This is a genomic window from Schaalia suimastitidis DSM 15538 (assembly GCF_000429105.1).
Classification (GTDB): Bacteria; Actinomycetota; Actinomycetes; order Actinomycetales; family Actinomycetaceae; genus Pauljensenia; species Pauljensenia suimastitidis.
On sequence record NZ_KE386848.1, the window covers coordinates 1 to 57,548 of the forward strand.

Annotated in this window: 37 protein-coding genes, 1 tRNA gene and 1 rRNA gene; 23 read left to right on the top strand and 16 right to left on the bottom strand. The window is 57.0% G+C overall.

Annotated features, from left to right (window positions below; all coding sequences use genetic code 11):
* Nucleotides 1-89 (top strand): 5S ribosomal RNA (gene rrf, locus G438_RS12055); the annotation flags it as partial.
* 972 nt (nt 90-1,061) lie between these two features.
* On the top strand, nt 1,062-8,831 hold the full coding sequence (locus G438_RS11325; protein ID WP_131245829.1) for a DUF5979 domain-containing protein: 7,770 nt from the start codon (nt 1,062-1,064) through the stop codon (nt 8,829-8,831).
* A 551-nt stretch (nt 8,832-9,382) separates the two neighbouring features.
* On the opposite strand, the gene G438_RS0106960 is transcribed toward G438_RS11325, so the two are convergent.
* Nucleotides 9,383-9,865, bottom strand: a complete 483-nt coding sequence (locus tag G438_RS0106960) for a DUF456 domain-containing protein (protein WP_026460692.1) — start codon at nt 9,863-9,865, stop codon at nt 9,383-9,385.
* Between the two features lie 289 nt (nt 9,866-10,154).
* Nucleotides 10,155-11,816: an aspartate:alanine exchanger family transporter gene (locus G438_RS0106965; protein ID WP_420804722.1), complete on the bottom strand. Its 1,662-nt coding sequence runs from the start codon at nt 11,814-11,816 to the stop codon at nt 10,155-10,157.
* Nucleotides 11,817-12,065: 249 nt separating this feature from the next.
* Here G438_RS0106965 and G438_RS0106970 point away from each other — a divergent pair, with 249 nt between their 5' ends.
* From G438_RS0106970 to G438_RS0106985, 4 genes are all read left to right on the top strand, one after another.
* Nucleotides 12,066-13,829: an acetolactate synthase large subunit gene (locus G438_RS0106970; RefSeq protein ID WP_026460694.1), complete on the top strand. Its 1,764-nt coding sequence runs from the start codon at nt 12,066-12,068 to the stop codon at nt 13,827-13,829.
* Between the two features lie 2 nt (nt 13,830-13,831).
* The gene (gene ilvN / locus G438_RS0106975) at nt 13,832-14,344 is read left to right on the top strand and encodes an acetolactate synthase small subunit (RefSeq protein WP_026460695.1); all 513 of its coding nucleotides are present in this window, start codon (nt 13,832-13,834) and stop codon (nt 14,342-14,344) included.
* Between the two features lie 2 nt (nt 14,345-14,346).
* Nucleotides 14,347-15,372, top strand: a complete 1,026-nt coding sequence (gene ilvC, locus G438_RS0106980; RefSeq protein WP_026460696.1) for a ketol-acid reductoisomerase — start codon at nt 14,347-14,349, stop codon at nt 15,370-15,372.
* Between the two features lie 600 nt (nt 15,373-15,972).
* Nucleotides 15,973-16,974, top strand: a complete 1,002-nt coding sequence (locus G438_RS0106985; protein ID WP_205618423.1) for a hypothetical protein — start codon at nt 15,973-15,975, stop codon at nt 16,972-16,974.
* A 265-nt stretch (nt 16,975-17,239) separates the two neighbouring features.
* On the opposite strand, the gene G438_RS11330 is transcribed toward G438_RS0106985, so the two are convergent.
* A complete protein-coding gene (locus G438_RS11330) occupies nt 17,240-18,295 on the bottom strand; it encodes an LCP family protein (RefSeq protein ID WP_051259399.1) in 1,056 nt (351 codons plus the stop codon).
* Nucleotides 18,296-18,448: 153 nt separating this feature from the next.
* On the opposite strand from G438_RS11330, the gene G438_RS0106995 reads away from it, so the two are divergent.
* From G438_RS0106995 to cydC, 4 genes are all read left to right on the top strand, one after another.
* Complete coding sequence (locus G438_RS0106995; protein ID WP_026460698.1) at nt 18,449-19,504, top strand: 3-isopropylmalate dehydrogenase; 1,056 nt, start codon at nt 18,449-18,451, stop codon at nt 19,502-19,504.
* A 265-nt stretch (nt 19,505-19,769) separates the two neighbouring features.
* Complete coding sequence (locus G438_RS0107000; RefSeq protein WP_026460699.1) at nt 19,770-20,918, top strand: branched-chain amino acid aminotransferase; 1,149 nt, start codon at nt 19,770-19,772, stop codon at nt 20,916-20,918.
* A gap of 123 nt (nt 20,919-21,041) precedes the next feature.
* Nucleotides 21,042-22,652: an ABC transporter ATP-binding protein/permease gene (locus tag G438_RS0107005; protein WP_240471022.1), complete on the top strand. Its 1,611-nt coding sequence runs from the start codon at nt 21,042-21,044 to the stop codon at nt 22,650-22,652.
* A complete protein-coding gene (cydC, locus tag G438_RS0107010) occupies nt 22,649-24,436 on the top strand; it encodes a thiol reductant ABC exporter subunit CydC (protein WP_034285644.1) in 1,788 nt (595 codons plus the stop codon). Before G438_RS0107005 ends, cydC begins: the two co-directional genes overlap by 4 nt.
* Nucleotides 24,437-24,589: 153 nt before the next feature.
* On the opposite strand, the gene rsgA is transcribed toward cydC, so the two are convergent.
* The 3 genes from rsgA to G438_RS0107025 are packed head-to-tail and all read right to left on the bottom strand — an operon-like array spanning nt 24,590 to nt 27,573.
* On the bottom strand, nt 24,590-25,657 hold the full coding sequence (gene rsgA, locus G438_RS0107015) for a ribosome small subunit-dependent GTPase A (protein ID WP_026460702.1): 1,068 nt from the start codon (nt 25,655-25,657) through the stop codon (nt 24,590-24,592).
* Nucleotides 25,658-27,076 (bottom strand): 3-phosphoshikimate 1-carboxyvinyltransferase, encoded by a 1,419-nt coding sequence (gene aroA / locus G438_RS0107020; protein ID WP_026460703.1) that lies wholly within the window; start codon nt 27,074-27,076, stop codon nt 25,658-25,660.
* The gene (locus G438_RS0107025; protein ID WP_026460704.1) at nt 27,073-27,573 is read right to left on the bottom strand and encodes a hypothetical protein; all 501 of its coding nucleotides are present in this window, start codon (nt 27,571-27,573) and stop codon (nt 27,073-27,075) included. The genes aroA and G438_RS0107025 overlap by 4 nt, the downstream gene beginning before the upstream one ends.
* A gap of 139 nt (nt 27,574-27,712) precedes the next feature.
* On the opposite strand from G438_RS0107025, the gene G438_RS12770 reads away from it, so the two are divergent.
* Nucleotides 27,713-27,787, top strand: a complete 75-nt coding sequence (locus tag G438_RS12770) for a 50S ribosomal protein bL37 (protein ID WP_131245889.1) — start codon at nt 27,713-27,715, stop codon at nt 27,785-27,787.
* Between the two features lie 99 nt (nt 27,788-27,886).
* Here G438_RS12770 and G438_RS0107030 read toward each other — a convergent pair whose 3' ends face one another.
* Nucleotides 27,887-28,486 (bottom strand): GDSL-type esterase/lipase family protein, encoded by a 600-nt coding sequence (locus G438_RS0107030; protein WP_026460705.1) that lies wholly within the window; start codon nt 28,484-28,486, stop codon nt 27,887-27,889.
* 32 nt (nt 28,487-28,518) lie between these two features.
* Nucleotides 28,519-32,310 (bottom strand): multifunctional oxoglutarate decarboxylase/oxoglutarate dehydrogenase thiamine pyrophosphate-binding subunit/dihydrolipoyllysine-residue succinyltransferase subunit, encoded by a 3,792-nt coding sequence (locus G438_RS0107035; protein WP_051259400.1) that lies wholly within the window; start codon nt 32,308-32,310, stop codon nt 28,519-28,521.
* A 235-nt stretch (nt 32,311-32,545) separates the two neighbouring features.
* Here G438_RS0107035 and G438_RS0107040 point away from each other — a divergent pair, with 235 nt between their 5' ends.
* From G438_RS0107040 to G438_RS11335, 4 genes are all read left to right on the top strand, one after another.
* Nucleotides 32,546-33,862: a hemolysin family protein gene (locus tag G438_RS0107040; protein WP_026460707.1), complete on the top strand. Its 1,317-nt coding sequence runs from the start codon at nt 32,546-32,548 to the stop codon at nt 33,860-33,862.
* Nucleotides 33,862-34,914 (top strand): hemolysin family protein, encoded by a 1,053-nt coding sequence (locus G438_RS0107045; RefSeq protein ID WP_026460708.1) that lies wholly within the window; start codon nt 33,862-33,864, stop codon nt 34,912-34,914. The genes G438_RS0107040 and G438_RS0107045 overlap by 1 nt, the downstream gene beginning before the upstream one ends.
* Before the next feature lie 153 nt (nt 34,915-35,067).
* Complete coding sequence (locus G438_RS0107050; RefSeq protein WP_026460709.1) at nt 35,068-35,913, top strand: M23 family metallopeptidase; 846 nt, start codon at nt 35,068-35,070, stop codon at nt 35,911-35,913.
* Nucleotides 35,913-36,731: a glycerophosphodiester phosphodiesterase family protein gene (locus tag G438_RS11335; RefSeq protein WP_034285647.1), complete on the top strand. Its 819-nt coding sequence runs from the start codon at nt 35,913-35,915 to the stop codon at nt 36,729-36,731. The genes G438_RS0107050 and G438_RS11335 overlap by 1 nt, the downstream gene beginning before the upstream one ends.
* A gap of 33 nt (nt 36,732-36,764) precedes the next feature.
* Here G438_RS11335 and G438_RS0107060 read toward each other — a convergent pair whose 3' ends face one another.
* Together G438_RS0107060 and G438_RS0107065 are read right to left on the bottom strand one after the other, a co-directional pair.
* Nucleotides 36,765-38,174, bottom strand: coding sequence for a sodium:proton antiporter (locus G438_RS0107060; protein WP_026460710.1), 1,410 nt, complete (start codon nt 38,172-38,174; stop codon nt 36,765-36,767).
* 127 nt (nt 38,175-38,301) lie between these two features.
* Nucleotides 38,302-38,374, bottom strand: a tRNA-Arg gene (locus G438_RS0107065).
* Nucleotides 38,375-38,511: 137 nt separating this feature from the next.
* Here G438_RS0107065 and G438_RS0107070 point away from each other — a divergent pair.
* A complete protein-coding gene (locus tag G438_RS0107070) occupies nt 38,512-38,961 on the top strand; it encodes a ribose-5-phosphate isomerase (protein WP_026460711.1) in 450 nt (149 codons plus the stop codon).
* Nucleotides 38,962-39,134: 173 nt separating this feature from the next.
* Here the strand turns inward: G438_RS0107070 and G438_RS11340 are convergent, their stop codons facing one another.
* Complete coding sequence (locus G438_RS11340) at nt 39,135-40,379, bottom strand: Nramp family divalent metal transporter (RefSeq protein ID WP_051259401.1); 1,245 nt, start codon at nt 40,377-40,379, stop codon at nt 39,135-39,137.
* Between the two features lie 99 nt (nt 40,380-40,478).
* Here G438_RS11340 and argS point away from each other — a divergent pair, with 99 nt between their 5' ends.
* The 3 genes from argS to G438_RS11345 all read left to right on the top strand — a co-directional run bounded on the left by argS (nt 40,479) and on the right by G438_RS11345 (nt 46,252).
* Nucleotides 40,479-42,158, top strand: coding sequence for an arginine--tRNA ligase (gene argS / locus G438_RS0107080; RefSeq protein WP_026460712.1), 1,680 nt, complete (start codon nt 40,479-40,481; stop codon nt 42,156-42,158).
* A gap of 2 nt (nt 42,159-42,160) precedes the next feature.
* The gene (gene lysA / locus G438_RS0107085) at nt 42,161-43,585 is read left to right on the top strand and encodes a diaminopimelate decarboxylase (RefSeq protein ID WP_051259402.1); all 1,425 of its coding nucleotides are present in this window, start codon (nt 42,161-42,163) and stop codon (nt 43,583-43,585) included.
* Between the two features lie 291 nt (nt 43,586-43,876).
* Nucleotides 43,877-46,252, top strand: a complete 2,376-nt coding sequence (locus G438_RS11345; protein WP_051259403.1) for a S8 family peptidase — start codon at nt 43,877-43,879, stop codon at nt 46,250-46,252.
* Nucleotides 46,253-46,483: 231 nt separating this feature from the next.
* Here the strand turns inward: G438_RS11345 and G438_RS0107095 are convergent, their stop codons facing one another.
* Both G438_RS0107095 and G438_RS0107100 read right to left on the bottom strand, forming a co-directional pair.
* The gene (locus G438_RS0107095; protein ID WP_051259404.1) at nt 46,484-49,180 is read right to left on the bottom strand and encodes an ATP-dependent RNA helicase; all 2,697 of its coding nucleotides are present in this window, start codon (nt 49,178-49,180) and stop codon (nt 46,484-46,486) included.
* Nucleotides 49,164-50,054: an aldose-1-epimerase gene (locus tag G438_RS0107100; RefSeq protein WP_240471024.1), complete on the bottom strand. Its 891-nt coding sequence runs from the start codon at nt 50,052-50,054 to the stop codon at nt 49,164-49,166. Before G438_RS0107100 ends, G438_RS0107095 begins: the two co-directional genes overlap by 17 nt.
* Nucleotides 50,055-50,225: 171 nt before the next feature.
* On the opposite strand from G438_RS0107100, the gene G438_RS0107105 reads away from it, so the two are divergent.
* Nucleotides 50,226-50,984 carry a gamma-glutamyl-gamma-aminobutyrate hydrolase family protein gene (locus tag G438_RS0107105; RefSeq protein ID WP_026460716.1) on the top strand — a complete coding sequence of 253 codons (759 nt, stop codon included), beginning with the start codon at nt 50,226-50,228 and terminating at the stop codon, nt 50,982-50,984.
* Nucleotides 50,981-51,577 carry a peptide deformylase gene (gene def / locus G438_RS0107110; protein WP_026460717.1) on the top strand — a complete coding sequence of 199 codons (597 nt, stop codon included), beginning with the start codon at nt 50,981-50,983 and terminating at the stop codon, nt 51,575-51,577. Before G438_RS0107105 ends, def begins: the two co-directional genes overlap by 4 nt.
* 103 nt (nt 51,578-51,680) lie before the next feature.
* Here the strand turns inward: def and pflA are convergent, their stop codons facing one another.
* The 3 genes from pflA to pflB all read right to left on the bottom strand — a co-directional run bounded on the left by pflA (nt 51,681) and on the right by pflB (nt 55,066).
* A complete protein-coding gene (pflA, locus tag G438_RS0107115; RefSeq protein ID WP_051259405.1) occupies nt 51,681-52,556 on the bottom strand; it encodes a pyruvate formate-lyase-activating protein in 876 nt (291 codons plus the stop codon).
* A 106-nt stretch (nt 52,557-52,662) separates the two neighbouring features.
* Nucleotides 52,663-52,914 carry an autonomous glycyl radical cofactor GrcA2 gene (gene grcA2, locus G438_RS0107120; RefSeq protein ID WP_026460719.1) on the bottom strand — a complete coding sequence of 84 codons (252 nt, stop codon included), beginning with the start codon at nt 52,912-52,914 and terminating at the stop codon, nt 52,663-52,665.
* A 37-nt stretch (nt 52,915-52,951) separates the two neighbouring features.
* Nucleotides 52,952-55,066 (bottom strand): formate C-acetyltransferase, encoded by a 2,115-nt coding sequence (gene pflB / locus G438_RS0107125; RefSeq protein WP_034285651.1) that lies wholly within the window; start codon nt 55,064-55,066, stop codon nt 52,952-52,954.
* 323 nt (nt 55,067-55,389) lie between these two features.
* Between pflB and G438_RS0107130 the strand changes: the two genes are divergently transcribed.
* Nucleotides 55,390-55,749, top strand: coding sequence for a hypothetical protein (locus G438_RS0107130; RefSeq protein WP_026460721.1), 360 nt, complete (start codon nt 55,390-55,392; stop codon nt 55,747-55,749).
* 10 nt (nt 55,750-55,759) lie between these two features.
* The gene (locus G438_RS0107135; protein ID WP_026460722.1) at nt 55,760-57,424 is read left to right on the top strand and encodes an alpha/beta hydrolase; all 1,665 of its coding nucleotides are present in this window, start codon (nt 55,760-55,762) and stop codon (nt 57,422-57,424) included.
* Nucleotides 57,425-57,548: the final 124 nt, after the last annotated feature.

Below are 57,548 nucleotides of genomic sequence, written 5' to 3' on the forward strand. Positions count from 1 at the left end.
CCGGACCCATACCGAACCCGGAAGCTAAGCCCCACAGCGCCGATGGTACTGCAACCGACAGGTCGTGGGAGAGTAGGACACCGCCGCAACCACACGCCAAAGCGGCGGCAACCACACGGTTGCCGCCGCCTTTGCCACACCCAAAACACGGCCCGCGAGAACCCACACAAACACACGGGCACCTACGACCCACACAAGGAAGCAAGCAAGTATGGTGCGCATGTACCCCAAGAAACACGCACCAACGTACACCGCACGCAGGTATGTGTACCCACAACCACACGCGCGAGCAAGCACGGCGCGCATGAAAATCCCAAACCCGCCCGTCGATCACCGCGCCAGCCACGAACACACCGACATTCAAACTCCTGGACGAATAGTCATGTGGCACACCGATGTGTCACTTGGCTGGAGCAACAGGGCATGCGGTCGCTTTTGATGACGCGGTATAAGCCATGTGGATTCTGAGGTGTATTTTCCGCTTGTCGCGCCTATGGCCCACCGCTATTTGCCTGTGAATGGGATAGTGATTAGTTCGTCGCCGTGGAGCCATCGTGGCGAAATGAGCGTCCTCTTTGCTACGTGCGCTGCGTCGTCTATTGTCTTGTCCTCTCCCTATGCCGCCTCGGCGCCTGCGTACGAGCGATCTTTATCTCGTAAGTGTATGGTGCCTGGAAGTCACGCGTTGTGCACCAATGCAGCAGTCCTGCCCGCTTGCTCTCTATGCGCAGTTCTCGGTGTATTTTGCTCATCTTTGGCGGATCGGTTGCGCATTGTCTGCGCGTTTATTTCGACGATGTGATGCTTTCGCTGAAATATTAAAATGCTGAAAAGTTGCCGGTGTGGAAATATTCTGTGATTAAATCAAAGAGCGAAATGGTCATAACTTGTTATTTTTCGCTCCAGAATGATTTTTCTACGCAGAAAAATGCTCGAAAACTGCAATCCTACTTCCAAGAAGGCTTGAAAACTGAAAGAATAGATGCTGCAAAATGTCCCAACGATGCTCGTTTTGTACACACAGTAATGTGGGTTCTCGTTGACGAATGGAGGCGTCTAATATGTCCGGGGGAAGTGTCTATACAGGTAGGCGGCGTGCGCAACGACATGAGCACCTACATCGGCGACGCCAAGGGATGATGCATGCCTTGGCAATTTACCTCCTCGCACTACTGGTCGCGATCCCCTTTGTTACGCCCTTGGGTGAATATGCCGCCCTCGCCGACGACACGGATCCTGAGTATCTGCGCATTATTAAGACAGTTGACGGTCTTGAAACGAAAGACCTGACACCCGGCGGCGCATTTACGTGGCAGGTGCGCGTGGTATGTTCCGAACAGTCATGTGTGAATGCTCAACTTGTTGACAGCCTCCCAGCAGAACTTGAAGGTTTCGCGTTGACGAGCGTCGAGCTGTCTCCTTCAACTGTGCCCAGCGCCATCACGTGGTACGAGTCTGACACACCACTTGCGGCTCAACCCACCGTCATCGGCGCGCAAACAAAGGTCGTCGTCAATATTGGCAACGGTGTCCCCATGGAGAACGGACGCACCGTGAACCTCAATATGACAATGCAAGTACCCGATACCTTCACCGCCGACGACCCACGCCACGGCCAACGTATCACGAATACTGCCCAAGCCAGCGCAGATAATGCGCGTACTGTGCGCGACGACGCTGCTATCAGAGTCACCCATGCCTACACTCTGGGCGCATCCACGACAAAGACATGGTCTCCATCAACGGCCACCTATGAGGTGGGACGCCAATCAACAGTCACACTGCAAGCGGCAAGTACTGCCACGGTCAACGTTGATCACCTGCACCTCAACGAACCTAATGTTCCACTCGACCCTACTACTCCCGCGCATCTCAACGCTGACAACCCGTTCCGCACCCACAATTTTGTTGGATTCGCAGGGGCAACCTTGCCTAGCGGTGCCACCGGAGTAAAGGTTGATGCTCTGACACTCCAAGGTGGAACATGGACTTGGGTCGAAGGCGCTACCTCAGCAACACCAGCGCTTCCAGTAGGCGTGGCGCCTGAAGATGTAGGCGCGCTCCGCTTCCAATGGAGTGGGCCTATCACAGCTTCCGGTGGGGCACAGCTACAGATCACCCTGGCGCAACGCGGCAGCGACAGGAACGACCCGTCTGCAGATCTTTCAGCGCAGAATGTCTCAATACGTAACGAAAGCCAAGCCTGGGTGACCAGGAGGTCTGAAGAATCCGCGCGTGTGCAGGCCATGGCAACGCATGCCGTTGGTGCAAGTGTCATTGGAACAACCATCGACAAGAGCCTGAGTAAAACCCATCTGGTGGCAGGCACGTCCACCACGGGAACCATCAACGCACAAAACACTGGCGCACCTGTACAGCGATGGGTGATTTCAGACTCGCTTTTCGACGCAACAGGAGCTCCCGCGACCACTTTATTTTTTGACGAATATGTCCGCTTCGGCGGGTTTTCCCAGGCGATTGCCTACCCCAGCGGCGCGACTTCTGGAAAAGTGATCTACCACCTGCTCAACGGAGGAACCGAAGAAGTACCCTTCGCCTCGGCCAGCATTCCTGCAGCTCCTTCAGGGGCAATAAAGGGCTTCGAAGTAGTCTTTGAAGGCACAGGCAACTCGATTCCCACAGGGGCCACCACCTCATTGAGGTACACCATCACCACTGATTCGTCCTTAGGATCAGGCGTGACTCGAACCTCCTCGGCACACACCACTGTGACAACAAGCGCAGGACGAAGCGCCACCAATAATGACTCTGCGACCCTGGCAACGATATCGCCAGATATGACGATCACTACCGTTAAAACCATCACCCCGAAATGGAATATTCGTCCCGGCCGCCCACTGACCGTCTCCATTAGTGGCACAGGTGCCGCGTCATCTGACTACGTCAAGATCACGAAACTTGTGATCGAAGACTCGGTGGACTCAGGCACGGCAACAACGTTCTGGAACGCTGCCAACCTAGCTGGCATATCCCCCACGGAGGTGCCCGAGGCAGCCAGCCTCGTCCTTTCCGTGCGCGATGCGAGCGGAACCTGGCATGACCTGTGGACCGAGGCGCCGCAAACGCGCGCATGGATCTTCGCCAAGAGTCTGGCCGAGCTCAATGCTGCACTACCTGCAGGCATGACAGTCGATGATGTGACCGGTGTCCGCTTCGCCTTCGAACGGCCACAGACGCGTCCCTTCCCAGCATCGCAAACAGTTATTGCACGCGCGAATTTCGTGACGCGTGCGACGTTACGTGGCACCACTACACCCACCGATGAGGTTGACGGTGCTCCGGGAAGTACGACTCCCCAAGTAGCGACGACTTACCGCAACACAGCCCAGACGACAGCCTTCGGACGCACCGACGGGGGTGACGAACTCAGCAAACGGGCCTCAGCCACTGACAGCATGAGCATCCGAAGCAACGGATCACCTAACCAAAGCTGGCCCGGCACCGGACACGGAGACAGCATCGGCGTGGACAAAGCCTGGAGCAGAAATGAAATCCCAGCATTGTCCGCAGAAAGCGCAAGTACGACACTAGCGTGGACCGTACCGGTTGGACGCGATCGGGTTCGCCTCACCGACCCAGCCGACCCAAGCACAGTGGCACAAACAGTTTTCGACGCCTTTAACCTACGCGGACTGTCAGCCATACCTGTGCACACCACAGTGGACAGTAATGGCTGGGCCATCCAATGGGATATCGTCGAATCTATTGAACTCTATGAGAACGGAGCATGGACAGTTCTGCCTGCCCCCGGCGGCTCGTGGCAGGAAGCGAACGGCGGATTCAAAGGCCTCACACTCGACGCAAGCCAACAGACAAATACCACGGGCCTGCGCATTACCCTTGTCCCCAACGACGCACGCCGCGCCTCGGCAATCGCAGCAGGAACAACAAATGTGCCCGCAGTAGGATCCGGCGTCACATCCACATCCGTACCACGTACCTTCAGCGTCTCCTGGTACCTGCGTGAACTGCGCCGTTCAGATGGCAGCGCCGTATCAGGCAACGCGATATTCAATGTCGCCGGCGAAGCTGGAATGGTCAACAACATACTCGAACTTGAGGCATTCCGCGCTGCCAACGTAGAAACGGCTCGTGCCGAAGCTCCGATTCGAATAGTCAATTCACCAATGGCCGTGTCGATTGACAAGAATGTTGCCACAGCAACCCAGGTCGTGCCTGACCCAGGTACAGACCCAAGGCAACTCCCCACAAATACTTTCACCTTGACTGCGCGAAATACCAGCACCTCACCTGCCACCCACGTGCGTGTCACCGATCCGACAGCATGTAGCGACACAGGGCTGAATCTGTGCCGGACAGACAATACTGCAAGTGCAGCGTTGGCCAACCCGTTCCTTGGACTACCTGAAATTGCTGCGGGCACCATCGACGCTACACCCGGCGCGCCAAATCCCTTCAACCGATATGACATCACTCGGATCGCAATTAGCGTGGCGCACTCGAGCCAAGTGAATATTTCGAACTCGAAGGTATGGTTACTGCGGTATGACCCGACGCAGAGCGCCGCAAACCGCTACAGCTTCACAGAAACAACAGTGGCCTCCGTCAACGCGATGACAGCCTCACAACTGGCTGACGTCGTCGGTATCTCCACAACCTTTGTTGGACGACAGTCAACGTACGGCACCATCAAAAATAACAATGACCTCAAAGTTGTTATTGAGACACGTCTACGCCCCACATTGCGCGACACCGGTCAGACGTGGCTTCCCACCACAGAGGAACTGCGCGAATCAAAGAACCGCGCCTATGCCCAAAGCTACGACCCCGTACTGTGGGGGACGGATGCCTACGGCGCAGACGTTGACGACGCTGCCGTTGACTTCACGCGCGGGGGCGTCGATATCGCCGTCGGAAAATCCATTAGCGACGGCACGATTCTCCAAGGCGACAGCGCAGCTGATCAACGGCAAATGGTCACTTTGACTGCTCACCAATCGACCTCGACCGCATCGCCGACGAAGGTCGTCATCGAAGATCGTCCAGATGGAACAGGTGTCACCGACTCCAATGACTTCTGGAAACACTTCGACCTTGACGCACTCGGAACAATCACGGCTCCTGCAGGTGCCGACCGCATACAGATTGATGCCTACAACGGCACCACTTGGGTGACGGGTACGCCTGTGCCTATCGGATCTCAAGTGCTGCCTGCAGGCATTAATACCAGCAACGTCCAAGGTTTGCGATTTATATTTACCCGCGCCGACGGAGCACGTTTCAACGTGACAACTCCCAACTGGGAGGCCTTCATCCAGTTCACGGTTGCGCTACGACAACAGCAACGGGGAAGCACCGCCGCTGTCGTCTTCCCAGGAACCGCTAATAACCGCATGACGGGCCAATCCTTTGTCCCCAATGGCGAATCAGTCTTGCGTACCACCGAAGACAATGTCGAGTGGAGTAGTGGCGTTGCACACCTACAAATCGACAAATGGGCCAATAACGGCCTGCGAACAGTAGCAGTGGGTGATTTCGTTCCATGGGACATTACCATCCGCAATAACGGCACATCGCTATTGAACCTGCTCAATGTCACCGACACCCTCCCAAACACCGGATTCCTCAAATACACCGGCGACAATGGACAGGGAGGCAGCGGCATCGTCTTCACCCCAGGTGTCCTTGGCGATGGGGTGACGCCCGGTAGCCTCACACAGGCCCCAACCGTGGATGCCACCGACCCACAACGTGTCGTCCTCACTTGGGCACAAGGCGCCAATACACTGCGGCCCGGAGAAACAGCCAAGATTCGCATCTACCTCGAAGTCCAACCGGGTGTGCGTTTCGACGAGTACATCATCAACACAGTCACTGCAAAGACGGTGCAGTCACTGGTCACGGTCACCGACGCGATTCCAAACAACGGTGCCGAGCAAGTGCGCAAAGTCGACGACAACACAGGACAAGCGCAAGACCAAGTGAAAGTAGCGATGGGCACTAACGTGTACGTCGTCAAAGGCGTTATGGGTTCGCTTGGCACAGCAAAGAATATGCTTGACTCAACCCAAACGTGCACGCCGATCCTTCAAGGTCCCGGCGGTGCAGGTGACACTTACTTCCGCACCCCTTGTGTTTCTGACTCAACGCAACTCGGTAGTGACAAGTGGGTCCTCCACATTGTCAACGCCGGATCAACCGATCTGACGTACCTGGAAATATTCGATCAACTACCCACAGCTGACGACAAATTCCTTGTCAGTGGTACATGGCGTGGGTCGCAATATCGGCCAGTGCCCACTGGAGCCTTCACAATCAGCGGCCTACCTGATGGGGTGACAGCTCAACAGCAAGTGACCACGTCGCCACGGGTATGCGAAGGAAGCTGGCCGAATCTGCCTCAAAGCGCACCGTGTGAACAGGCAGGAGAAACATGGACGCCTGTGACTGCCTCAACTGACTGGAGTACCGTCACAGGATGGCGCGTCAACCTGGACTTCACCACATCCGCTGCAGGCGCTTTCAAGCCCGGTGCTGTCCTGGACGTTACCTACACGACGACTAACGCCTACACCCAGGCAGCAGGCGATGCTTTGTTGTCCAAAGACATTCCTATCGCCGATAACCAGGCATGGAACCAATTCGGTATGACCTATCTCGATGACCTTGGCATCGACTCAGTGATTGCTCCCAATCGTGTCGGTGTGCACCTACGCTCTGGCTCGCTAGAGGTGACCAAACGCGTGACCGGTGCTGCGGCGGCGGTCGCGCCAGCGACCTTCACTGCAACTCTCACGTGCACACACGGCACAAATGCATTGACCTTCGATGGAGGTAATACCTCGAAACAGATCACACTGACCGCTAATACACCGGTACGCATCCCGGGCATTCCAGTAGGGGCAGTGTGTACCGTAACCGAAGACGGAGCTGTTGGATCCTTCGGCGAAGACAGCCGCCTCGGTTCACCTACCTCAATTACCGTCGCGACAGCGGACAGCGGTACCACCACAGCCTTGTCTCCTGTTCCTGATGCACACAAAGTCACACTGACCAACGAATACCTCTACGGTGGATTGAGCGTGACAAAACGTGTGGACAGCAACGCAATCGCAGGCAACTATGGGCCGTTTACATTCAGCCTTGCCTGCACCTCGGCGGGGCAGCCAGTACTTATTGACGGACAGACAACCACCACTTTCTCGCTGAACGATGGGCAGACCTGGACTGCGCCTGGTAACCAGATCCCGACCGGATCGGTGTGTGTGCTAAAGGAAACCGACACGGGGGGTGCGAGCAACACTGTTTTTGCTGGAAACGGTACGGCAAATAGTGATGGCAGCTTCAGCATCACCATTCCGCGAGGCAGTGCTGAGGTAGTGGCAACCACTGTCACCAATGCCTACGCCTCAGGGACATTCACCGTCAAGAAGGTAGTGACTGGTGAAGGAGCGGCAACCTACGGTGCCGCTGACTTCGGTTTTACCACCGCCTGTACGCATCGTGGCAGTGAAATATTTACCCAGACATTCCGACTCGCGGCAGACGCGTCACGGACCTTCGGTCCCTTCCCAGTGGGGACACGCTGTGTCACCAGCGAGGTCGACACAGGTCATGCCACCAGCAGCACATTGGCCCCGGCTGACGGAATAATCACGATCCGTGAAGCAACCCAAGGTACCGTTGAGGTGACGGCAACTAACCAGTATGACGTAGGCGAACTCGTTATTCACAAGGAACGCCTTGGCGCTGGTGCGACCGTTCACGGTGTCGGTCCGTTCATCGCGCAGGCCACCTGTACGCGAACCGTTGGCGTCGTGCCAGTGCCTATTGCCTTGCCTGACCAAGGACGGATCGTCCTCAACGCTGCGAATAATTACACGGCGCGCATCGGTGGCATCCTTAAGGGCGCTACCTGCGTTGTGGAGGAAATCGACGCTGCTGGTGCCACCAGCACACCGCAACTCAGGCCAACGGATGGGCGCGTCACCATCAGTGGCTCTGGCGCACAGGCTGTTTCGGTCGTCATTTCCAATACGTTCCAGGCTGGCGTACTTCGGGTTGAAAAAGCTGTCAGTGGCCAAGGAGCTCAACTATACGGCAGTGGCCCCTTCTCATTCCGCACTGAATGCGTGATCCCGGATGGCTTGGGTGCAGCTGGTCAGGGCGGAACTAAGGTAGAAACCTTCACGTTGGCTGCTGGTGCGTATAAGGAGCTTGGTCCTTACCCGGTGGGTACCGAATGTACGGTGCGCGAAACGCTTAATGGCGGAGCGACCACATCAGTGCTCGAACCAGCGGATGGCACGGTCACAATTGAGGCCGACGACGATGACGCTGAGGAACTGACAGTGGCGACGGTCAAGGCGACCAATACCTTTGACATTGGGCATCTTGTCATTGTGAAGAAGCGTATTGGAGCAGGTAAAGACCATTTCGGTAAGGGTCCTTTCGTTGCTCAGGTCACCTGCAGCCGAGTCATTGACGAGGCGACAGTTGAGTTTGCGCTTCCACATAATGGCGTGGTGACGCTCAGCCAGGCAAATGACTACACTGTCCGCCTGGACAATCTCCCTGTCGGCACTCAATGTACGGTCATAGAAACCGATCGTGGAGGGGCAAGTCGTACCACGATGGATCCGGCTGACGGAAAGGTCACTATCGCCGGTGGTGTTACTGGTGCCGTTGACATGACGGTGACGATCACGAACGAATTCCCAACCCCTCCGCCAAAACGAATCGCGAAAACGGGTTCGACATCAATGGCACTGCTGTCTGGGGCAGGTGTCGTCCTGCTTGCGGGCGCGGTAGCGCTGATGGTGAAACGGCGTGGCTCACGCAAAGACTGACATGGAGTAATCAGTCAGTCTACGGCGAGGCGGTGGCGGAAGCTGCCGCCTCGCCCCTTTCCTTCTCCTGTGAACGTTGCGCGCAGAGGAAGATAGTGTCGAAGTAGCTAAGGTATTGAAGGAGGGAGTCTGGACGAGGGCGTTGCGCAGGAACGACATTGCTTTCCCTTGGATGCGTTCCAGAGGAGCGCATCCAGACGAAGGCGTTGCGTAGGAGAGTTCCGCGCAGGAGGGTCCGCGGGATGGAGTTGGCAGGGGATCTCGGTGCGGATGACAGACGAGAGGGGCAAGACGTGTCGGGAAGACTATGGCCATGCACCTGCGCATCCCTGATCGAAAGATGCGCACGAATTGCAGATCATGACGCCTCCTCCACGGCGCACGCTACCTCCACGGCGCACGCTACCTCCGACACGCACGCCACCTCCAAGAGGAGGAAAGTAGTGGCGTCAAGCAGGCACTAGTAGCCGCAGGTGAAGTGGAGTTTCATACAAAAATCGCGCCAGCAACCCACACGCGCGCATCGTCGTCGAGCGCGACGAAGGACTTGTTCATGCGAAGATCACGCAAACAACCCACAGGGTGGCCACTGTCAAGGCAGCGACGAGTTCGATAGCGATGATAAGGCCAAGTGATTTCAGTACGTCCACTGTGGCATCCCGTGCGGCTTGGTGTGTGCCGAGGCGTTGTCGCTCAAGGTAATAAAGGGTGGCAATCCCCGCCGCGAGGAAGCCGACAACAGGAATGAGGAACCAGCCAGCCACCGCCGCCACAGCTGACAGGATAAGTGTGCGGCGCGGTGTGCCTAATGACAACAGTCGTTTGCCAGGGATCAGGTATTTCAAGAAGGTTGATGCCAGCAGAATGAGAGTACCTACGCCGAAGACTGTCCACGCAAAGACGCCTCCTTCGATGATCGCCCACACAAGAAGTGCCAGGCAGATAATGAGCGCTGAAGGAATGACTTGAACGATGGCTGCACCAATACCAAGAAATATTGCGATACCGACGAGGACATTGCCCAAAACCGACATAGGTGCTCCTTTCAGGGGCCGACAGTAAGCCTAACAGGCGGCACAATTGTAAAAACAGCACATGCCAGCAATGTGGGCGGGTGTGTGATGGGAGGTGTGGGCTCGGGCGAGGTGTGCTTGCGTGAGGTTCGCCCAGGTAAGGGTGGCTGTGCGGTAATGACACGGCGAGGTGGGCGTACATGGTAGTGGCTCCGTGATGCACGGTGGGAAGTGGCGCCTCGACGACGCTGTGCCACAAATGATGCGGGGGTAAGGCGCATCGCCTCACCCCCGCACACCTGCGATGGAGCTACATGCCACCGAGGAATTGTGCGACCAGGATCTTGCCAATCATCGCCACCGGATACACCAGCGCGTAGCCAAGGGCAACGCGTGGATCTGAATTGGTGCGTGAATTGGCAAATGCCAAAACCGCAGGCTGCGTCTGCGAACCACCAAGGAGGCCGGAAAGCTGAGTGCCGCCCATCTTGAAGATCCAACGCATCGTGCAGTATAAGCCGATGGCCATAATTGCCGTCATCAGCCCACCTACGAGGAAAATATTGAGCCATGCGCCAGAGGTGAAGGCCTCGGTAATCTGACCGCCGGCCTTCGCGCCAGCCTGCGCGAGGAAAACCAGCAAACCAAGTTCAGCTAGCACCTGGCAAGCCGTGAACGGCAGCGCAGTCACAACAGGGCCGACGCGACCAAGGCGACCAAAGATCAAGCCAATAATCAACGTGCCCGCTGCGTGACCAATGACAAAAGTTTCGCCACTGGGCGTCGGGATTGGGATTTCACCAATGAACATGCCAAGGGCCATGCCCAAGCCAAGTGCGATTGGGTTAAGGTCTGACAAACCGCGGGCCGAATCACCCAGGAACTTCGTGATTTCCTGCATTTTCCCGGTCGGCGCAACCACGCGCACGCGGTCACCCTGCTGGAGCAGCGTGTCGGGCTGGGCCACCATATCAACGTCACCGCGACGGACACGAGAAATCGTGGCACCAAAGCGCTTGGAAAGATCCAGGTCGCGAACTGTTCGGCCAGCAACCTTGGGGTTAGAAATGGTCATGCGGCGGAAATCAAGGTAGGAACGATCCTGAAGCAGCGAATGCGACGATGGGTGCCCCAGTTCATTTGCGGCACGTGCCACCATTTCACGAGGCCCCACGACGGTCACTAGGTCACCGGCATCGAGTGTATCCGACATTGAGGGTCGTGAGATAGGGCCGGTCTCGCCGCGGCGCAGACGCGAGAAAGTCACCTTTTCTTCAAGTTTTTCGTAGATTGCGCCAATCAGTGGGTGATCTTCGCGTTCAACGCGGATCGTCCGGTTCGCCAACGGGCTAGGCGCATCCTTATCGTGTTTCCCGTACGACAGGGCGGCAGCTGCCGCAATCATCATGCCGATAACACCAAACAGGTAGGCAATGGAATACCCAACGGTGGCCAATTCAAGCGAGCCGGACGCTTGGCCAGCAGCTGCCAATGCAGGAGTATTGGTCAGAGCACCTGCGAATGTTCCCGCAATAAGCGGAATAGGCATACCGAGTGCCTGCCCAACGAAGAGGCCGGTGGTGGCCGCAATCGCGTAGAGCGCCACCATGGTCAACAACGGTCCTACTGCAGTACGAATATTGTGGAAGAACGACGCGCCAGAATTAATGCCAATCGCAAAGGTAAAGAGTGTGAGGCCGAGGGTGCCTAACTGGGGAGTCACAGTCAGCTCGATACCGTAGGCGTTAGCCCACGCGGCCATACCAATGGCGAGGAACAATACGGCAGCGGCGCCAAGCGAAATACCGCCGATTTTGATGTGACCGACGGCCATACCGGCGCCGATGAGAAGGAATAGAAAGAGGACCGGCTGTTCAGCCAGGACTGAAAAGAATGCTTCCACGGTCGTGGGACTCCATCGTGAGGAGGGGATAACTATCAGACCCCATAAGTATGGCAGTCCAAAGGTCATCCACCTGCGGTCCATCGTCCCAGCGCAGAGCGAATGGCCCGAAGTGTGAGACATTGCCTAAGACGAAGAGGATGGAACGATACCGTTATCCCATGCTCGACAGTCGCATTGCAGGCCTTGACGTCCTGGTACTTGTACCCGGGCGTGCGATTCCTGCCATGTGAAATGGGTGGATCGCACGCCTAGTCCCCACGCTTTAGCGGGGACTTTTTTATTAAGATTCGCCCACATATTACGAGAGGACACGCGGTGAAAGACACTGCCCCCACCCGCACAATGACCGGTGCAGCTGCCATCGTTGCCACTTTGGAGGCGCTCGGTGTGACCGACGTCTTCGGAATGCCAGGCGGCGCGATCCTTCCGACCTATGACCCGTTGATGAACTCGTCGCTGCGTCACATCCTTGTTCGCCACGAACAGGGTGCCGGCCATGCTGCAGAAGGCTACGCCCTTGCCTCAGGCAAAGTTGGGTGCGCCATCGTCACCTCCGGCCCCGCAGCAACGAATGTGATGACCGCCCTTGCTGACGCCAATATGGACTCTGTGCCGCTAGTGGTGATCTCCGGCCAGGTCGGCGCCTCCCTCATTGGTACTGACGCTTTCCAAGAGGCTGACATTGTTGGCGCCTCCGTGCCGGTGACCAAACATTCCTTCCTGGTCACTGACGCAAACGACATCCCGTCGCGTATTGCCGAGGCCTTCCATCTTGCCTCCACCGGCCGCCCCGGTCCCGTACTCGTCGATATCACCAAATCGGCACAAAATGCCACCATTGAATTCGCTTGGCCGCCAGCATTAGATCTGCCCGGATATAAACCCGCAGGTAAACCGCATATGAAACAGGTGCGTGCTGCTGCTCGCGAAATCGCCACCGCTCAAGCCCCCGTGTTCTACGTGGGTGGTGGCCTCATACGAGCTGGTGCTTCCCAAACGCTGCAACGCCTCGTCGAACTGACCGACTGTCCCGTGGTGACAACCCTGCCAGCACGAGGCGCATTCCCTGATTCTGATCACCACAATTTGGGGATGCCAGGGATGCATGGCACCGTCCCAGCAGTGGGCGCCCTACAGCGTGCCGACCTCATCGTTGCGCTGGGTGCCCGTTTTGATGACCGCGTGACCGGAAATCTTGATTCTTTTGCGCCCAGGGCACGTATCGTTCACGTTGATATCGATGCCGCTGAAATCTCCAAGAACCGTGTCGCTGACGTGCCGATCGTCGCCGACTTAGCGTTGGCCTTGGACGCTCTTGTCGAAGTCATGCCCGAGGCGCACGCTGAATACGGCAAAGCTGACCTTGCAGGATGGTGGCGTTACCTTAATCGCTTGCGTGACCGCTATCCCATGGGGTGGGCAGAACCGAGCGACGGCAAAATGGCGCCTCAGGCCGTGCTACAGCGCTTGTCGAAGATCGCTGGCCCTGATGCGATTTACGTTACTGGCGTTGGTCAGCACCAGATGTGGGCTGCCCAGTTCATTCAACACGACAAGCCACGCCACTTCCTGTCGTCATCTGGCTTAGGCACGATGGGCTACTGTGTGCCTGCCGCTATGGGTGCCCAGGTGGCGCAGCCTGACAGTGTAGTGTGGGCAATCGACGGTGACGGTTCCTTCCAGATGACCAACCAAGAACTGGCAACCTGCACAGTGAATAACATTCCCATCAAGGTGTGTTTGATCAATAACTCGGTGTTGGGCATGGTGCGTCAATGGCAGTCACTGTTCTACGACAAGCGCTACTCCAATACCACGCTAAACCCCGACGATGGCGACCAGATTCCCAATTTTGTGATGCTCGCTCAGGCATATGGCATGGCTGCACGCACGGTGAGCCGCATCGAAGAAGTCGATGAGGCCATTGAATGGGCGATGGGCATCAATGATCGACCTGTTCTTCTGGACTTTAGAGTTTCGAAGGATTCAATGGTGTGGCCGATGGTTGCGGCAGGCGTGTCGAATGACGAAATTCGCTATGCCCAGGGCATGGCGCCGGACTGGGATGTGGAGGACTGATCATGACACAGCTGCGAACCCTTTCGGTGCTGGTGGAAAACAAGCCGGGCGTATTGATGCGAGTGGCGTCACTATTTGCCAGGCGCGCCTTCAACATCAAGTCGCTCACTGTGGGAGAGACGGAACACCCTGAGGTTTCCCGTATGACCATCATTGCGGCCGCTGATGATGCACCATTTGAGCAGGTGACCAAGCAACTTAACAAGCTTGTGAACGTGCTGAAGGTTGTTGAGCTTGCTCAAGAGTCCAGCGTGGAACGACGCCTTCTGCTACTGAAAGTGCAAGCTGACGAATCGAGGCGCACCGGTGTGCTCCAAGTGGTAGATCTTTTCCGCGCACACGTCGTCGATGTCCAACCGGACACCGTCGTCATCGAATCCATTGGTTCATTGCCTAAGCTGGAAGCGCTACTTCGAGCCCTTGAACCCTATGGCATCAAAGAAATCGTCCAATCGGGTGCGGTGGCGATTGGCCGCGGAAGCCGCTCGATCACGGATCAACTGAAGGAGAAATGACAATGGCCGAGATCATCTACGACGACGGTGCAGATCTGTCGATCATCCAATCCAAGAAAGTTGCCATCATAGGCTACGGTTCGCAAGGCCACGCTCACGCACAGAACCTTAAGGACTCTGGCGTTGACGTCGTCGTCGGACTGCGCCCCGGCTCGTCGTCGTGGGAGAAAGCAGAAGCCGCGGGGCTTGCGGTAGAAGATATTGCCGAGGCGGTGAAGAGTGCCGATGTCATCATGATTTTGACACCGGACCAGGTTCAGCGTCACGTTTACGCAGAGCAGATTGCTCCGAACCTCAAAGAGGGCGCCGCGATCTTCTTTGCCCACGGTTTCAATATCCGCTATGGCTACATTCAGCCCGATGCTGGACTTGATGTGTGCATGGTCGCCCCCAAGGGCCCTGGCCACACTGTGCGCCGCCAATACGTCGAAGGTAAGGGCGTGCCCGCGCTTGTCTGCGTCGAGCAGGACGCTTCAGGTGGTGCCCTCGACCTGGCCCTGTCGTACGCTAAGGCCATCGGCGGTACCCGCGCCGGCGTTATCCGCACCACCTTCACGGAGGAAACTGAAACTGACCTCTTCGGTGAACAAGCCGTGTTGTGCGGCGGCGTTTCGCGTCTGATCCAATACGGATACGAAACATTGGTGGAAGCGGGCTACCAGCCAGAAATGGCCTATTTTGAGGTGCTCCACGAACTCAAACTCATCGTCGACCTCATTAATGAAGGCGGTATCACCAAACAGCGCTGGTCAATCTCTGACACAGCTGAATACGGTGACTACGTGTCCGGTCCGCGCGTCATTGGTCCGCAGGTGAAGGAAGCCATGAAAGAGGTCTTGGCTGACATCCAAGACGGCACCTTCGCGCGCCGCTTTATTGCCGATCAAGACAATGGCGGCCTCGAATTCAAGGCGCTTCGCGCTGAAGGTGAAGGCCACCCCATTGAAGCTACCGGCAAGGAATTGCGCGCACGCTTCGGTTGGGCACAGGTTGACGCCGACTACACGGATGGATCAGCAGCCCGCTAGGCGTTGACGGTGAGACTGCTCATTGCGCGGCTGTGTCAAAGGTGTACTTTCGCACTGTAGAAGCCTAAGAAAATGGCGGATTTTCAGGACGTTAATCCTTGAAAATCCGCCATTTTCGCGCGGTGCTCCTCCTTTCGCCCTATCACACTCATTTTTGGGTGATCGTCCCCACGCACTCATTTTCGAGATATCTGACGATCGGAAGTGCAGACAGTGCGATGAGTAAGCAACCGAACCTGGATCAGCAGCCTTGTCGGCGCATTCAGATGCTCCGCGTGCGAGACGTGTGGCGAATAAGCATGAGATATTGCTCCTGCTTCCACTGCATGCCAACACCGCTGGACTGCCAAGAATTGGTCAAAATGGTGGTCATTTTATCCAAACATCACCTCTTTTCGCGTAAAATAACTCAGGTGCGTACTTTCTGATCTCTCATCAGCAAGGATGAGAGAAAGACGCCCAATCCCATCCGGAGTACAACACAGCATGTGTAGAAAACTAGGAGCGCTACTCGCAGCATGCGCGATGGTTATGGCGGCTAATTTTGCCGTAGCACCACTGGCTTATGCTGACGACTTGCCTCAAGCCCCCACACTCGTCATGACCCCTGCAACCTGCGACGCAAAAGTGAATACCCTTACACTGTCGGGCCTTACAGGTGTGACCGCAGACAGCAACTACCGTTTTGTTTTGTCGCTCAACGACCAAGTGGTCAAGCAGTTGAATACTGCCGAGCGCGCACAGCTACTTCAAGGATCCATCACCGCTGAAGACCTTGGTGTCGGATCTGCTGCCGCCCCTTATGGTTCCAAAGTCACTGTTCAAACCTATTGGTTCGACAAGGAGAAGACAAAGGACCAGGCGCTGTGGCAGACCGTGAACTTCGCGGCCGGTCCTGCGCTAGTACGGGCTATTCCACTTGGTGCGCCGGTGAGCGCCACCTTGGTTGATCCCGCCACGTTGAATTGTCCAACTGCCCCTGCTGCAACCCTTCCTGCGACCCCAGATTTCACGCTACATGCAGCAACCTGCGGTGCTGACACCAATAAGAATCGAATCACCGTCACACCTGCACAGGTACGTGATGGCTACCGTTTCGTTGTGTCCATGGGAACCCACGCCGTTTCCATGCGCGATGAATTCCGCGCACAATTGTGGACCAATGGTTCGCTCGCATTGGAAGATGTCCTTGCTAGCTACCCAGGTGTGACCCCCGCCTATGGAGAGCAAGTGACTGTGCAAGCCTACTGGTTCGACAAAGACCAGGTATTTGATGCTGCGCAATACGACACCGCGCTTGCCTTGTCTGCAGGCAGCTCCGCACGCTTCATTAAACTTGGCGACGCCAAGACGGTGACCATTGCCGACCCGGCGAAGACCTGCCCTGCCACCGCCCCGACTAATGACGACAATGACTCTGCGTCAACGACAACACCAGTGGCGACTACGCCGAAGTCTGTTGCTAAACCGCAGGTCACAGCAAAAGCGAATCTGCGTCTGGCAAAGACAGGTCTGACCGATAGCGGTGCCATTGGTGCCGTACTGCTCCTCGTGGGCGCAGGTGCGGTTGCGATTGCTTCAAGGAAAGATGCGCGCCGCTAAGGCGAAGCGCTTTTGGGCGTGAGTTCCTCCCAACGATTGGGGGCCAGGAATCTTTGATTCCTGGCCCCCACAGTTTTCAACACCGAGCAGATCTGGGGTTAAAGGACAAAACGTGTTGGTTTTGTCCTTTAACCCCAGATCTGAATGCGTCATGCCCGTTCCGCCAAAAGGAAAGCACCCTCGTGTCTTTCCGAGGATGCGCATCCGATGCTGCAACAGCCCTTTGCCTATCACCCAGCCACGTCTTCAGTGGCTGGACGGGCCATTAACGCTCGTAGGACGAAAGGGCGTCGCTGGCAAAGGCCTGTGCAAGCGCATCTGCCTTCGCCTCGTCAATGAAAACAACGGACTGCCCGTCGACCACGCCGCTGCCGCTTACAGGGAACGTCAACGACACCAACGCTGATGCCTCAAGCGAGGACAATGTTGAGGCAAGTTCTGTTGCTTGCGCCAGGGTGAAGGAATCATCTATAGCAATATGCTGGCTCAATGACTGCGCAAAAGCGGTCAGAGACGACAACTGCCCAGGATTGGCATGATCACGCATACCGGTCAGCAAACCTTTGAGGAAGGCTTGCTGGTTACGTACCCGCTGAAAATCGTTGTCAGGGAAGGCATAACGTTCGCGAACATAGGCAAGTGCAGCGTCACCACTGACGGTGATCGTCCCTTGCTTAAACTGGTAGACCTGCGGGAACTCCGGCGATGGTGTGGTAGAAAAGGCGATGGGGTTATCAAGGGTGACGCCGCCTAATGCATTGGTCATCTCTTTGAAACCTTGGAAATCAACCAGTGCTACGTGATCAATACGCGTGTTGATCAGGCCCTCGACGGTACGAGTTAACAGAGCTGTTCCCCCGTAAGACATTGCAGCGTTGATCTTATTCATTCCGTATCCGGGCACCTCCACCCACATATCACGCATAATTGAAACTATCTCGATATGTTGGCGGTCACCAGAAATGTGCACGACAAGTATGGCGTCGGCACGTGCTCCCACTGAATCGAGCAGAGTCTCATCGCTGGCGCGCGTATCGGAACCCAACAGCAATATATTTAATGGCGCTTCTTGCCCAGGTTTTGCAGTAGCAGCCTGAGGTCGGTCAGCATAATCCTCAAATACGGTGCTGGCCTGAATGGTCTCAATCTTGCCGAAGGTCGTGTGATACAGCCACGCCACACCACTAAGGGCGCCAACAAGGAACACAACGAGCATGGCAATGATGATCCGATCAGCACGCCTGAGGCCGCGTTTACTGGGGCGAGCCGTCACGGTGGGCTCAGGTGAATCATCGTTGGAGGGTTTTTCACGGGTTGACATCAGAGGTGATCTTATTTCGTTGGAGTATCAGTATGCCTTTAATACTAAGAGCTTGATGCTCATGGCGAAAACTGGGTGATATTAAGTAAGGCGGAGTCGACCGCACAGTGGACGAATAATCAGTCCGGTGCCTGCGCCAGTGAGAATGGAGCCATGACGACACTGAACCTTGCAGTAATTCCTGGCGACGGCATTGGCAAAGAAGTTGTGCCTGAAGGCCTCAAAGTGCTTGCCCGAGCATTAGAAGGCACCGATATTACCGTGGAAACCACCCATTATGATCTGGGAGCTGAGCGCTGGCACCGCACCGGTGACACTCTCACAGACGCTGACCTTGAAGCATTGAAAGGTCACGACGCCATCCTTCTGGGTGCAGTGGGTGATCCGAGTGTGCCGTCAGGCGTGCTTGAACGGGGTTTGTTACTGCGCTTACGTTTCGCTCTCGATCATTACGTGAATCTGCGTCCTTCAAAGTACTACCCGGGGGTGCCCAGTCCTCTGGCACACCCGGGCGAGATTGATTTTGTTGTGGTACGCGAAGGCACTGAAGGCCTGTATTGCGGTAACGGTGGCTCGGTTCGTCAAGGTACCCCGCAGGAAATTGCCAACGAAGTGTCGGTGAATACCGCTTTTGGTGTCGAACGTGTGGTTCGTTATGCCTTCGAGAAAGCGCAGTCACGTCCGGCAAAACACCTGACCTTGGTGCATAAGCACAATGTTTTGGTTCATGCGGGTGGTCTGTGGGCGCGCCTGGTCGATGCGGTAGGTGCCGAGTATCCGCAGGTGCGTGTGGACTACTGCCATATTGATGCTGCAACCATCTATATGGTGACTGACCCGCAACGCTTTGATGTGATCGTCACCGATAATCTTTTTGGGGATATCCTCACTGACGAGGCCGGGGCAGTGACCGGGGGAATCGGCCTGGCTGCTTCGGGCAATGTCAACCCCGAAGGGGCATATCCCTCAATGTTTGAACCTGTCCATGGATCAGCCCCCGACATCGCTGGTCAAGGCAAAGCTGATCCTACTGCCACGATCTCCTCGGTGGCCCTCATGCTGGACCATTTGGGGTATGCGGACGCATCGGCAAAGATTGAGGCGGCAATCGAGGCGGATATGCGTGCGCGGGCCGAGGCGGCGGCAGCGGGGGTGCCAATGCTGCGTTCTACCAGCGAAATTGGCGACGCCATTGCGGCGTTGCTGTGAGTATTTCGTTAAGGAAACTCCTTTGGTGCCGAAGTGATGTGTCGCCAGAGTCGTCGAAACTGTGGTCAGCGTTGCCGCTGGGCAGTGAGAGCGGGGTACGTGACCGCAGGGCTTTACCGCAGCTTCTGTGACCGCAGCGGATGATCGCGGGATGTCTGTGAGCCATGTGTGGGCCCGAATATGGGTCACATAACGGAAGGCCTCAGGTTCGAGTGAATCTGGGGCCTATCCTTTACCTACACCACCGTGTTTTCAGGAGGATCCCATGACGCCAAACGGCCACGTGACTACTGCGCTAGAAGACGCTGCTGCCCAGCCGATCAGCCCGGCCGATGACGTGGCGTTACGTTTTCCCGTCACACGTAATCCCAATGCAGCTAGTGACGCGAAACATCAGGCGATTATGGGCAACCTCGGTTTCGGCAAAGTATTTACCGACCATATGGCGCATATGCGGTACACCGAAGGACAAGGGTGGCATAGTCGTGAGGTTGTGGCCTACCAAGACCTTCAGCTGTCGCCCGCTGCCGCTGTTTTTCACTACGGGCAGGCGATATTCGAAGGTATTAAAGCGTATCGTCACGCAGATGGATCGGTGTGGACCTTCCGACCGGGTTTCAATGCGGCTCGACTGAATCATTCGGCGTGGCGATTGGCTATGCCGCAAATGGATCGACATGACTTTGTGGGTTCGCTGGCCGCTCTTGTGCGTGCTGATGAACGCTGGGTTCCGAGTGGTGACGGTGAGTCGCTGTATCTGCGCCCATTTGTTATTGCCTCTGAGGCATTCCTTGGTGTCCACGCAGCACATCAGTTGGATTACTACGTGATTGCGTCGCCGTCGGGACGCTATTTCTCAGGTGGCGTCACTGGCGTATCCATTTGGGTAGTGAAAGGTTTCCACCGGGCAGGTCCAGGTGGTACTGGTACAGCGAAGGCCGGAGGTAATTACGCTGCGTCGCTCATGCCGCAGATGGAGGCCGCTGCCCGCGGTTTTGATCAGATCTGCTTCCTGGATACCTACGAGGAGAGATACCTTGAAGAGCTCGGCGGCATGAATACCTTCGTAGTGATGGCTGATGGTACGGTGCGCACGCCAGAGTTGTCAGGGGTAATCCTCGAAGGTGGTACGCGGTCAGCTATTTGTCGCCTTTTGCGTGAGGCGGGCGTGCAGGTCCGGGAAGAAAAGATTGCCATTGACGAGGTGGTGGCAGGGATCGCTTCAGGCGACGTTGCTGAGCTCTTTGCCTGTGGGACAGCTGCGGTGGTCACGCCGATTACTCGCCTGGCTGGTGATGATTTTGATGTGAGTCTGCCGGTGGGGGAACGAACCCTTGACGTTTTGCGTGACCTCACCGATATACAGACCGGTCGCGCAGCAGATCCCTATGGGTGGATGTATCGTCTGGTCTAAGGCGCTGGCACTGCTGTCTGACGTGCGTATTTCACGTTAGGCGGGAGTTTTCCTCATACGAGATGACAAAGTGTAATAAAAGGGATTAGGCTTACCTAAGATAACAAGGGGAGGCCTTCTTCTATGTCGATGTCCACTCGCATCGCCATCGCATTCAGCTGGGGAACAACCATTGCAATTGCCGCAACATATCTTCTCATCGGTAACGCAACGGACCGCATCCTTCGAGGCGATAATCCGACAGGCATATTCTTAGCTGCCTGCACTGCGGCACTCATCAGCGCACTATGTGCGCTCGCCGCGCTCCTGCATGCCACACGCCGCCTCACACGACACGAAGGGCGCCTCCGCCACACGCTCCTGTCACATATCTTTGCCCTTGGCGTAGCCCAGCGCACCAAAGAACGGACAGGCCGCCTCGTCAATTCCATGACCGACGGTGTGGAACGCAATAGCGCCCACACCGCCACCTTCAAAGACCCAATGACCGCCTCCCTGTTGACGCCACTGGTCATCGTCATCCTCATCGCAGCAGTGATCGACTGGCCCAGCGCCTTACTCCTGGCGATCTCAATCCCACTTGTTCCTGCCTCAGTCATCGCCTTCAATCGCGCCTTCAAAACGGTGTCAAATAAATACCGCGCTGCCTCCCGTGCACTAGCAGCCCAGGAACTCGACGCCATACAAGGCCTCTCTGCTCTTGTACGAATGAATGCCGGTGGGCGCATGAGCCGCATACTGGCCGACGCTGCCGAAGACGTTCGCACCAAGGTCATGCGTTACCTTGCAGGCAACCAAATTGTCCTCTTCGTTGTTGACTCAGTCTTCTCTCTTGGTATGATCACCGCAGCCCTCGGCCTCGCACTGTGGCGGATGAGCACCGGAGCGATCACACCAGGACAAGCGCTGTCACTGCTCCTCCTCGCCTCCCTCATGCTTGACCCGCTTGACCGGATCGGACAATTCTTTTACATCGGGATGGGCGGTATGGCAGCAGGCCGCGAAATCCGCACAATCCTCGCCGAAAAACCCACTGTCACCGACCGTCAAGGTGTGCATACACCCCAGAGTAGCCATGACGCCGGTACCGTTCGCCTTCAAGGCGTGGGCTTTGCGTGGCACGATGACACTCCGCTACTTCGCGACATCAACCTGCACGTGACACGCGGGCAAAGCCTCGTCATCACCGGTGCCTCAGGAGCAGGAAAATCCACATTATCGGCGCTCATCCAAGGTCACTGCCGACCCCACAGCGGCAGCGTATTCATCGAAGGGCACGACCTAGGCGACGTTCCACTGGAATGGGCACGCAGTCGCATCAGCGTCGTCGAACAACACACCTACCTCTTCACCGGCACACTCGCTGACAACCTTCGTATTGCGAACCACGATGCCACCGACGAGGCATTGCACGAGGCAATCGCCGCCGCACACCTCGGCGACCTCCTGGAACGCCTACCACAAGGACTCAACACACGACTTGGACAACGAGGCATGGCACTATCAGGCGGTGAGGCACAACGCGTTGCCCTGGCCCGGGCACTGCTCAAAGATGCGCCTATCCTGCTCCTTGACGAACCAACCGCACACGTGGATCTTCATTCAGAAAAGCTCATCCTCGATACTCTTCACACACTCCATGGACGCTATACCACGGTGATTATCTCGCACCGTGATGCCACCATTGCCCACGCGCACCGCCGCACAACCCTCACTGATGGAATACTCCTATGAGCGCCATGCCAATGACTCGCCGTGATCTTGCTCGTCACCTTTTGCGCGTGGCGCGGCCAGTGCTTCCACCGTTGGGGATCTCCCTCATCGCCCGCTGTGTTGCCCTTAGCCTTGGCATCGCCATGTACGGCCTTGCCGCATGGCAAATCCTGGCGCACGCCACCCAATCCCAAGTGGCAATGCCGGTGTGGCACGTGCTGTGGCTGATGGTGGCGATGGCGCTTGGCAAAGCTTTCGCCCGCTACCTTGAACAATTCGCGGGACATTGGGTTGCCTTCCGTTCGCTAGCATTGCTGCGCAATTACTTCTTTGATCGTCTTGAACCGCAAGCCCCAGCATTTACCGAAATGACTAAGGCCGGTGACCTTCTTTCGCGCGTGACCAAAGATGTCGACCGCATTGAAGTATTTTTCGCCCACACACTGGTGCCAATCACCAGTGCCTTCATTGTTCCGAGCATCGCATTGGGATGGATAGCAACCGTGTCACCATCCACCGCGATGCTGCTCGTTCCCTTCGTCCTACTTGTGGGCGCCGCAGTGCCGCTGCTTGGAGGTAAAGCCAGCGAAAAAGCAGCAACAGCATTACGTGCCCAGCGTGGACAGCTGTCCCACCATGTCGCAGACTCGGTTCAAGGTATTCGGGAAGTGCTCGCCTTTGCGGCACAACCGCATCGCCATCGAGAAATGGGTGCCATCGAAGAAAAAATTGCCCGCAATCAGGTCATAATGGGCCGTTGGGTAGCCATGCGGCGTGCATGTAATCAATTCTTCGTCGCAGCTGCCCTGATCGCCGTGGCGTGGAGCGTTGGAGTGGAGGTGGCAGCTGACCGCCTCGATGCTGCCACCCTTGGCCTTCTTGTGGGGGTCACCTTGGGCCTATTCGCCCCGCTCCTTGCCGTCGAAGATTTCGCTGTCGATCTTGATCAAGCATGGGCTTCAGCTCGGCGGGTATTCGAAGTGACCGAGCGTGAACCATTGGTGGATGATCGTGCGTCACATTGGGACAGTGCGAACTGTGATGGTTCGCAGTCCCTGTCGATGACCAACGTGTCTTTCACCTACCCCACAAGCCCCAGCGATCACGATGCCACGCGGCCCCAGGTACTTCACGACGTCACCGTCGACATTCCCGCGGGCAAAACGACAGCAATCGTGGGCGCATCCGGTTCAGGGAAATCCACACTTGCCGCCTTACTTGGGCGCACATGGGATCCCAGCACGGGGATGATCACACTGGGACAGACCCCACTGTCTCATATCCTACTGAAGCATCTGCGCCACCTTGTGGCCTTCGCACCCCAGCGTCCGCACCTATTCAATATGAGTGTGCGAGAAAACCTTCTCCTCGCCCAGCCAGATGCCAGCGACGAGGAACTCTACGCCGTACTTGACGCGATGGCACTTGGTGAATGGATCGCAAGCGAAAAAGATGGCCTTGACACCAAGATTGGCGAAATGGGGGAGCGGCTGTCCGGTGGACAAAGACAACGGCTGGCACTGGCGCGCACTCTCCTTCGCGGCAGTCCCATCCTCATCCTTGACGAGGCGACCAGCCAGGTGGATGCGCATACAGAAGCCCGTATCATGGCGGGCCTCGAGCGCCTTCACAAAGGCACGCTGGTCCTCGTCGCACACCGCATCAGCACGGTACGGCAAGCCGATCAAATTATCGTCATGGATGCCGGGCATGTGGTCGAATGTGGAACGTGGGAGACATTGATGGAAAAAGGCGGTGCCTTCGCTGCTCTTGCCGCCCGCGAGGACGAAGCCCTGGCCAAATAGATACTGCTACTGGTTCAGTATTCGTCGACGCAGTACGCATGGCACACGCCTGGCGTAGTCCGAAGGGCACTATTCTTCGTGGGCGCGTGGCGGAGCATCACCGCCCACTCACAGCCACCGCAAACACGCAGCGGAAAACCCAGCCTGCACAACCTAACGTGCGGCTTTGGAGGTAGCGTCCGCAAGAGCAACGGCGTCAAGGAGGCGTCGCACCGAAGCCACACGGTGTGCACGCAGCCCCTGCTCGGCCTCGTCAATTGCCTCAAAGGGTGCCTGACCGTGCCGCCACAGGTCAAGCGCGCAGGAAACCTCGTCGGCGCGGTGAGTACATAGTGGCAGACACCAGGAGGTAGCGTCAGCAACCTCAGGAAAGACACCAAGTACATCGTCAACATCCACATGGCCAAGACCGAAGGAACGCACCCCAGGTGTATCGACAATCCAGCCGCCCTGCGGAAGTTCAAAAGCCTCAGACGACGTGGAAGTGTGCCTACCGCGACCCGTGACTTCGTTAACGTGGCCAACCGCGCGGTCAGCATGAGGGACAAGTGCGTTAATGAGTGTTGACTTGCCCACCCCAGAATGGCCGACTAACACCGAAAAATGGCCTTGGAGAACGTTTTGCACTTGCTCAATACCTGTTTGGGCACCCTGGTGATCAGCACCCAACGAGGTCACAACAATGGGAAGGTTAAAGTCGGCGTAGGCATCGTGCAGCGGCTGCGGATCCCCTAAATCAGCTTTCGTTAAACACAACAGCGGCTGCATCTTGGCTTCGTAGGCTGCAACTAAACAGCGGTCAATCATACCGGTACGGGGAGGAGGGTCGGCCAGAGCTGTCACAATCACCATGATGTCGCAGTTGGCAACGATAGCCTTTTCTCCCCGCTGGTCGGGAGCATCCTCAAGGCTTCGACGCAATGTCGACACACGTTCGTCAACGGCGACTATCCTGCCGAGGGTGTCAACGCGGCCCGACAGATCACCTGTAAGACGAACACGGTCACCCATAATGACACTGCCACGACCCAACTCGCGTGCCCGCACTGCCTGTAGGCGTGTGCCATCGTCAAGGACCACGCCATAACGACCACGGTCGATTGCCACCACACGGCCTAAGGGCTTCATTGACCAGTCTGGTCGATTCTTGGTGCGCGGCCGCGACGACTTTGCGGCGCGTACACGCACCCGAGGGTCGTCGGTGCCAATATCGCGTCCCACTTAGCGTCCCCCTTCTACCTGCCCGGCGTGGCGCGTCGGTGCGGCTTCGTGCGTTGGTGCTGCCAGCATGGTGTGCCACATGTGAGCAAAATTGGGCAACGTCTTTGACGTGGTGCCAATATTTTCCACTTCAATATCGGGCACACCCAGGCCCACAATGGCGGCGAAGGTCGCCATGCGGTGATCCTCATAGGTCGCAAGCCGTGTCCCCTTTAGCGGACGCGGAATAATCCGTATCCCGTCAGGACGTTCTGTTGCATCGCCACCAAGTCGACGAATTTGCTCCACAAGGGCAGCCAGACGATCCGTTTCATGCCCGCGCAGATGCGCCACCCCAACAATCGTTGACGGTGTGCGCGCAAAAAGAAGGAGCGCAGCTAACGTTGGCGTGAGCTCACCCACAGCTGATAGATCAATGTCGATACCGTCGTACATTCCCTGTCCGGGACCTTGAAGGTGCAGGCCAGCCTCGTCCACCGTGATCGTGGCACCCAAACGGGGAAGAATCCTTCGCCACGCATCACCTGCTTGAGTGGTGTGCTCAGGCCACGCTGGGATGGTGACCCTTCCGCCACTGAGATGTGCGGCTGCAAGGAACGGGCCAGCATTGGATAAATCAGGCTCAATATGCTCGTGGAGCGCATTGATACGCGCGGGCGTGACAGACCATTGAAGGCGCCCTTCATGGCGCGACTGGATGACCTTGACACCTCGGCGCTGCAAGGCATCCACCGTCATTTCAATATGGGGGAGTGAAACCACCTCACCTGCAGCACGAAGCGTCAGCGGTTCGTTAAAGGCAGGAGCAAACATCAGCAATGCAGACACAAATTGTGACGAGGCGGCCGCATCCACTTCCAGTACGCCCCCAGGTGGCGACTCAACTGGCCCGCAGATCGTAAAGGGAAGAAATCCTGGGGCACCGTCGTAGGTGATCTGCGCGCCGAGGCGCTCTAAAGCATCCAGCAAAGGGGCAAGTGGGCGGCGCCGAGCAGCTGGGTCACCATCAAAATGGACCTTATGCGTTGTTAATGTGGCAATAGGGGGAAGGAAACGCATGACGGTGCCCGCAAGGCCACAGTCGATGTGAATTGTCGCAGCATCAGTGTGGCTGCCACGCTCGGTGGAAACGCCAGGCTCGGTGAAATCCCTTTGGTTGCGCGACACTGCGATATACGGCAAAGGCTCCACGATGACATTTCCCGCGCCATCATCATTGACAGCACCACCAAGCATACGTAGCGCCTGGGCAAAAAGGCGTGTGTCGCGCGAATCAAGGACACCGGATAACCTCGAGGGCGCCTCGGCAAGGCTGGCTAATAGCAGGGCCCGCGCCGTCAGTGACTTCGACCCAGGGATGACAACGACTGCATCAATAGGTGTGGTGGCCAACGGTGCTGGCCACAGGTCGGTGCTCATGCGGACACAGGTGCGCCGACCTCGACACTGCGTTGGCGACGTTTCAATGCGCGCTGGTGGCGGTCATTGAGGCGCCACAATGCAGAGGGTTTACCCTGCCGATCTGTTGACGCCAGTAACATTGCGCCCACAAGCGCGCCTCGCAACCGCAATTGACTGCGGTGACGCGCTTTTTCTTCACCTGTGCGCGCGGTCCACACCGGTGCATTCACCAGCGCAATCGGCGCAGCAGCGCAAGCGAGTATGGCCGCATTAGTACGCGGTGACTTGCCAACGGCAAATGCGACAGCGCTCAGCAGCGTGAAGCCGCCGAGGATACGCGTGGCAACCTCGAGGGTGGAATCGTCAAGTTCACCGACGTAGGGAAGATCATCCAGATCGACGCCGGTGGCATGGATACGGTCCACATGTGTGCGAGGGTGACGCAACGCATCCCATCCCTCGACAATGAACGGAGCAGCAAGGAGAGGGCGAGCAACAGCGCGAAGCAAATTCATGTGTCTATTGTCGGTCCTTTTGCATGCTTCCACTACTTTTTCATGTGGTGTGTGTCCCGCGTCGTGGTTTTGGCTTGGATTCACAGGGCAGTGTGTGGTTAACTGGCACAGTTAAGTCAGTACTTTCAAGGAGATTGAGATGTCGAAGAGGGGCCGCAAGCGTCGCGACCGTCGCAAGAATAAAGCCAACCACGGCAAGCGTCCAAACGCCTGAGTCGTGCTAATGCCCGGTGAACCACTCACCGGGCATTAGCATGTCGCAGCACCATAACAACACTTCAACGGTGAAGTAACGGCGCGAATCGCGCGAAGCTTATTCCACCGCCTCAGCACCACTCCACTCATACCACCCACGGTGAAGAACCAGCCAGGTGATGAGCGCATAGCCTGCCTGGCCCGGCAGCGTCGCCCCATAGGCGGACCGTGCCCGCGAGGCAGCCATATCCTCAAACCATTGATCGTGCGCCACCAAAGGGGTAAAGGCATCAACAAATGGCAGTGCACGACGTTCACATACTTGCGCACATGCATCGGTGATATGTCTGAGTTGCCCGTGGTCAACGCCCGCCAGCGGCGGCGGCCCCACAACAAAACTCGGGATGCCAAGAGAGGTAGCCCGATCAAGGATATTGGCAAGGTTAAGGCGACTGCGTGCGGTCGATAGGCCGGAAGGTACATCAGCAGTGCCAATCGAGACCACCAGCGCACGCCGAGTATCAGTGCCGAGGCGACGCATCACCTCGTCCTCCCAACGCATAGCCAAAGCGCCGCTATTCTCACCCGGCACCGCAAGGGGCATCACCGTGGCAGGCTCGTCGAAGGTACTGCGCGCCACCACACGGCCTACCCAGCCTAAACCGCGCGGGTCACCGGTACCTGCAACAAGTTCATCGCCGACAACACAGATACGCATGGAATCTCCTCCCTTGCGTTAAGCCTACTGCCTCAGCGTGCGAAAGCTTGGTCAAGTAACGCCCGCAATTGCTGCTGGTGAAGCGCACCGCGTCCCGCAGCTGTTGTTGCAGACGCAGGTCGGCTCACTCGCCGCACCACCATGCCTAACGGAGCGAATAACTCTAATGCAAGGAAAGGCCACGGTCCCTGATTCGCGGGTTCGTCTTGGGCCCACACGATCTCGGCACCTGCAAAAGGCGCCAAAGCCTCGGCAAGCTCCTCGCACGGCAGCGGATAGAGTTGCTCAATACGGATAATGGCCGTGCGCGTATCCTCCCGCGCGCTCCGTTCCCGGACAAGGTCATAGTACAGCCGCCCAGAACACAACAACACGCGGTCCACATTTGGCCCAATCGTGGGGTTGACCTCGCCGTAAACAGGTTGGAAGGCGCCGCCAGTGAAATCCTCCACAGGCGAGGTCGCAGCAGACAGGCGCAACAACTGTTTAGGCGTAAACACGACCAAAGGTTTACGTGGCCGACGGTAGGCTTGCATACGCAGCATATGGAAATGATTGGCAGGCGTGGAAGGCTGCACCACCCACATATTGTCTTCGGCGCACAGCTGCAAATAGCGTTCAATGCGCCCAGAGGAATGGTCAGGCCCCTGCCCTTCATAACCGTGAGGTAACAGCATGACCACTGAAGAGCGTTGCCCCCATTTTTGCTCTGCGGAGCACACGAATTCGTCAATCACCGTTTGAGCCCCAATGGCGAAATCACCGAATTGAGCCTCCCACACGACAAGCGCATCGGGACGCTCAACCGAATAGCCGTATTCGAAGGCTAACACCGCATATTCTGATAGCGGCGAGTCAAGTATTGTGAAGGACGCCTGGTCGGTGGTGAGGAATTGAAGAGGCGTAAACTCACGGCCATCACGGTTGTCGTGAAGCACCGCATGGCGCTGCACGAAGGTGGCGCGCCTGGAATCTTGACCGGAGAAACGCACGGGTGTGCCTTCCATCAGCAAGGTCCCCAAGGCGAGCAACTCGCCAAAACCCCAGTCAATTGGTGCCTTACCCAGTGCCATCTCGGCACGTTTTTCGCACAACTGACGTATCTTCGGATGAGGCGTAAAGCCTTCGGGAAATGCAGTTTGGGCCTCGCCGATACGGCGGATATGTTCAATGGAGGCAGCGGAGGTCCAGCCGATCATCATGCCTTGGCCAGGTAATTGAGATTCAGGTATTTCCCACCCGGCTTCGTCAACGTCGATATGCGGCCGCCACCCGTGTTCTCGTGTTTCTTCCAGAATCGTGGTGAGCTGTCCCTCGTAGGCAGCCGCTAATTCACGGGCTTCGTCCTCGGTGAGTTGACCACGACCCACCAGGTTGCGAACATACACGGCCCGGGTTGAGGGGATACGGCCAATAAGGCCGTACATTACGGGCTGTGTCATCGACGGGTCGTCGCCCTCATTGTGCCCGCGTCTGCGGTAACACACCATGTCGATGATGACGTCTTTATGGAACTCATTGCGGTAGTCGATGGCGAGTTTAGCGACGCGTACCACCTGTTCAGGGTCGTCGGCGTTGACGTGCAAAATCGGTATTTGCAAACCTTTCGCCAAATCAGTGGGATAGCGTGTCGAACGCCCGGAGGTTGGGCCGGTGGTGAAGCCAATCTGGTTATTCACAATGACATGTATGGTGCCGCCTGTCTTATAGCCGACAAGCTGGCTGAGGTTCAAACATTCCTGGACGACGCCCTGCCCAATAAACGCGGCGTCACCATGGACCAAAATGGGGACCACAGGAAGATCGTTGTCACCTAACTCGTCCTGTTTGGCGCGGACAATTCCTTCTAGGACGCCGTTAGCCGCTTCAAGGTGCGACGGATTGGCTGCAAGGTAGACCTTCGTTGCCAGACCATCACCAAGGGTGAAGACGCCTTCCGTGCCCAGGTGGTATTTGACATCACCCGAGCCTTGGACTGTGCGGGGATCTTGATTACCTTCGAATTCAGAAAATATTTGCCCGTAGCTTTTCCCTGCCAGGTTCGCCAAAACATTCAGACGTCCGCGGTGCGCCATTGCGATGGCCACTTCGTGAAGGCCTTCGCGAGCGCATGTGGTAAGGATCTGGTCGAGCAGCGGGATCAAGGATTCGCCGCCTTCCAACGAGAAACGCTTTTGCCCCACATATTTTGTCTGCAAAAACTCTTCAAAGGCCTCGGCTCGTATCAGCGTATTGAGGATGTGGCGCTGTTCGGCGGGACTGGGTACTTCGTAGGGGCCTTCAATGCGGCGCTGAACCCACTGCCGTTGAGTGGGATCTTGTATGTGCATATACTCAATGCCGACGCTTCGCGTATAGGTATCACGCAGACGGTCAAGGATATCGCGCAGCAGCATCTTGTCTTCACCGCCGAAACCACCGGTGGGGAAGGGACGGTCGAGGTCCCACACGGACAGGCCGTATCGGCGCAGTGTCAAATCCGGGTGGCGGCGCACGCGGTAGGCTAAAGGATCAGTGTCGGCAGCCAAATGCCCACGAGAACGATACGCGTGTATTAACTCGACAATACGTGCCGGTTTCCCCTTTTCTCTCTCCGCGTCGTAGTCGTAGTCCGTTTCCCACAGGTAGGGTTCGTGGGGTATTTGCAAGGCAGTAAAGACACGATCGTAGAATCCGTCGCGTCCGGTGAGTTTCGTGGAAATCAGCCGTAGGAACTCACCTGAGGCAGCCCCCTGAATGACTCGATGGTCATAGGTGGAGGACATATACATGGTTTTGCCAATACCCATCGTTGCCATGCGTTGGGCAGGTAATCCCGCATAGGCCGCAGGGTAGTCCGTGGTGCCCACACCAATGATGAGCCCTTGCCCGTTCATCAGGCGCGGCACCGACGTTGTGGTTCCAAGGGTGCCCGGATTGGTCAGGGTGACGGTGAGGCCCCCAAAATCAGAGGAACCTAATTCTCCGTTTCTTGCTCGCTTCACCAAATCTTGGTAGGCGTCAACGAATTGCGTGAAGGTCATCATGTCGGCGCTGTGGATCACAGGCACCATCAGGGACCGGTTTCCTTTAGCGTCAGCGACATCAATGGCGAGGCCAAGTCCTACATGCGCCAGGTGTGTGATGGCGGGTTTATTGTCCACGTATTCGTAACGCACATTCATCTGCGGCATTTCACACAGTGCCTCCACCACTGCGTAGCCAATGAGGTGCGTGAAGGAGACTTTCCCGCCGACGGTGCGTGCCAGGTGCGAATTGATCAGGGCGCGATTTTCGATGAGTAATTTGGCGGGGATATCGCGCTGCGAGGTGGCAGTGGGTACCGCGAGGGAATCGTCCATATTACGCGCGGTGGCGCGGGCGATACCTTTGAGTGCGTCGGTGGAGTCCTCTAGTTGTGTGCGGCTGTTGAGTACGGAGGCGGTGTGGCCGTGCTGTTGGCGCGTATAGGGTGAGGTGGCTTCTGCAATACAGGCGGGAGGCGCTGGCGGCAGGTCTGAGCGGGTCACGCTTTCCACGTCAAGGCCGTGTGGGGTACGCGTGTGGGTGGGGCTATCGATAGACGAGGCGAGGGCCACCACCGGCTGCTCGGTGACGTCAGGTGTAGGCGGTGTAGGTGGCCGAGCGGTAGTTGGTGCGGCAGGAGGCGTGGGGGGGACGGCAGTGCGGATCTGCGACGGGCGTCGTTCCGCCTCGAAAAATTGTCGCCATGACTGATCAACCGACGTTGGGTCGGTTTCCCACTGCTGACGCATCCGTTCGACATACCATTTGTCATCGGTGGGGGTGTGCTCGATCGAAGTCACCGTTGTCCTCGCTTCCATGTGGCGATTGCCTACGAGGACCAAGTGTAGGCCCCTTTGGGACTAAAGTCTGTGCGTTCTGTGTGACGATTCTGTGGTCTAGCGAACGTCGCTGGATGTAGCCGCCGATGAACGCATCGTGGCAGGAAGGCATCCCACTGGGTAAACTTACTCGCATCATGGACAGTGACAGTACCGGCCGAACGTGCCTTTCTCGCGTCATTCACCTCCCTTTGGTCAAAGGGGAGGCAGCCAGATGATCCTCAACATTGTGATGCTCTTGTTGGGCGTTGTCCTTACAGCGGGGACATTCCTTTTTGTGTCCGCTGAGTTCTCGCTGGTTGCCCTTGACCAGGCCGTTGTCGAGCGACGTGCCGCTGAAGGCGACAAAGGCGCCACGCAGGTGTTGCGTGCGACAAAAACACTGTCAACGCAGCTGTCGAGTGCTCAAATCGGTATTACCCTCACGACGATCCTGCTGGGTTACACCACGCAAACTACCATCGCCACGCTTCTTGACAATGCATTGGTCAACAGTGGCGTAGCTGCGGCGCTCTCAACCACGATCGGTGTCATGGTGGCGGCACTCATCATTAACGGAATGTCAATGCTCTTTGGTGAACTGGTACCAAAAAATCTGGCCTTGGCGCATCCCCTGAAAACAGCGCGCGCAGTGGTACCCGCACATATGGTGTTTACTGCCGTATTTAAACCAGCCATCATCGTGTTGGGAGCAATGGCGAACTGGATCTTGGCCAGAATGGGAATTGAACCGCAAGAGGAGATTTCAGCGGCACGTTCAGCCTCCGAACTTGCGGCCCTGGTGCGTCACAGTGCTCAGGAAGGCACGTTGGATACGTCTACGGCAGCGCTTTTGACTAACTCGATACGTATTTCGGAACTCAGTGCTGCTGATGTGATGACTGACCGTGGCCGGATGCGGAGCTTGCCAGAAGAATCGACTGCGGCTGATGTCGTTGCTTTAGCGCGAGAAACGGGGCACTCGCGTTTCCCTGTTATCGGTGATGACTCAGATGATGTTCTTGGTTTTGTTTCGCTGCGCCGTGCTATTGCCGTGCCCTTTGAGCGCCGAGCGGACGTGTCGGTCTTGTCTCAATCGCTGTTAGCGGAGCCGCAACGTGTACCTGAAACGCTGGAACTGGGGCCGCTGATGGTGCAGCTGCGCGACGAAGGTCTTCAGATTGCTGTCGTGGTGGATGAATATGGTGGTGTCGCTGGCATTGTGACCCTTGAAGATGTTGTCGAGGAAATCGTCGGGGAAGTTGCCGATGAACATGACCATCGGCGCCTCGGTATTCGGACACGCCCCGATGGCTCACTTCTCATCCCCGGTACCTTGCGTCCTGACGAACTTCTTCACCGGCAAGGTATTGCCTTGCCCGACGATGGCCCGTGGGACACCATTGCGGGTCTTGTGATGACGCGCCTTGGTGCGGTGCCCACCGTTGGTGACACGATTGTCGAGGCGGGCTACCGCATTGAGGTGGCTCAGGTGCAGGGGCGGCGTGTCACGCTCCTCAGCGTGACACGAACCAATGGTGAGGTGGAATAATGAGTCCACTTGCTGCACTGGGTGTCACAGTCGTCTTACTGCTGATTAACGCTTTTTTTGTTGCGGGAGAATTTGCTACTACGTCGACTCGGCGCAGCCAAATTGAGCCGCTCCTTGAAGCGGGTACGGTCGGGGCTAAAGCTGCGATGCATGCCCTTGAACACGTGTCGCTTATGCTGGCAATCTGTCAACTGGGGATTACGATCGCCTCAACCTCACTGGGCGTTGTTGCCGAACCTGCTTTGGCGCACCTTGTGGAAGAGCCATTAGTTGCTGCTGGTTTACCTGCAGGTAGCGCTCATGTTGTGGGATTTACCCTTGCGTTGGTGGTTGTGTTGGTTGCGCACGTGGTTATCGGTGAAATGGTGCCGAAAAATATTGCGATTGCTACCCCGCACCGCAGTTTGCTTTTACTTGCGCCGCCGTTGGTTGCTATTGGTCGCGCACTCAGGCCGATCATTCACGCTATGGATGCCACTGCCAACTGGTTTTTGCGGCGTTTTGGTGTGGAGCCACAGTCAGAGATTGCCTCAACCTTCACGGTGGAAGAAGTCGCGTCAATCGTGGAGCTGTCAGCCCAAGAAGGCATGATCGATGACGAATTGGGGCTGCTCAGTGGGACCTTGGAGTTTTCGGCGGAAACCTCCCAGTCGACGATGGTGCCCTTGGAACGGTTGATGGTCCTTGACGAGTCCGCAACGCCGGCGGATGTTGAAGAAAAGGTGGCCAGAACCGGATATTCACGTTTTCCTGTTGTTGATTCCGGTGGGCACATAATGGGGTATATCCACGTCAAAGACATCCTGTACGCCACGGAGGATGACCGTGACAAGCCAATTGACCGGTGGCGTATCCGCCGCATGGAATCGGTACATGCGACTGATGAGGTTGAGGACGCCCTGCGCCATATGCAAGCCACGGGCACACATCTGGCTGAGGTGCTGCATGAAGACGGACAAACCGTCGGTGTGCTCTTCCTTGAGGATGTCATTGAGGAACTTGTTGGCGAGGTTCGTGATGCCTTACAGCGTGAATTGGGGCGTGAGTCCTAGAAAATGTGACCTGAAGCCCATTATGGATCGCTGGGTGCGTGTGTTGCTCTCCACTCCTTGATCGAAAGAGTCGCGCGAAGGTCAGCCCACGAGGTAGGTTAGACAGGGTTGAAACAACGCTCAGCATGTCACCAACGAAATGAGGAGAGCGGAGTGACACATAAGGACACTAACTGTCCGCTGCCGACACGTCAGCAGTGGCAAACGCGCGACGTGACGCTCAGCGGCGAATTGCCCGCCGTATCGGCCAAGCCGCGCCGTCGCCGTGCCTTCCGGTCCTTGGTTCTCGCTTCCCTTGCCGCATTGACCGTTGCTGCACCAATCTCAGGTTTTGTTAACGGTGAACGTTCCATTGCTATACCGGTGCGTGAAATTGGCACGCCCGTTGCGGGCACTACGTGGGTGGGTGCGCAAGGGTCCCTGGTGGAAGCTGATGCTTTGGGGGAAAATCTTGCTGCCGCCTCGCGTGCGCGGGCTCGCACCCCGATTACGGTTGACGCCTGTGTGGCTGCTGAAACCGTTGCTGCGGGCGAACGCACTATTGTGAAGCAGGAACTCATCTACTGGCCGATGGGCTACGGCACATACAATTTCACCTCCCCATTTGGCTACCGACTGCACCCTGTGCTGGGCACCTACACCATGCATAACGGCATTGACCTGTCGGCACCGTTGGGAACACCGCTGTACTCAGTGGCAGATGGCGTGGTTGAACGAGTCGAATACAACGGCGGCATGGGTGGATATACCCGCATCCGCCACCAAGCAGCTGACGGCTCGGTGTACTACACCCAGTATCTTCACCAAGATCTCACCTATGCCCTGGTATCGCCGGGCGACACCGTTAGCGCAGGTCAACGTATCGGTAGCGTCGGCAATACCGGCTGGTCAACCGGTCCTCACCTTCACTTTGAAGTAATTTACGCCAACGAAGAGTACCAAGACCCGATGGCATGGCTTGAAGAGGTTGGTGCCGTTTTCCTCGGCCAGGAGTGCTGATGTATCCAGTGACAGGTGCGCGCGGGCCGCTTGTCATTGCGCATCGAGGCGGTGGCGCGGAGGCGCCAGAAAACAGTGAAGAAGCCTTTGAGGCGTTGCGTCGTCTAGGCGTGCGACATATCGAAACTGATGCGCATCTGAGCGCAGATGGGGTTGTTGTTGTCAACCACGACGAGACTGTCGATCGCACCTTCAATGGCAGTGGTCGTATCGCTGAGATGACTTGGGACGAGTTGTCGGCTCTTGAAGGTAAAGATGGCCAGAAGATGCGTACCCTGGAGGAGATGCTCGACGCCTTCCCCGATATGTATTTCAATATCGACGCGAAAAGCGCTGCTGTGGCCGTGCCGCTGGTGGAACTTCTCTACCGCAAAGGTGCGCTTGATCGCTGCCTTGTCGCCTCATTTTCGCAGCGGCGCCTTGACCAGTTGCGCCAGCTTTACGGGCCAAGACTCACGACTTCGTTGGGGACGGTGGGTGTGATCAAGCTTGTTGTTGCCGCCCAAACGGCCTCAGATGCCGCAGCCTGGGGTGTACCGGGCCCTAAACAGGGCGTGCGTGCGGTGCAGGTTCCCGTCACACATGGTCCACTGCGCGTGGTCGACCGGCGCTTTGTTGCAGCCGCCCACCGCAATGGTCTGGCAGTGCATGTGTGGACAATTAACGAAGCAGCTCAGATGCACCGTTTATTGGATTTGGGGGTCGATGGCATCGTCACGGACTATCCCAGCATTGCGCGCGCGGTCATGCTTGAGCGTGGCGTATGGCAGGATGTGCCGCCCCCAGTTGAAGGCGGCACAGGCGCGCCTCGCGACTAATCGACTAAAAGCGCCCGTGTGTGGCCATTGCGACTAGTTTTCCGAGGGTGTGCGTGCTGCCATCGCCTTATAGATGCGTATTGCCGACCACGCGATGATGAACGCGGTCAGCAACCATCCGACAATATTCGCCCATAGTGACTGCGCAATGAAGATGAGTGCCATCGCTGCAAGTGTGGGAACTAGTAACACGAATGCGTTAACGACATAGGCGCCAAAGCTGGGCATTGGCACACCATCGCTCTCTGCAACAGCCTTGACCATAAAGTTCGGGCCGTTACCAATGTACGTAATGGCGCCACAAAATACCGCTCCAAGCGAGATAGGTACAAGATAGAGTTCCGGGACGCCTGCGACTAGAACCATCCCGGGCTCTTGGGGCAAAACCTTGGCCATCTCGAAGAAGGTGAGGTAGGTGGGTGCATTGTCAAGGACCGCCGATAGGCCACCAGTGAATACGAAGAAGGTGATGCGATTCAGGGGAAGGCTGGGGGCAACCTGTTCCAAGAAACGCAACGCAGGTGCCATCGTGGCAAAGATGCCGATAAAGAGGAATGCTACTTCGCGGATCGGCGTCCAGGTGAAGGCATTATCGGTGAAACGCACCTCCTTGGATCCGACAAAATAGGAAGCCAAGGCCGCACTCACCATAACGATTTCACGCCACGGGACTAGTGCGAGGCCGTGAACGTGACCTGCGGCGACCTCGTGTGCGTCAACGGAGGGGACGAAGGCGACAGCGAGAATAATGATGGCAAAGAACAGCAGGTTAATTTTGCCGCGCAAACTCAATGGTGTGACCTGGGTGCGGTCTTGCGTCAGTGCGCTACGCGGCTCTGACGCGTAGTACATCGAATCAAGTGAGTAGTAGCTCAGCAGCAGCAGAAGAAGGACGAATGCCCACTCTGCCCACAGAGTAAATGTCCACGTGAAAGGCACACCTTTGAGGAAACCGAGGAAGAGTGGTGGGTCACCAAGGGGTGTCAAAATACCGCCGCAGTTCGCCACAATAAAGATGGTGAAAAGCACCGTGTGTACGCGATGCGTGCGTTCTTTGTTGGTTGCCAGCAGTGGGCGGATCAAGAGCATGGCTGCACCGGTGGTGCCGATAAAACTGGCAAGCACGCCACCGATGGCCAAGAAGATTGTGTTATTACGTGGTGTTGCTTCAATATCGCCCGCTAGGTGTATGCCGCCTGAAACGACGAAGAGGGCGAAGAGTAGGCAAATAAATTGGACGTAGTCGATACCGGTGGCGATGAGTGGTTCGGAACCAGCATGGGCAAACATCCAGATAGATGTTGGGATACCAAGAGCTAGAGCCACAGTGAGTTGGCTGGAATTTTTTTCCCACCAATGAGAGGTTGCCGGAATAATCGGGAGCAGCGCAATGGAACCCAACATTAATACGAAGGGGATCAATGACCACCAGGGATAAGTCACGACAATGTCCTTACTCTCGGGAATGCGGCCATTACAACTTTAGGTTGAGCGGAGCGACTTTGCCGCGGCATTCCGGGAGATGAGAGGGAAGGGCGGCTCTGTTACGCCGCAGCGACACAACAAAAAGTGCCCCGAACAGGATTCGAACCTGCGACCTTTCGCTCCGGAGGCGAACGCTCTATCCACTGAGCTATCGGGGCTAACGAGCAGCAAGTCTAGCAGCATCTTGAGCACTGCGATGCACGCCGTTGGTCACATCGTTACCAGGTGCACAAATGGCATACTTATGGAGTTCATGCGCACCATGCGCCACAGAGGATACCCAAAGGAGGGTGATATGCGAGTTCATATCGCAACTGACCACGCTGGATTCGAACTGAAGAATCGCATTGTTGAATATTTTTCCGCTAAAGGTTACGACATGGTTGACCACGGCGCCCATGAATACGATGCGTTGGATGACTATCCGCCGATGTGCATTGAAGCTGCCGAGGCGGTCGTCGCTGATCCTGGTTCGCTGGGTATCGTCATTGGTGGCAGTGGCAATGGTGAGCAAATGGCCGCGAACTGCGTTAAAGGCGTGCGTGCGGCCCTGGTGTGGAACGAGGCCACCGCTGCCCTGGCGCGCGAACACAATGATGCCAATGTTGTGTCCGTGGGTGGACGTCAGCACAGTGAAGAGGAAGCCATTGCGCTGATCGAAATATTCTTGACGACACCCTTCAGTGGTGATGAGCGGCATCAGCGGCGCATCGACCTCATGCACGCCTACGAGGCCAATCGCTAGACTTCTTGCTCAAATATTCGATTCGGCGGCGAGTCTTCACAGTTACCCTTTGCTGCGGTAGTGCGTGCAGATTCGCCGCTCAAAAGTACCCAGCCTCACGGGGTCTTGCGCAGTAAAGGCTCCTGCCACTGAGCGTCAAACAGGCAGACAGCGTCGTAGCGCTGCCAGCGGGACTATTGGATGGCCTCGGCAATAGTGAGATATACCAGCAACAGATTGAGGGCGACGATCAAGAAAGCCACCGCACCTGCTGCAATACGTGTGGGCACTCGGTCAACGAATTCACCCATCACTTGGCGTGACGACGTTAAAAGGATCAGCGGGATAATCGCAAGCGGTATGCCAAAGGACAGGAGAACCTGAGACAATACCAGCGCCCAGGTGGGTTCTGCTCCTGCTGCCAAGATCACTAGTGCAGGAAGTAGCGTAACAATTCGGCGCCACAGGATGGGGACGCGGATATGTAGCAGGCCCTTCATAATTTCTGAACCTGCGTAGGCTCCGACCGACGTGGAAGCCAAACCTGATGCAAGCAGTCCTACGGCGAAGATAGCCCCGATGCCTGTACCCAGTGCGGTGTTGATCGCGCTATGCGCACCTTCGATAGTGTCAGTACCTTCAACTCCCTGAAGTGACGATGCGGCAAGCAGTAGCAAACCTATGTTGACCACGCCCGCAAGCGACAAGGCCCAGAGTACGTCAATACGTGTGGCTTTGAGGAGTTGTCGGATGCGTGCTGCGGTGCGCGCGCCCTTGTGATGATGCCGATCATTGACCAGTGATGAATGCAGGTAGACGGCGTGGGGCATGACGGTAGCCCCAAGCATCGAGGCCGCAACTAGTACCGAGTCTGCACCAGCGAAGCGGGGGAGTAGGCCTCCGGCGGTTTCCTGCCAGTTTGGCGGTGCGATCACCAGCCCCGCAAGGAATCCGAGTGTGATGATGACAAGCAGGGCAATGATGGCAAATTCGAAACGATGTTGGCGCCCTTTGCCTTGAAGGACTAATAGGGCCATCGACACGATACCTACAATGACGCCACCCCACAGTAGCGGAAGGCCGAAGAGCAGATGAAGGGCAAGCGCACCGCCGATGACTTCCGCCAGGTCGGTTGCTGCCGCCACCAATTCTGCTTGCAGCCAGTAGGCACGTCTCGCGTGCTTTCCGAGGCGCTTGCCCAGGATCGCGGGGAGGGAGTCGCCAGTGACGATGCCCAGTTTCGCAGACAGATACTGGATCAGCATGGCCGCAATATTTGAGGCCAGAAGGACCCACACGAGGAGGTAGCCATAGCGTGCTCCGGCGGTGATATTCGCGGCAACATTGCCTGGGTCGACGTAGGCGATAGCAGCAACGAATGCGGGACCAAGGAGTCGGAAGGTATGTCCTGTGGTGCTGCGGGCGTCCTGATGGCTCACGGCGCTCCTTGAAGTGTTAATTTTCGGTTCACCGAAATTCTAGCGTGTTCGCGGTGGCCCAGGTAGCCCGAACGGCCCAAGAAGTTCTAGGATTTGGGGGTGACTCCAGAAGAACTTGCCGCACAGATCCGCACCTGCCTGACCACCGCCTCGGCTGATGGGCGCCTGAGTATCGCAATCGACGACATTCCGTCGGTGATAAAAGTTGAACGTCCACGTAACCGCGACCACGGTGACTGGTCCACCAATGTCGCTATGCAGCTCGGAAAGAAAGCGGGGATGGCTCCCCGTGACTTTGCGGCGGTGCTCGTCGAACTTCTTGCAACTGTTGATGGCATCGACAGTGTCGATATCGCCGGACCAGGGTTCATCAATATTCGCCTTGCCGCTGCATCAGCCGGTGAACTTGCGCGGACCATTGTCGAGGCTGGCGATCGTTACGGCAGTAATGACAGTCTTGCCGGCACCCACATCAACCTAGAATATGTGTCGGCAAATCCTACTGGTCCGGTGCACCTTGGTGGGGCGCGATGGGCAGCCGTAGGCGATTCCTTGTCGCGACTGATGACGGCCTGCGGTGCGCAGGTGACCCGCGAATACTACTTCAACGACCATGGCGCACAGATTGACCGCTTTGCGCGTTCGCTGCTTGCGCGCGCCCTGGGACAGGAGGCGCCCGAAGACGGCTATGGCGGGCAATACATCGCTGATATTGCCGCCCGCGTTCAAGCCGACGCCCAAGCAGCGGGTGAGGTTGACCCTGCGACTTTGCCCACCGAGGATGCCGTCGAAGCATTCCGCAAACGTGGCGTTGAACTCATGTTTGACGAAATCAAGGAACGTCTGCGGACCTTCAACGCAGAATTTGACGTTTTCTTCCACGAGGATTCACTCCACGAATCTGGAGCAGTGGCGCGGGCCATTGACGTTTTGCGTGAGCGCGGCGAGGTCTTCGATCTCGACGGTGCCGTGTGGCTACGTACCACCACGTATGGCGACGATAAGGATCGCGTCCTTATCAAGTCAGATGGACAGGCAGCATATTTTGCTGGCGATGTGGCCTACTACCTTGATAAGCGTTCTCGCGGTGCCGACGCCGCCATTTACCTTCTTGGCGCCGACCATCACGGCTATATCGGCCGCATGATGGCAATGTGCGAGGCATTTGGTGATACGCCCGGCAAAAATATGCAGATCCTTATCGGACAGATGGTGAACCTGGTGAAAAACGGGGAACCTGTACGCATGTCCAAGCGTGCGGGCACCATTGTGACCCTTGATGACCTTGTCGATGCCGTCGGCGTTGATGCCGCGCGTTATGCGTTGGTACGTGTGTCAATGGACTCCAACCTTGACATCGACCTTGATCTTTTGTCTTCCCGCACCAACGACAATCCCGTGTACTACGTGCAATATGCACACGCACGTACATGCAATGTCGCCCGCAACGCTGCCGAACACGGCGTGTCACGTGACGCGGGATTTGACCCAGCGGCACTAGATAGCCCCGCAGATGCCGAATTACTGGGTGTACTGGCACAATTCCCAGCACAGATCACACAGGCTGCCGAGCTGCGTGAACCCCATCGTTTGGCTCGCTACCTTGAATCCCTTTCAGCTGCCTACCACACATGGTACGGAAAGTGCCGGGTCACGCCACGTGGCGACGATCCCGTTGACGCCGGTCACATTGCCCGCCTATGGCTCAACGATGCAGTCACCCAGGTGCTCCGCAGTGGTCTGGGACTTCTTGGCGTTGACGCACCAGAAAGGATGTAGTCATGGCACAGGCACCCCACGATATGCAAGCCGACCTTGGCACGCTCGTAGCGCCGGAACCTGACGAACGGCCTGACCTGTGGCCGTGGACCGCAGTGCGAGGCGACGACGGGGTGCTGCGTATCGCCGGGGTACCATTGACCGACATTGCCCGCGACTTTGCCACCCCAGTATTTATCCTCGACCGTGCAGATCTGCGGGCGCGAGCCCAAGTATGGGCACACGCCATGGCAGAAGAATTCTGGGACGGCTACGGGATGAACGGTGGCGACGCATTCTATGCAGGCAAAGCCTTCCTATGTGCCGATGTGATCCGCACGGTAATGGAGGCAGGGATGGGGATTGACACCGCTTCGCTGGGTGAACTCACCCTTGCCCTTCGCGCGGGCGCACCGCCGTCAAGTGTCGGCCTACATGGGAATAACAAACTTGACGCCGAAATTGAATTGGCGTTGAGCGCAGGTAACGGAGAGGGGATCGAGCGGATCTTCATTGATTCGCTGGGTGAAGTCGATCAAGTTGGCGCCATTGCCAGCCGTTTAGGTTGCGTTGCTCGCGTGATGATCCGGGTAAAAACCGGTGTTCATGCGGGAGGCAATGAATACATTTCCACAGGCCACGAGGACCAAAAATTCGGGGTGGGTGCATTTGACGGCCAGCTTGATGCGGTGGTTAACGCTATCGAGGCACACCCCAACCTTGAACTACGCGGCTTGCATAGCCACATCGGCAGCCAAATTGCCTCCACACAAGGATTTGTCGAAGCGGCAGGGATCGTCTGTGATCTTCTGGCGAAAATTAAGGCAAATATTGGCCGTGACCTACCAGAGATTGATCTTGGAGGCGGACTTGGGATCGCCTACACAGGAAAAGATCCAATGCCAATCCCACCCATTGAAGCGGTGCGTGCCATCGCCTCGGTAATCCGCGAAAAATGTGCGGCGCTGGGTGTGGCCATCCCACGTGTTTCGGTTGAACCTGGACGATCAGTGGTTGGACCTACGACCGTTACCCTTTACCGTGTGGGCGCAGTCAAAGACGCCATCTTGGGAGACGATACGAAGCGTCGACGCTATGTCGCCATCGACGGTGGCATGGCAGATAACATTCGCCCCGCGCTGTACCAGGCACATTACACAGCCACGCTGGCGAATCGACGGTCACAGGCGAGCCTTGTGCGCTCGCGGGTAGTTGGCAAACACTGCGAGTCGGGTGACGTCGTCGTTTGGGATGTTGATTTGCCTGACGATGTGCGTGCAGGCGACCTGCTGGTTGTCCCTGTGACCGGCGCTTACGGCTACTCCATGGCATCGAATTACAATATGCTCACCAAGCCGGGGGTCGTTGCCGTTGAGGATGGTCAGGCCCAGTGGATTATGCGACCGCAGACCATTGACGACCTTTTGGCGCTAGACGTATGTCTGTGAGCCTGGGGACGTATGCCTGTGAACGGCGGCCCGTGATCTGGCAGTCTCCTGCGCTGCTTTGGCGGGTCTCCTACGCTGTCGCCTGAAGTTCACGCGCGATTTTTCGTTGTGTAGATGCATGTCCTTTGTGCGCGACAAGCTTCAATAGATTATCAAGGCTGCATCTCAATTTGATATGCAATTTTTGAATATTATCTCAAGTCGTGGTCGTAGTCTCGCCTGTCGAGCCGACAAACGTACGGTTGAAGATGCAGGAACGCTGCATCCCATCAATAGCATGAAGGAGTGACTATGGTGCAACCGACTACTATCACTCGGCGCATTACTGCCGCAGCATTGGCCCTCGGACTTCTTGGCTTAGGCCTGCACACCGTGCCCACAGCTCACGCAGAACCCACATCCTCCCGCGCAATCGTTTCCGAAGCGACAACAAACGCCGGAGAACCGATGAACTACGCAGTCAACCTCACGCTGGGCAGTGCACATGTCAACACCGCCATCGCTAAAGCTACCGAATTAGGTGCCGTCACACTTGGCACATATCCAGAGTTCTCCAGCTTCTTCGTTCAGTCAGCGACCCCCGATTTTGCTGCGAAACTTGGTGCGGCGCTATCGGCTGCCAATATCGCCTTCGACTCCATCGGTCCAACCCGAACAGCAACCGTTACAGGCACTGAAGTCGTCGTCGCTCTTGACAGTCCAGTTACCGCCGCTGCTGCTGCCCAAGGACCCGCCAATGCAGGCCTTGCAGACGGTTCACAACTTGAAGAATTTACGCCCGATGAGCATACCCCCCAAGCGTGGGGCCTTTACGCCATAGGCGCCCTGGAAGCACAACAGGTGGATGTGCCACTGGAAAAAACCGTGGTCGGCATCCTCGACACAGGTATTGATGCCACACATCCGGACCTGCGTGACCAGGTTGACCCCGCGCTGTCCGTTGGCTGTCAAGTCAACGGTCTTCCTCGGACCGACAGTGCCGCCTGGGCGGATGACCACTACCACGGCACACATGTTGCGGGTACTGTGGCGGCGGCTCACAATTCCATCGGCGTTGAAGGTGTTGCCCCGTCAACGACCCTCGCAGCAGTGAAAGTGTCGAACAGTGAAGGCCTGTTCTACCCCGAATACGTCACCTGTGGTTTCGTATGGGCAGCTCAACACGGATTCGACATCACCAATAACAGCTACTACGTCGATCCATGGGCGTACTGGGTTCCCACCCAAGCGAATCAAGCCGCCGGCTTGGAGGTTGTCACACGCGCAGTGAACTACGCCGAATCTCAGGGCGTCGTCAATATCGTGGCCGCCGGTAACTCCAGCCACAACCTCGACAATCCGACGACCGATGATGAATCGCCAAATGACGTGGCCGGTGCCGCAATCTCTGGGCGCGACGTTAGCAACGGCGTGGATATCCCTGCCATGCTCGACTCAGTCGTGACAGTATCGGCAGTCGCCTTGCCCAGCCAAGCAGACCCGGTTACTGCCACGCTCAGCCGTTCGAATTTTTCTAACTATGGTGTGAACTCCATTGAAGTTGCCGCACCTGGCTCAAGTATTCTTTCGACAATCTCTTCTGGCTACTCCGTTAGTTACGCACGACTCAGCGGCACCTCGATGGCCGCGCCACACGTATCCGGTGTCGCCTCCCTCCTACGTGCGATTAACCCAGAGCTGAGTGTCGCTCAGGTCAAATCGCTGCTCTACAAGCATGCCGAGCAGAACTACGCGAGGCTCGGAGCACCAACCGATGGTGCGGAGTACCGTGGTCACGGCTTGGCTAACGCCCTTGCAGCAGTACTGAGTGATCAGCCTCAGCCCACCTTGGGTGCACTTGAATACACCACTGATGGAGGGGCCACCTGGCATAACGCTGAAGGTGCGAAGATTCGTCCGCCCTTTATGCTACGCGCCTCGGCACAAGGACCCGTCACACAATTAATAGTGTCGGGAACAGCCGACACTCTTGGCAGCATCCAGGCAACAGCGGACGGCGCATTTGACGGTTCCGCCACTGTGACCTCCAAGGCGTATCGTGCCTCAGATTTCGCTGACTTGCCGCAGGGCGGCAAAGCCATTACCGTTCAGCTCGAAGCATTCGGACGTAACAACGATGCGCGCGCCGATGATGACGTCACCGATACTGTGACCTTCACGCTCCTGCCTGGCAGCACTGTCGTTGACGATGGCGACGACGATGACACCAATGATGCACCGGGTATCGCAGTTGCCGTGAGCGCCACCTCGGTGCCACAAGGTGGCGAAGTCACTTTTACCGCCAAAGGCTTTGCACCGGGCGAAGAAGTGACCTTCACCGTCCATTCGACACCAGTGCTTGCAGGCACGGTAGTTGCTGATGGCTCGGGCCGCGCAAGCCTGCTGTGGAAGGTTCCCGTTGATTTTGAGCTCGGTGAGCACCGTGTGGTGGCAACGGGCCAATTTGGTGGTGAAACGCTGGCGCCCTTGACGGTCACCGCGAAGTCTGAGACACCGGTGGCTCCCTCAACAGGACCAACGGGAGGAAGTGCTGCTTCGGTGAAGGTCGCAGCGCCGCGTTCTCGCAATGCGTTGGCGTCCACTGGATCTGATGCAGGGATACTTGTCGCGGCAGCCCTGTGTCTGGCTGGACTCGGTGTGCTGACGTTGCGTCAACGACGCGCCTAGGTCCGTCGGCTCCGAGTGCGATCTGCGGCGAATCCGATACGTCACCGTTTAGGTCGGCGACGTATGTGGATTCGCCGCGGAATACGTTAATAGCGGGTGGGCCCGTTCGGGTGTGCACGCGGTCCAGCGTATGCCGACTGGCGTGTGCGTACGCAGCATTGAGTGTGCCTGCAGGCGGGTGCATGTACGCTAGTCCAGCCTATGCTCGCTGTTTGGTGGGTATTTGCGGCGCTACTGTGTCGCACCTGATCGAGGCTTCGCCCGCGAGGTTGGCGCAGCACTCAAAGGGTCCTGCGGCCAGGGATGTTTAGGGTAACGACCGCGAAGTTGCGCGCGCACCTGCTGGTACGGCCCCGCCCAAAAGGACGCCAAATCGGAGGTCACTGCCGTCACGCGACCAGCAGGATCCGTCAAATGCAGAACAAGGGGAAGCTGTCCGCCAATAAATCGTGGCGTCTCAACCCACCCAAAAGCTTCCTGTACTCTCAGCGTTAGTATCGGTGTGCCTTGTGACCAATCGAGATTCCGGTAATCGCCGGTGGGAATCTCAATTCTATTGGGCGCCAAAGCATCCAGGTGCGCGGCCTCAGGCCATGGAAGTAGTGCGCGTAAAAAATCAATCGCATCCCACGTGCCGAGGCGTCGACGGTGTGCGATCTCATCAGCATGACTGGTCGCCCACTCCTTCAGGGCGTCACACAGCACCTCATCCGATACATCTGGCCAAGGAGGGCCACATGTCTGGAATACCGCGCCCATCCGATGTCGTAAGGCATACGCCTCCTTGCTCCATGTCAGCAGCGTGACGCCACGAGTCTCCACGAGGCGGTGCAACGCCTCGGCAACCGCCTCAGTTGGTACCGGCGAGAGTGGGCGACGTGCCAACTCAATGGCGCCGAGGGAGTCGATATTCCACGCCTGCACAACGTCGGCGTCAACAGATACTTCTTGGCGTGTGCAGCGCATAGATTGCGCAGACAGCAGTGCGTCGGATTCGGCGATGGGGAGCGCAGCGGTGATGGTATTGTCGGCCCCCGCAACACCTTGAAGTTCGACGATGGCAAGCCAATCGTGTCCTTCAAGCGACGAGGCTGGTCGTAACGTGGCGCCCTGCCCGTCAGCAAGTAAATAACGGCGCGTAGATCCGCGTCGCCGAGCGATCCACTGTGGGCGACTAAAGGCAGCGCACAAGGCTAATGCGTCATCGTCATGCAGCTGCGTGTCGGCCACCTCTTCGGACACAAAGGCGTGGAGTCTCCTTGCCTGCGTTGTAATCGCATCGTTTGTGCGAGACGTGCGGCACCACCTGTGCCATGCTAATGCCACATCGTCACACTGGAAATGCTCAAACTCGGACAAAAATGCGACCATTTGCGCTGCGCGCCTCCCACCGATGGTGGGGGAGACAGCTAAGAGGGCTCGACCCCAGTGGGGCGACAGTGGAAGCTCAGCCAGACGCCTTCCTAATGAGGTGAGCGTCCCCGATTCATTCACTGCGCCCAGTGCACGCAAATGAGTGTGACTGGCCTGATACGCGCCCGAGGGGGGCAAGTCCAAGAGCGGAAGGCTCATTAATGTACTGCCCCAGGCAGCTGCTTGAAGTGCGCTATCAGTTAATTCAACCGTGTGAATTTCAGGTGTCGTGTATTCGGCTCGCCGTACCCAATCGGCCTGATCAATACATCGCACGACGATACCCGCGCCTTCGCGTGCGGCACGTCCCGCGCGCTGGCCCATCTGTGAGCGCGTTGCAGGAACTGTTACCAGCTGCGTTGCCCCACGACCCCAGTCGAGGCGCGCTTCACGGGACAGGCCGGCATCGACGACGCAGCGCACCCCGGGGACCGTCAAGGCTGATTCAGCCAAGGCTGTTGACACGATTATCCGGCGTTTTTCCCGCCTTGCAGGCGGATCGGGAAAGTGGTGTGGCTGGTGCGTGGGGGAATGTGGTTGGTCTGTGGGAGCTTCTGCCTGGCGCACGGATGCTTCTGCCTGGCCGGTGGGGGAGTGTGGCTGCTGGCCGGTGGGAGCAGTGTGCGTCGGAGTAAGCACCGCATCTTGCTGCGCACTGCTCAATTGCCCATGCAGCGGCATAATATTGGCCGTCGGGACCTGTTCACGCAAGATATCGATGACGGCACGTATCTCGTGCACACCCGGCACGAATACGAGGACGTCGCCGCTGGCCACGTAATATGCCTGTGCTGCTTGTGCGGCAATGTGGCGAATAAACGCCGGGGTGACGCCAATACGGCCGTCGCCACCGAGTGGTGCAAGGGCACACACACCTCGTGGCGGTGGAGCCCAACGGATATCCAGCGGATAGGTCACCCCCGGAGCGTCTACCTGCGCGACTTGATCTGCACCCAGGCTATCGGCAAGGAAACGACCGATGCGCTCGATATCTAGTGTTGCTGAGGTGACGCAGATCGTGAGATCGTCACGTAATGCCTGGCGTGCCTCAATAAGAAATGCCAGAAGGAGGTCTGTTTCGATCTGGCGTTCATGGAACTCATCAAGGACAACAGCGGCAACTCCACTGAGTTCACAGTCGTGATTCATCCGCCGCAGCAGCACACCCGGGGTGACGAATTCGATGCGGGTACCGGGACTTTTGCGCGTATCTGAACGCACGGAATATCCCACTGTCTGCCCCACAGCTTCACCAAGTAACGAGGCGAGGCGTCGCGCCGCGGCACGTACAGCTACACGTCGGGGCTGGGTAACGATGATCGTTGCGTCGGGGTACTGGCTTGCCAGCAGGGGCGGTAATAGCGTCGTTTTCCCACAACCTGGCGGTGCACTGATCACCAAGGCACGGCCAGGGCTGGCTGCAAGGGCGCGTAGCTGCGGAAGAGCCTGCGCGACAGGCAACTGAGGTGGGGCAGCCAGTAGGTCGTCGCAGGTACGTTTAGACAATGTGTCCACGGACAGTGAAGCGCAACGTGTGAGAGGTGCCGGGAGCTAATTCCACAAGGCCATCACCGGAATTAAAGGCGTTGGGTGCGCACGGCATTGGCTCAACTGCCACCGACTGACGGCCTACCCGTTCGCCAGTGTAAAGCTGTACCCACCGTGCATCTGACTCTAGTTCCACCCATGATTCGCCGTGAGCCAAGCGAACAGTCCACGGTCCTTGCGGTAATGACGTAAAGGCGTTGTCGATGGACTGGGCGCCGATCAGACGGGGCAGACGGTAATCCATCTGCGCCTCTTCCACCTCAACGCAGGTCGTTGGGATCATCGACTCATCGACTAAAGCAACCTGGGATGCGGGCAGGGTGAGCTCGTAGGCATCAACAGGCCTCATACCAAGCGTGAGGTAAGGGTGAGAGGAAGAACCATAGGGAGCGGTTTGGGTCCCAATATTCTTCGTGGTGATCGTTACCGACAGTCCCGTCTCGCCGTGTAACGCGTAGGTCACTGAAGTCTGAAGTGGCCACGGGTAGCCGTAGCGTGGCGCCACGAAGCTACTTAAGGTGACCGAGTCGCGGTCAGCGTGAACGATCTGCCAATCCTGCCAACACATCAGGCCGTGGAGCGCGGTGCCTGTCTCCGGCTCGTTAATCGGCACAGCGTATTGCACGCCATTCCAGGTGTAAGCGCCGTTGGCGATACGATTCGGCCACGGGACGAGCGTTTTACCAAGGTAACCCTGGGGTAGTTCGTCCACGCTGTGAGGATGGATGAGGTCAACCCCTTTGAGTTTCAGGCCCGCAATTCCGGCGCCAACGGTGACGATACGTGCACTGTAAAGCCCTGAAGTGAGGACGATTTCTGTTCCCGAAACGGAGGGTGCCATGTGAGTTCCCATCATTGAAGTGTCGGTGACGTTACGAGCGTCACCATTGCGTCGCCATCCCTTATTTTCTCACGTGCCACCTATTGCTGTGGTACGACCGAGGATGTGTCACAAATGCTTGCCACATGAACACCTCTGCAATCAGACCAATGCCCGTGCCAGGGTAGGGGTATGCAATCTCATCAGCCGACGCTACTCGTGGTGAGCGTCCTGCCTGAACGCCCAGGGGACGCTCAATATAACCGCATCGCGACACGCTTATGGGACCGAATGGCCGAGGTAGCCTCCACTGAATGGAAAATAGCGAGCGCCTTCGCACAATTCGATGGCGCTGAGATTGTTCATCGCCTTGCCCACGTGGACGCAGTCGTGCTGATGGGCGGCGAAGACCTTCACCCGGTCACATATGGTGCAGCACGCGGATACAGTGGTGAAACGCGCCATTGGTATCGTGCAGACCAGGCTTATCTTGCCACGGTGCGCCACTGTGTCAACAAAGGTCTGCCACTGCTGGGGATATGCCGAGGTATGCAAGCGATCAATGTGGCGCTCGGTGGTGACCTTATCCAAGATATTGCCTCGCGGACGCACGCAAATCCCACGATCCTTGACGACCACATTCTTGTTCGCCACGATGTCGCGATAACGCCGCTCACGCGCCTCGCTGAGGTTTTTGACAACGCCCCTGCATTAACGACATCGTCTGCTCACCACCAAGCGGTGAGGCGCCTCGGCAATGATCTGAGGATCAGTGCCACCGCAGGCGACGGCATGGTGGAGGCCATCGAACACCTGTGGGCACCCGTCATCGGCGTCCAGTGGCACCCCGAAGATCCTGCCGACGACGGCACGCAATTGGCCCGTCTGCTGGGTGACCTTCATAACCGCGTTGCTCCGCGTCAGCGTCAGCGCACTACGCTGGTGGCATGACGGTTTTACCCATTACGATTACCGGCACGCCAGTCCTGCATGCTCCAGCGCGGGAAGTGGCAGTCGTCGACGACAATATTCGCACCCTGATTGTTGACATGTTCGACACGATGCGTGCTGCGCCTGGTGTCGGCTTGGCTGCCCCTCAAGTGGGCGTAGACCTGCAAATATTTGTGTGGGAATTTGACGGGCACAGCATCTATGACCGCTACCTGCGACGTAGTCACCACGTCGATATTCCTCGCGAGACGAGCAGTGGACACGTCATCAATCCGCGTCTCGAATTGTCCCAGTGGCGCGACGACAGCCTTGACCGAGAGCGGGAACGTGAAGGCTGCCTGTCAGTGCCGGGCTACGACTATCCGCTGCGGCGCGCTGACCATGCGGTACTTACCGGTAGTGACATGGTGGGTCATGAGATACGTGTCGAAGCGCGCGGGTGGCTTGCAAGGATTTTCCAACACGAGTACGACCACTTACTGGGTACGCTCTACGTCGATCGTCTCACTTCACCGTTTGATGAGGCGGCTCAGCGTGCCGTTGCCCGCGAGGGGTGGGGCGTTGGGGCGCTGAGTTGGACGCCTCAGGGATAGGACGACTGAGGCGCCCGCGACAACTGAGGAGCTGTGGCTTTTCGTAGACGAAGGCCGCGGTTTTCCGTCGATAGAAAAAGCGTCTATTAGACGGTAAAAACCTCTAATAGACAGTAAAGCCGCGTTTCTTAAAGACTTTCCTGACCTGGTCGGTGCGTTCCGCAGACGGCGGGCGCACGTCACGCAAAGTGTATTCCAAGCCAAGGGCATCCCATTTATCGGTTCCCATCTGGTGGAAGGGCAGGACCTCGACACGGCTGATCGAGGACCAACGCTCCATAATGTCAGCCACGGCCTCCAGATTCTCTGGATCATCGGTGAGTCCGGGTACCAGGACAAAACGGGCCCATATTTCTTTACCGAGTGCCGATAAGCGATCGCCAAATTCGATGGTTGGCGCAAGCTCCCGTCCTGTGACCTTCCGATACGTCTGAGGTATCCCCGACTTCACGTCCAAAAGGACAAGGTCAACGTCGGCCAGCATTTCGTCGCTGGCAGCGGCGCCAAGAAAACCGGAGGTGTCAATCGCAGTGTGGACGCCCATTTCTTTTGCGGCGCGAAGGATACGGGCAGCGAAGGCTGGTTGCATGAGTACTTCGCCACCGGAAAGGGTGATGCCACCTCCGCTCGCACGGAAAATCCGGCGATACCGGCGTATTTTGGCGATGATTTCGTCAAGTTCAACGGGCTTACCGTCCCTCATCTGCATTGTGTCAGGATTGTGGCAGTACAGGCACTGCAAGGGACAGCCGCTCAGGAAGATTGTCAGACGTGTACCCGGCCCGTCGACAGCAGTGACAAGTTCCCAGGAGTGGATCGACCCAAGGGTGCCTTCACGCATCCGCGTTAAACGCTCGTGGCGCTCAATATCGGTCAGTTCAGCCAGTCCTTGCGTGCCAGCGCCTGAGGTACGTGCAGTGGGGGGCTGAAAATTCTGATCCCCCATTACAGAGGCCGCGTCGATGAAAACACTGGTCATGACGGTCTCCTGGTTCAACGAAATATGTGTGAGGCCAACGCTGGTCTCACAGTGTGTCCTCATGCAGCGTGGCGCCGACCCACAGGCCGACGCCACGTGCGTGGTCTCAGGCGCTGTGGTGGAATGTTCGCGACAGGACGTCAAGCTGCTGCTCACGGGTGAGCTTGACGAAGTTCACTGCATAACCGGAGACGCGGACCGTGAGGTTCGGGTAGTTCTCAGGGTGCTCGATGGCGTCTTCGAGGGTGGCGCGGTCCAGAACATTGATATTGGCGTGGTACAGGCCAGCGCGGTGACCGCGTTCTTCGCGGGCAGCTTTCATTGCGGCGAGGCGTTCTTCGTAGGTCTTGGTAGCCATGTCGGTAATCTTTCTTGTGTAGGGGAATGGGGACGGATCAGGATTGGACTTGGAATTCGCAGTCGTCGTCAGGAACAAAGCCTGCGTCGAGGATGCCGACGAGGTTGCGGACCTGCTCGTCCTTAGTGCGGCCAAGCCCTGAAGGCGTAATCGTATTGGTCAGTGAAATCCCGTCAAGGGCATCGTTGTAATCGAGTTTTCCAACTGACAGCATTGACGCGACCATGCCGTGGGTATCGATGCCGTTTTCTGGATTTGCACCAGGGGCAAAAGGCGTACCAGCACGGTGTCCCGAGGGGAAGTTCCCTGTTGCCTTGCCATACACCACATTCGAGGTGATGGTGAGGACCGACTGGGTCGGAATGGCATCACGGTACATCGGGATGGATTTGATCTTATCCATGACGGTGTGCACGACGGTTGCGGCAATATCGTCAGCCCGGTCATCATCATTGCCGTAGGTGGGGAAATCGCCTTCGGTGATGTAATCGACGATCAGCCCGCTTGGATCACGGACAGGTGTGACCTTCGCGTATTTAATGGCCGCGAGGGAGTCAGCCACGATTGACAATCCAGCGATACCGCAGCCCATGGTGCGGATGATCTCTGAATCATGCAACGCCATCTCGATGGATTCGTAGGCGTAGCGGTCATGGCAGTAGTGGATGATATTGAGGGCTTCGACGTAGGTCCCCACCACCCAGTCAAGCATTTCTTCGTACTTGGCCCACACCTCGTCAAAGTCAAGCGGCCCATCACCCTGGATTGGCTCGTAGCCTTCGACAATCTGCTTGCCAGTCATTTCGTCACGCCCGCCGTTAATGGCGTAGAGCAGCGTCTTGGCAGCGTTGACGCGCGCCCCGAAGAACTGCATCTGCTTGCCGATCTTCATTGGGGATACGCAGCAGGCAATAGCGGCGTCGTCGCCCCAATGTTGGCGAATCTGCTCGTCGGCCTCGTACTGGATTGAGGAGGTTTCAATCGAAATGGCGGCGCAGAACTCTTTGTAACCCGCAGGAAGGTTTTCATCCCAGAAGATTGTGATATTCGGTTCGGGCGCTGGACCAAGGTTGCGCAGCGTTTGAAGCAAACGGAAGGAGGTTTTTGTCACCAAGGTACGGCCATCGTCACCAAAACCTGCATCGGACCACGTTGCCCAGTAGGGGTCACCGGAGAAGATCTGATCGTAGTCAATGGTGCGCAGGAAACGGGTGATCCGCAGTTTAATGACCAGGGCGTCGATGATTTCCTGAATCTCGGATTCGGTGGCAGCACCCGTGCGCAGATCGCGCTCAAAGTAGACGTCGAAGAATCCGGACAAGCGCCCAATAGACATGGCCGCGCCATCTTGCGATTTCACCGAAGCAAGGTAGGCAAAATATGTCCACTGCACGGCTTCTTGTGAATTACGCGCCGGACCAGAGATGTCGAAACCGTAGTCGGCAGCCATCTTCTTGAGCTTTTTGAGGGCCTTGATCTGTTCGGCGTGTTCTTCGCGGTAGCGCGCCCAGTGCTCGGAGAAAGGTTGGTCAATGACCGCATCTTTGTCGAGTTGTTTCCATTCGATGAGTTTGTCGACGCCGTAGAGGGCAACGCGGCGGTAGTCACCGATGATGCGTCCACGGCCATAAGCATCGGGTAGACCGGTGATGATATGGGAGGAACGTGCGGCACGAATGCGAGGCGTGTAGATATCGAAAACCGCGTCATTGTGGGTCTTGCGATACTGGGTGAAGATCTTTTTGACTTCAGGGTCAATCTCTTTTCCGGCTTCTTTGATCGCCGTTTCCACCATACGCCAACCGCCATTGGGCATCATGGCACGTTTGAGTGGGCTGTCGGTTTGAAGGCCAACGATGACGTCGTCGTCTTCACTGATATATCCCGGTTGGAATGCGTCAATATCGGCGGGTGTGTGTGTATCAACGTCAAGGATGCGGACTTTACGTTCTTCCTTGAGGTACTTTTCCTCAAGGGTTTCCCACACGCGTAGTGTTTTCGCGGTTGGGCCAGCGAGGAATGAAGCATCACCTTCATAGGGCGTGTAATTGCGTTGAATAAAGTCGCGAACGTCCACCGCTTCGGTCCAAGGACCAGTCTCGAAGCCCTCCCAGGCTGCGGTCACGTCAGTGTGAGCGGTCTGCTCTGTCATTATTCCTCTTTCCAGGTGTTCCAAAGCCCGATTGTGGGGGCTTATGGACTGTGTTGCCCATGGTGCGTCGTGTGGGACGCTATTCCAGTGTGGCCCGATCGTTCCATGAAAGGCAGGTGAAGAAGCCTCCGTGCCCAGTGCAATCGGTCACCGATGGCGTTATGCCAATGGTCCCAGATTTTACGGAGGGACAAAGGTCCTTTCCTGGTTGTGACCTTTGCTGCGATTAGTGTCTTTGGTGGATCGGATGTCAATTTCGTTGCGGTCGTACAGTGGTCTATAGTTGCTCGTATTCGTGTGCTTTGCTTCACAAGGTGGTGGCGATGTCGGTTGATATCGAGGTTGTCGATGGTGATTTTGAGCGACTGGCAGCAGCTGTGGAAGAAGCAGCGGCGCCTATCGCGCGGCTTGACTGCGACACGATCGCGGCTTTGCTTGAATATGCCATACCGGGGGCCGCAAGTGTTTCAGTGGTGAAAGAGCTTGCTCACCACTGCGATGCCCAAACAAAGTTGTTGACAAACAAAAGTGAGCATTTTGTTGATGCTTCGCGTGGGACAGCCAGCGACTTTGCGTACTGTGAGCAACATGTACTGTCGATCCTTGATGTCTTTTTTCAAAAGCTCACGCCAAAGGGTGCGGATTCAGCCTCCCTTGCACGTCTTAAAGCACGCCTAGGATGAGGGAGCCGTGATGAGGCCATTGGCGTGGAGCGATGTCCAACAGTGGCGCTACCACCGTATTGACGAGGTGCGGTACCTGTTGAGTGGTCAGCGTGATGTGGTTGGCGCCGCAGCGCAGGATATTCGTGACGCATGTCATCGCTTTACCTCGCAAGGTTTGGCTGCTACCGCTGCGCGGACCAAAGCGGGTGAGCTTATTGAAAAACATGAGGAACACGCCTATGTGCTCGCCGAATGGATGCTGGCGAGTGCTGAACTGGAAACGGGTGTGAGTGAGGTCGTCGCCCTTGTGGACAGTGCGAAGGAGCTGGCTGAACAGGGATATAGCAGTATTGATGCGGTAGGAAATGTGATCGGTACACAGTGTGATGTCGAACTACACGGTTCTGGGTGTTTGTGTGCGTCGTATCAGGTGCGTGCACAAGTAATGGTAGGGCAGGCGTGCGAATTGGCAGCGGAGGTAGATATGCGGTATCGCGACCGGATTCGGCCCCTGATTAATGGATCCTTGGTACTTTCCGAGGCGGGTGTGCGTCACGGCATTGCCGCCGGTTTGCCGATGTTGCCAGAATCTACATGGTCACCTACTGAAGTTGCCGCGTGGTGGTCGGAATTATCCGCTGAAGACAAGGAGCAGTTGATCTCGGGCCATCCGGACCTCATTGGCAATCTCGATGGCATTGATGCTGCGTCACGTGACCGAGCAAATCGGTTGCGCCTACCTGCACTGTTAGAACAGGCGCGCTCAGAACTTGCCGCAATTGAGTCAGAACTTCATGCCATGCGTGGAGGTGCGGCGCTGATATTTGGCGGAAGAGGTGCCAACGCATGGTTGCATACAGAAGTGGCCGACCGATATTACGAGGCTCAGGCGCGCGTGGCTGACTTAGAAACAATCAGTGAGGCATTGGCGACGCCTCGGGCGGATCGAGAGCCAGTATCCCTGCTGACACTTGATGTGACTGGTGCGCGAACAAAAGCTGCGGTTGCACTAGGCAACGTTGATGCAGCTGCGCATGTGGGCGTCTATGTTACTGGCAGGGGAACAAATATTACGGATACTTTAGCGGGTGCGCTCAGACAGATAGGTAACGTGTGCAACACTGTGGACGGTCGCATACGAACACAGGAAGGCTTAGCGATGGTTGCGTGGTTAGGCTATGACGCACCACAGATGGGTGCTGATCCGGCAGTACTTACAACAGGGAGCGCACAGCAAGGGGCGCAAGGCCTCGCTAGCTTTGTCAGCGGTATCGATGCCTCGCGTGATAGTGCACATCGGGAGGTACATCTTTCCGTCCTCGGGCACTCCTATGGTTCGACCACAGGCTCCTTTGCCGCCACACTGCTGGGTACGCATGTGGTCGACGACCTAGTGCTCTTTGGGTCACCGGGTACAGGGGTTATTTCATTGAGCGAATACGCGCTTCCTCAGGGCAATATATGGGCAACGGCGATGCCTGAAGGCGATATCGTGCCGCTGCTTGGACCAGACTTCATTTTTGGTAAAGGGGCCACGGACCTTGAGGGTGTGAATTTGCTGTCTAACGATGCGACGGATTGGCCGGGATATCACCAGGCGAAAGATCACTGGGTGGGGACACATAGCGCCTTTTTGGAACCCGGGACACAAACATTGATAGATATCGCGCAGGTAGTTGTCGGGAGGAAATAATGGGCCGACTATGGCGGTGCATGTGTGCGTGTGCGGTGTTGGTTTTGGCGGGGTGTGGGAGTGTGCCTGCGCAGGAGGAGGTGATGAGGTTTTGGCCTGAGCCGACGATTCCTTTTGGGCAGCG

Bases quoted from the DNA above. Each gene is read 5' to 3' on its own strand.
- ilvN (WP_026460695.1), top strand. From the start codon at position 13,832: ATGACACAGCTGCGAACCCTTTCGGTGCTGGTGGAAAACAAGCCGGGC.
- G438_RS0106965 (WP_420804722.1), bottom strand. From the start codon at position 11,816: ATGACCTTTGGACTGCCATACTTATGGGGTCTGATAGTTATCCCCTCC.
- G438_RS0107040 (WP_026460707.1), top strand. From the start codon at position 32,546: ATGATCCTCAACATTGTGATGCTCTTGTTGGGCGTTGTCCTTACAGCG.
- G438_RS0107025 (WP_026460704.1), bottom strand. From the start codon at position 27,573: ATGAATTTGCTTCGCGCTGTTGCTCGCCCTCTCCTTGCTGCTCCGTTC.
- G438_RS0107045 (WP_026460708.1), top strand. From the start codon at position 33,862: ATGAGTCCACTTGCTGCACTGGGTGTCACAGTCGTCTTACTGCTGATT.
- G438_RS0107100 (WP_240471024.1), bottom strand. From the start codon at position 50,054: ATGGCACCCTCCGTTTCGGGAACAGAAATCGTCCTCACTTCAGGGCTT.
- grcA2 (WP_026460719.1), bottom strand. From the start codon at position 52,914: ATGGCTACCAAGACCTACGAAGAACGCCTCGCCGCAATGAAAGCTGCC.
- pflB (WP_034285651.1), bottom strand. From the start codon at position 55,066: ATGACAGAGCAGACCGCTCACACTGACGTGACCGCAGCCTGGGAGGGC.
- def (WP_026460717.1), top strand. From the start codon at position 50,981: ATGACGGTTTTACCCATTACGATTACCGGCACGCCAGTCCTGCATGCT.
- G438_RS0107105 (WP_026460716.1), top strand. From the start codon at position 50,226: ATGCAATCTCATCAGCCGACGCTACTCGTGGTGAGCGTCCTGCCTGAA.
- G438_RS0107070 (WP_026460711.1), top strand. From the start codon at position 38,512: ATGCGAGTTCATATCGCAACTGACCACGCTGGATTCGAACTGAAGAAT.
- pflA (WP_051259405.1), bottom strand. From the start codon at position 52,556: ATGACCAGTGTTTTCATCGACGCGGCCTCTGTAATGGGGGATCAGAAT.
- G438_RS11335 (WP_034285647.1), top strand. From the start codon at position 35,913: ATGTATCCAGTGACAGGTGCGCGCGGGCCGCTTGTCATTGCGCATCGA.
- G438_RS0106985 (WP_205618423.1), top strand. From the start codon at position 15,973: ATGACCCCTGCAACCTGCGACGCAAAAGTGAATACCCTTACACTGTCG.
- G438_RS0106960 (WP_026460692.1), bottom strand. From the start codon at position 9,865: ATGTCGGTTTTGGGCAATGTCCTCGTCGGTATCGCAATATTTCTTGGT.
- G438_RS0107135 (WP_026460722.1), top strand. From the start codon at position 55,760: ATGAGGCCATTGGCGTGGAGCGATGTCCAACAGTGGCGCTACCACCGT.
- aroA (WP_026460703.1), bottom strand. From the start codon at position 27,076: ATGAGCACCGACCTGTGGCCAGCACCGTTGGCCACCACACCTATTGAT.
- lysA (WP_051259402.1), top strand. From the start codon at position 42,161: ATGGCACAGGCACCCCACGATATGCAAGCCGACCTTGGCACGCTCGTA.
- G438_RS0106995 (WP_026460698.1), top strand. From the start codon at position 18,449: ATGACGACACTGAACCTTGCAGTAATTCCTGGCGACGGCATTGGCAAA.
- cydC (WP_034285644.1), top strand. From the start codon at position 22,649: ATGAGCGCCATGCCAATGACTCGCCGTGATCTTGCTCGTCACCTTTTG.
- G438_RS11325 (WP_131245829.1), top strand. From the start codon at position 1,062: ATGTCCGGGGGAAGTGTCTATACAGGTAGGCGGCGTGCGCAACGACAT.
- G438_RS0107035 (WP_051259400.1), bottom strand. From the start codon at position 32,310: ATGGAAGCGAGGACAACGGTGACTTCGATCGAGCACACCCCCACCGAT.
- G438_RS0107130 (WP_026460721.1), top strand. From the start codon at position 55,390: ATGTCGGTTGATATCGAGGTTGTCGATGGTGATTTTGAGCGACTGGCA.
- ilvC (WP_026460696.1), top strand. From the start codon at position 14,347: ATGGCCGAGATCATCTACGACGACGGTGCAGATCTGTCGATCATCCAA.
- G438_RS11345 (WP_051259403.1), top strand. From the start codon at position 43,877: ATGGTGCAACCGACTACTATCACTCGGCGCATTACTGCCGCAGCATTG.
- G438_RS0107000 (WP_026460699.1), top strand. From the start codon at position 19,770: ATGACGCCAAACGGCCACGTGACTACTGCGCTAGAAGACGCTGCTGCC.
- G438_RS11330 (WP_051259399.1), bottom strand. From the start codon at position 18,295: ATGTCAACCCGTGAAAAACCCTCCAACGATGATTCACCTGAGCCCACC.
- G438_RS0107030 (WP_026460705.1), bottom strand. From the start codon at position 28,486: ATGCGTATCTGTGTTGTCGGCGATGAACTTGTTGCAGGTACCGGTGAC.
- G438_RS0107005 (WP_240471022.1), top strand. From the start codon at position 21,042: ATGTCGATGTCCACTCGCATCGCCATCGCATTCAGCTGGGGAACAACC.